The following is a 57,671-nucleotide window of genomic DNA, read 5'->3' as shown; positions in this document are numbered from 1 at the left end:
ACATTTGCCCCATACTCTGAATCATAGACTGTCTGCGGCGATACATCATAAATATCCCTGAGATAATCCGGTATCTCTCCTTGGATATTGATATTGGATTTTCCCACAATGACAAACTCCTCCGGATTCTCTGTTTTGTAATTGTAGCTCAAATCCGAGTCAAGCGCATAAGCTGGAACGCAGAAGCCCGCAGCAGAAAATAAAAACAAAAGCAGCATCGTTCTCATTTTATTCCGCATCCAACACACCTCCCAAATCCAGTTCAAATCGATATTCTCCTTTTTTCTCATTGACTCTGTGCTTTACTGTCATGTCTTTATAGGTCACACTGATGTTCCTGCCGAAAAGTGCCTTTGTTGTTTTCTTGTCCAGTACAAACTGGAATACATTGCTTTGGATTAAGTCCTCAAACTCATTCAAATCAATCACAGGCTGTTTCGGATTGATATTCTGCCTTCCGATGCAGATATACTCTTTGTCAATGAGATTATACACATCCGCCCCTTGCCTGTTTTTCAGATAAAGCAAAAGCATGGCAATGGCACAGCCCAAAAGCAGTACTGCAATAATACCTGTTACTGCTTTTAATACTGGCGGCATTCCATTTTCTATCAGCTTTCCTGCGTAAGTAATGGTAAATGTTGCCGTATCCGCCGTTGTCTTCGTTACATTGCCTTTGTATCTTGCTGTGGACACATAGCCCGTAGGCACCTGCGAGCTGAATGTTTTGGAATAAGTAGCTACTGCCTTATACTCTGTGGGTACCAAAGTATCTCCGGCAAGGGATGTTCCCATAACGGTCCAGCTGACATTGGTCAAGGGCAATGTATATCCATCTTTTATTGTTGACTGAGCAACGTAAGAAGGATCGGCATACATCAAGCCTGGATATTCCTTTGTGGCAGACACCGTATAGTTCTTAGTGGTATAGCCTGCTACCTCTGTGACGATGCTGCCGGTATCCAGTGTTAATGTACCTTGATATCCATCTTTATCATAAGGTTTTGTGGCTGGAAAGAGTTTGATGACTTCTTCCAGATTTTTAGAACTGCCTTCTGCCTTTGCGTCTTCTGTGACTTCCTTTGTGTCTTTGTTTTCATTGATCTGCTTATCTGTAGTGATATAGCTAAACAAGAAGTCTTCCAATACAAAGTCTTCTTCCACCAGCTGCTCCTGTGGCGTATCTGCTGGTAGATCATAAACCTTGACCAAATATTCCACACCGTCTATATTTTTCCTTTCCACAGAAACAGGCACAGGCAATGTATTTTCAGTAGTATTTTCCTTTTGTATTGGTGTTTCTACGCTCATGGGAGCCGCCTCAGTCGGCATAGGCAGAAGCAGTGATACTGCCGCAATCAAACACAAGATTGCTTTTTTCATAACATTCTCGCTCCTTTCCATATAAAATATAATTTTAAGCTGCTTAATTTGTCCTCAAAATCCATTTCTTCACCTTCTTTCAAAACAAAAAGCGAAGGACTTCGTCCAATACTTCATCTAAGGACTTTCCTTCGCTTAACAACTGTTTAATTCTATTTTTGATCTGATCTCGTTCTTTTTCCGCATCTTCCTTTTCTTTTTGGAAATCTTCCTGCAGCACTTCCACAGGGTTCTCCGCAGTCACTTCCGCCTTATTAATTAAAATAATCCCACCCCTTCCTGTTATCTGCACCACATCCTCCTCATGGATTCCAACAAATCTTCTGAGTGCTACAGGCAGATAAATGGACCCCTTTGCACTTACAGTCTTAAAACAGTTTATTGTCATATAGATACCTCCTTTTTATAGCAGTGTCAGCTGTTTTGGCTGACTTTTTAATCTTAGTTCTGGATCGTAATTTGTAATTACAAGTTCTTTGAACATACCCCCTGGTGTATATTTCTGCGAAATACTGTTGAGTCGTTCAAAGGGCGTAATATAAAAATCCTTATACAGTTTACGAATAAACTCGCAGTCATTATATGAAAGCATAAAAAAGCCTTCTATCTTTCCCAGCACTTCACGGAGCAGATAATGCTGTTCCAATGTAAACAGTTCCTCATACTGCTTTTCTGTTCCATAGTACGGAGGATCAAGATAAAAGAATGTTGTTGGACTGTCATATAAATCAATGATGACCTCAAAACTTTTATTCTGTATGATCACGCCTTTGCCCGGATTTCCGCCAGCCATCAAAATCTCACTATCACTCTTCGCGCCGTTTTCATTCAGCCTGCGGTTGGCAAGCCATATGGTGCGGTATGTCTGGGCGATATTTACCGGCTGACCATTGAAGCTGTTTCCACCTGCCGCATAGCTGTAGCGGATCAGCTTATAAAATGTAGCTGCTCGCCTCACATCGCCCAGTTCAGCCTGTGTTGTGATCAGTTCTTTATACTCCCGAAAATCTATAGGGGAAAGATAAATCTTTGCCAGCGCCATTTCTTCTGTCTGATATGGCAGTGAAAAATCCTGCTTTCTATGCCAGTCCAGCATCAGATCAAACTCTGCTCTGCTGTTCAGCGGCAAAAAACCAAGCTCTTTTACAAAGCTCATGGGCTTATGTTTTACCACATGGAACATATTGGTCAGATTGGAATTGGCATCGTTATACAGCTCGAACTTTTCCGGCTTTTTGGCGAAAAGAACCCAACCAGCACCACCGAATACTTCTACATATTTATCATATTGCGGTGGGAAACGTGCAATGAGGAACTCACGCATCTGCCGTTTTCCACCGATCCATGGGATCATGCTGTTTACCATATTTCATCGCCTCACTTCTATGAGCCTTTATCCATTTTAATCCCTTCCTTTCACAGCTTCATTTCATAATCATCGCTTTGTTCGTTTTCGTCTGTTGATTCCTGACCAGTCTGCACCATTTCATAGTAAGAAGTATCCTCCACATACACACCATGAATGATTTTACTTTTATGTGTTTGCATATACTCCCGGCCTATTTTTGTGTAGTCAAGATACGGCAACACTTCATTAGGAAATGTCGTGTCAAAAAGTTCATTTTCCACTAAGAACTCACCTAACTGGTTTTCATTTTTAATACCGTTAACCACGCATATTGCCGGAAGATGACCAGTAAGTTCCCCTAACTGGTTTACTGTTTTTGGTTCTTTCAGCTGTACTGCCAATTGATATACTTCCTGCATTTCTTCCGAAAGTTTTTCAAATCTGCTAAACACTTCGTTGAGCCGAAAAATATCTATGTCTTGTCTGGGCATCCTTTCAAAAATTTCTGTCAGTACACTTGTTTTTTCAGAACCGCAATAAATCTCACCAATATCACAGTTTTTCATATCAATACCGTTGTCTTCAAAAAACTTCTTCAGCCCTTCCGAATCACATGGCAAAAACGCTGTGAGATAACTTCCATACTTTTCGCTGTCTGGTCTTTCTATCTCCACAGTGCAAAGTGACTTTTCTCTTTCTTCCTCGCTTAAGTTCGGCGGATAGCAACTATACCAGTTTTCCGTATACTGCCAGAAATAACTAATATCCTGATAGTGCTGATATATGATTCGATTTTCCGGCTCTTTGGCTGCAATATGCTCTAATCGTTTCCAAAACCTGTCTTCTGCTTGTGGTCCGCCGCCATGCTCTGCTAAATCCTTGATGCTTTCCTGCAGTGCTTGTTCCACATCTTTTCTTAACTGATTTTGCTGTTTCTTATCTGGAAGCTGTATGCCTTCCACAATTCTTTTCTGCATTTGCTTTATCACTTCATTCAAGGACTACACCTCCTTTGCAATTTTTTCTGCCTGCGTCAAATCTCATAAATAGCTTCTTCGAGGCTTTTGGGCTGCTTATCTTTTAATTTTTCTCGATAAAGCATCAATTCATCTTCCGGCAATGCGGAAAGAAGACCGGCAAAAACATTCAACTCAAAGATATTTGCTTTGCTGATCTCCAAAGAACACAAAAACTCCTGTGCTTCTTCCACATCACACTCCACATCTGAAATCTCGCAGTCATCCAACGATTCCATTTCTGCCTTCTGAAGAGCAATCCAGATTTCATTTTCTTCTACCGGAAGCACCAATCTGACACAGATGTCTTTTTCCTCTTTTACCAACTTTTCACTTGCCACATACAAACGAATCATATAAAATTCCTCCTTAATAAGTAATAAAAAAACAGACCCTCTGTCTGTTCTCAGCTTTGAATATGCTGCTGTGCTTGATCTTCAAAAACTTCTTCTGTCAGAATCATATATTCCTCTGGAACATTCACTCCGTCATAATAACCATATCTTTCCTGCTCCTTGTGGCTATCACAGATACAGCCATTCTCATTGACTTGCATCATACCAGCGTCTTTTGAAAGATTCATGGTATAAAGATAAATCTGCCCCACCTTTTTATAGTTCACAAATGATTTCATATCTTCTGGAACCGCAAAAAGATTGTTCTTTACAAGGTATTCTCCCAATTCCTGTTCGTTTCGAATAGATGGATCATAAGACACTTTTTCAAAACCATAGGAAAGATTGATCATATCAGCAGCACTTTTCGGATGATGCATACACAATAAAGCATCATACATCTCATCCTGTTCTTCCTCAAGCAATTCCTCAAGTCTTGCTGCCAGATAGTTCAGCTCATTCAGATCAGCTTTGTCCCATTCCTGATACTCTCCACAGCTCCATGCGTAGAGCTCATGGATTCTGAAATCACTGATCAGAAGATCATCCATATCTCTGACGCCAGCTGCTTCCAGATATCGTTTCATGGTTTCTGCATCTGCAGGAAGTCTGAGAGAAACATCCACCTCTTTTTTCTTTTCAAAAAGTTGTTTACTGCAAAAAGTCACTTGAATCATATTTTTTCTCCTTTCCAATATTCTGCTATTTTTTCGCCTATGGCTCGTACCACAGGCACTGTGACTGCGTTTCCGATCTGTTTATACAGCTGTGCGTCTGAACATACGCTGGCTGCTCTTTCAAAATATGCATCCGGTACCCCTTGCAGACGAAATGTTTCCAATGGTGTTAGTCTTCGGATACGGGAATCCAAAAGGATTCCATGAATATCAGATGCCGTAAGTGTGAACATTTCCTCGTTTTCTTCTTTGACCCTCCTTCCGTTTTGTCTTGTCTTTTCTTTTCCTGGATTCAACAAAGCTCTTGGCAGTCTGCTTTCCAAAATGCCTGTCCTGTGCTGTCGGCATCCCAAGCCCTTTCCATAGCTTGCGTCAATGATGCCACTGTATGGTTTTGTCACAAGACCGCTTTGCTCATCCTTCGTAACAAAGTATAAACCTGTTTTTGCGCCTAATCCTCCTGTTCCAGAAGTGATAGTTGGTGAAACACCTCCTGTGTCATAGATCCTGCTTCCCTGCGGGCCTCCAATAATCTGTGCAGGAGTTGTCTTGCCTGGACTTCTGAGAGGAAATATTTTTCCGGTACTTCTTCCTGTAAGATCTCCGATAATGTACACACGCTCTCTGCTTTGGGGTACACCGTAGTCTTTGGAATTGACAAGCGCGTATTCCACACCGTACCCCAATGCGGCCAGTTCACATAGAACAATGGCAAAATCCCAGCCTCCGCCAGAGGAAAAGATTCCCTTAACATTTTCTGGTCAGCACTTTGCCTTTGGCAAAGCCGTTTTACAAACGGGTGCCGTATCTTCGGCACTGCATGGATAAGCCATCTATGCAGCGGCAAGAAAGCCGCCACCTGAAAGGTGCTTTTGCATAGCAAAAGTGCTTGACCACAGTTTATGGTCACCTCGTTCTCGGAGGAGTCGAACAAACTCAAAAAACAAGCCAGTTCGTTCTCCGTATAATCCTCTCCTTTCCCCTGCCATTGAGACATCCTGGCAAGGGAATCCGCCTGTCCAAAGATCGACATCTGGTAGGCTTTGGGCACTGACTTTGGTGATGTCTTCTTCAAACCACTCTCCCCCCTTTATGCGGTGCATCGCCTGATAGCTCATATTGGCATATTTGTCTATCTCACAATGCCCTTTGCAGGTCCAGCCTGCCTGTTCCAGCCCCAAGCGAAACAACCCGATTCCGGCAAAAAAATCCAAAAAATACATACACATTTCTCCTTTCGCTGTCTTTTCTTTTCATGCTGTTGACGTTTCCTTTTTTCTGAGGTAACATACAACAACCTGTAAGACGGCAGCGAAAAGAGAGCTTTCTGCTCCGATTCGGTTTGTCTTAATGGTCAGTATTTTTGCTTCGCAAAAACGGCTTTGCCGCCGGACTTCTTTCTGGTACTGGACTTGCTTTCAGAATTTTAAACCGGGAACAAGGCGGATTGCTCCGCCTTGTTTCTTTGCTTATATCTGCATATCCAGATCAGCTTCTTCTATTTCATCGGCATCACCTCCTTCCATACTTTCTCCTGTTCATCGCAAAGGCTGCCTTTATAACTTCATATCCATTCCATGATCTTCTTCATTGGAATCATCGGTTTTTAAGTCAGCTTCCTGTGCAAGCTGATGCTCTCGAATTGCATTGATGAACATATTTAGTAAGCCTACATGGGCATCAACCATATATTCTGATCTGAATGCTTCTCCATTTTTGGTTGTCTTAATCTGTGCTGCCCACTTCTTATTTTCTTCGCTAATCCTTCCATCGTAAGGCATATGTTGAATGTTATAAGCCAAAACATATGACATACGCTCAAGACCATATGTGTCAAGGACTCTATCCTCAAATCCGTCGGGCAAACGAAAGCCGTCATAGTAGTAGTAAATAGTTCTTTTAATATCTTCAGCACACCCTACATTTGCTTTATATGATGCAAGGTATTTATCTACTTCTTCTCTGCCTTTCTTTTGTGCTGCTTCCAATGAATCCAAATATAATGGCGTTCTCTTTCTCATATATATTACCTCCCGTAAATCTGATCAGAACGTCTGTGGTACTTTACTTTTTTATGAGGCTGGACTCTGCTCTCCGGCGGAAGTTTTTTCACCGGTCGCTGTTTATTCTTCTGGGGATACTTTCTTTTCATTTCTTCTCCTTTCTGACGCAAAAAAAGAACATGAATATTCATGTTCCTGCCATCACGTTTTTATAACTGTGGTTCTTCCATATTTTCTTCCATAGCTTCTGATAACTGAAGCAAGTAGTCTGGTTCCACGATCACTTCCCACTCATTTCTTCCTTTAAATAACGCTAAAATATGTTCCTTTGAAATTTCCGCCTCATAAACAGTACCGTTTTCTCCAAATCGATTGGCAAACCATTGGGCAACCTTTTGATCCAGTGTCCAGGACAAGGCTTTGACCTTGCCTGCATTATATGAGGTCACGCCTCGATAAACCGATACTGTTTCCGGCAGGCTTCGCAGTGTTTCTATTTCATCTTCTGTCATCATCTCCTCCTGTTTTGATTTACGGAACAGATCCAGCAGTTCTTTCTGCTTGAAGTTGGGATCAAGATTAGGTGCTTCTGTCCGAATCCAGATGTCTGCAAGCATTTTGGAAAAATCCTCTCTGGACAAGTATGATTCCGTATATTTTAAAAAAGCAAGCAGATAAGATTTTGTCATGAGGTGGTATACCCCAAACACATCTTCCGTAGTATCAATCTGCTTTTCCACTTGTTCTTTCCATATAGTAAATGCCTTTGTGTCTTCCATAATATTGGCAAAGGCAATTTCGCCGTCAGTCTGCGACAGACAAACCATCACTGAATCTGTAAACGGATGCTTGATAACCAACGGCGAAAACTTTGTTTCTTCTATATTCATGTGCAGGAATACTTTGGCGGTATCTTTGATTCCTCTTAAGTCTGTTATTTTTCGCATTTTCTCACCTTACCACAATGCCACATTTCTTTCTTTTTTGATTTGTTCAACCAAAGCGTCAAAACCGCCTGCTTCTTCAGCATATTTTGTAAAAACACGCTCCACCATTTCTCTTGAAAATCCAAGTTCTTCGTAGAGTAAAAGCAGATCCTCCGGCAATCTGCCAAGCACACTTGTTGGCTTTATAATGATGCATCCCTTCTGAAGAATGATATCTACCAATTCATTAGGATTGATCTCCGCATTCTCCAGCATTTCATCTGTGATTTCAATAGGATCACCTGGGGTTCTAAAAATAAACTTTTTTTCGATTGGTTCCATCTTCATATTTTTCATAACTGCAACTCCTCCTTTTTCATTCAAATGTGTAAAATTCAATTACTGCCGTTTCTTCTATTTCTTCTTTTGTAAACTCCTGTGGCTCATAAAAAAATTTTGTGTATGAGTCCAACTCCTCCTCACTCAATGATGTCAGGTTTCCTTCTTCATCACTGCCGCAAACAAAAAAATCGCCAACGATGATATCGCTGCCGATTCTCCTATTACCTTCCAATCCAATTAATTTTCCCTCATCATTTAATAGGATGCATACATTGTCATCTAATCCTACGATGTCAATATATCCTCCCACCGCTTCCTGCATTGCTTCCAATGTATTTTTCAGCATATAGACTTCAGGATGTTCATGTGGCTTTACTTTTAATACTTTAATGACATTTTCCTTCAAGATTTTCACCCCCTTCCAAAATTTATAAAAAATTTTTTCAAAAAATGGTTATATATTGGGGAACCACTTTTTTGTTGATTTTCAAAAACAAAAAAAGGCAGTGAGATTTGCCTATCTCACTGCCAGGAAAGCGTTTTTTTGACTTTCAAACGCTATGTCATCTATAAAATTCGAATTTTTGGAACTTTGAAAATCGCCCTCAAAAACTGCTGAAAGCCTTGATTTTACTGGATTTCAGGCTGTGCCATACTTTATGACTCCTCAAGCCGTCATGTTTTTACAAAAAGTATGCCTCAAAAAGTTAGTTATCCCTTGGTGTAAGGTTGTTTTTAATAAGGTGTTGTGTATTATGCCAATTCTAATTTTTTCCAATGTATTTTTCAGCATACAGACTTTAGATGTTCATGTGGCTTTACTTTTAATACTTTTATGACATCTTCCTTCAAAACATCTTCACCTCCTTTCTATCATTTGAGTTTTTATTCAAAAAGTGGATATTTTTTTAAAAATCACTTTTTTATCGATTTCAGAAACAAAAAAAGCAGTGAGACCTTTTTTCTCTCACTGCCTAAAAAATATTTTTCTATCCAAAAAGCATCTTTGCCATCTATCATATTTGAAATTATGTGGCTTTCAAAAGCATTATTAAAAACTGACACAAACCGTTGATTTTACTTGGTTTATAGTGTGTTATATTCTTCATGGCTCCTCCAGCCTGCTAAATATGTTAAAAAGTATCCCTTACATAACTGATATCCCTTTTTCATTTCATAAACTGTTATCCTAAGGTAAATCTTATTCCTCATACCTCTGGAAGAAGAATATCGCCTCAAAACAGATGACAAATTTGCATTTCACATTTCAAGATTCAAATGTTTTATTTTGTCATAATTTGTGAAATATTTTCTCAAAAATAAGGCATTTTTTTCTTATGTAGAAATTTGTCACTATTTTGGGCAACAAAAAACAGTATAAAAATTACCTTTTATACTGTTTTTTCATCTGTCCTCGCAATTTTGTTACTTACACATCTGTCAAAATCTCGGAACTTGAGCGCCTCAAAATCGGCATGAAAAACGCCCGGAAGCCTTGATTTTACTGGGTTTACGGGGTGTCATATTCTTTATGACTCCTCGAGCTTCAAAAAGGTTTGGATCAGCATGCCCTACGAACCTGGTAATTCCTTGGCATAAGCACATTGAGACAATAAAGGGCTTCTTTTACTAAGTTTTTTCTACTGCGGACAAAGTCAGTGACTATATTGCACTAGAATACCCAAAAACAGGAACGGCGCCGTTTACACTGCGCCGTTCCCATTATAAATCAAGTATTAAATTAATATTTTTTCATCTGTCCATGCAAAACGCAGCAGAGGTATTTTTATTCTTGCATTAACTCATGTTTTCAATAAAGCGATGGATTATAGCCGCAAACTCTGCCCTTGTCGCAAAGCCCTTCGGGTCTAATTTATTGCCGTCCTTTCCGGCTATAAATCCATTTTGAACAGCCCATGTAACTGCGTCCTTTGCCCAAGGAGATACGCTGTCTTTATCTATGAATGAGTCGATATTTCCTGTTATAGTCAGGTCATATCCCTTATACTGGGCGTATTTATATAAGAATACGGCAAGCTGTTCACGGGTAAGCTTTTCATTTGGTCCAAATGTGCCGTCTCCAAAGCCGGAAGCAATGCCGTTTTCGTAAGCCCACGCAGCCGCTTCGGTATACCATGTCCCCTTTTCAACGTCGGTGAATGATGCCGTGTTTTCAGGGGCAGGCATATTTTCAAGACGCCAAACCACAGCCACAAACATTGCTCTGTTTGTTGTAGTATTCGGTTCAAATGTTGTCTCTCCCGTTCCTGCCATAATGCCATTGGAGTAAACAAACATAACGTCATTATAGAACCAATCGCTTTCTTTTACGTCGGCAAAAGGATTTATGACTACAGGTATTTCGTCTGTTTTTTCAACGAATTGAGCGTCTATGGTGATTTTGGAATCAGGCATGGTAAAGCTGAATTTGCCGTTTCCTAAATCAGTAAGCTTAATTTCTTTGCCTTTTTCATCTTTAACTGTTACTGTGTCAAGAGCATATCCGTCATCAGGCGCTGCGGTTATGGTTACAGTATCACCTTTTTTAGCCCGTTTATCGGATACGGTAAGCTTTCCGTTTGCGATATCATCTGAAACAGAAATTCCATAAGATACGGAAACGCTTCCGCCTCCACCGCCGCCAGTGCCGGTGTTGTTGTTTTCGTCGTCATCGTCATCGACGCCGGCGTTCAATTTCGTCATTACAAGGTCTACGCCAAAGCGCGGAGGGATAACCCTAAGCCAGTCGCTCTTTGCCGTGGTATAGCCGTCCTTTTCCGCTACTACCTGATAATAGTAGCCGTCAGGTACGTTCCATGCGTAGAAGCCCACAGCGTTGGTTTCCTGTACGCCCGGTTCGTTCCACAGCCAAGGTCGTTTTATTTCTTCATAAGCCGCATCTCCTGCGTCGTTTGGTTCGTCCTCGTTTACCCATGCAACGGCGCCGCTGCCGTCTGCGTTTTTGGAGAAGTAAACGGTCATGGTTGCGTCTTCAACCGGGTTGCCGTCCTGGTCGTAAACAGTGCCTTGCGGGTCATATTTTATCCTTACTATTTGGTTCTGAGCAATCGTGCCGCCGCCATAGATGCCGCCGCCACCACCGTGACCGATACCGCCGTCAAGGAGTGCTTGGTCGCCGCTTCCGGCATTATAAGCGTATCCGCCTGTCATATCAACAGCAACGCCTGAAGTATAAAGACTCGAATTATCTACCGACGGTATAGCCTCACGTCTGCGTTCCGTGACATCCTTTAAAATCTTAAATGTGGATGCGTCAAGCTCCATTACGTTGTTATAATTTTTCTTCATTATCTGTTCGGAAGCAAAGGCGCCTAATGTTACGTTGCCGTTAAGTGCAAAACCTGCCGCAACGGAACCGCCGCCTGTTGCCGGTGCTAATGCCGCTGCACCAAGGCCTATGCCTACCCCGGCAACATCAGTACCAATTGCACCGGCAAATCCTGCCTTGGTAACGCCAAGATAATATTCCATATTGGAAATATTCTGATTCAATGTCTGGATTTCCTCATTTGTCAGATATTCGCCGTATCTGTCCCTCACGTTGCGGGCTCTGGCAATACAGTTTTCTATGTCGTTGATGACAGGACCAAACTCCATACTGTGTCCGATACCGGAAAGAGCGCCTGTAAAAGCGCCTGCTCCCGTGGAAAACCTATCCACAAATCTTCCTGTCTCTACCGCGCCTTGAACGGCATCAGAGGTGAAAGTAATAGCTGTCTGACTTCCGAAGTCTTGCAGGTCGCTTGAGGTATCGCTTTTTGGCTTAACGCCGCCGCCCTTACCTACAAACTTGCCGTTTGACGCGCCGTTTCTTGCGGAGGCCAAAAATACACTTTTGCCGGAATTGCTTTGCCCAGACGCTTCATTGCAGTAAGTATCAAAATCATAATATTTTCCGTCTTTGATAACAGATGACGTCACATATTGCACGAATATTGTTTCAGGCTTAATACCATCCTGATAAAACTCCTGAATGCTATCCACATCAAAATCAGTAAGTTCAATCATATCGGAAGGATTATCCGGGTCGTCACAGCGGAACATCTGTGCCCTGCTTACCACATCCACAACTTCGCCGTCTGCCATGGTGGCTTTGCCTCTGTATACATTCCCCTGAGAATAAAATGCTTCAGGGTCATCGTCGTCAAATCCTACGGAAGAAGAATACATGGTTACTTCCGTTTCTCCGATTTCGCCAATATTGACAGTTGTGGCAAAGCCGGAATAGTCATATCCGTTTGCCGTACCGCTCTGCTGCTCTATGGATGTTACACTCTGACCGAATATGTCGGAAAGTTTTTCCAAATCCGCTTGATATTCTTGGTAGTCAAAGTCGATTGTCGTATCCGTTTCCTCCGGCAGCTCTACTTTTGGACGGAAGGAATACGCCAAAGAATATCCCGTGAAATATAGCGTATTTTTAAATTCCGTAAAGTCTACGGTTCCTGTCCAAATGGAATCATCTTCCTCTGTCGGCTCCAGGAAAAACGACATATTCCCTTTGCCGTCTGCCAGGTGCATTACAACAGCCATGGTATAGATCTCTTTGCCTTCCGGCAATTCATCTTTATTTATCTTAGCTTCATATACTTTTTTGGAATTAAAATAATTAATCGTATTCGTATTCTTATTCTCATCCGGATGAATGATATAATAATCCTCATGGTAATCATTATTGAAATAATAATCCATACAGAGCAGGTACTGGACTAAATCTTCGCTTGGCTTAGATTGACTGGTATATGTGGTTGTTCCTGCCACAACAGGATCCTCTTTATAATCTTGTATTTTGGTACAGAGGATCAGCTGTTCACCGTCCTGCGGCGGCTCCCCATTTGTCCACTCCAACTTCTCCTCTAATACTATTGCTTCAATATTAGCTACTACACCAACATGATAAAGCGGATAACTGGTTCCATAAGATTCCCATTGAATTGAAAAAGGTTCAAACTTATTATTTTTTTCGGATATTTCAATGGATTCCCCATATAAAATGCCTCCCGCATAGTCGCAGTTCAAACTGTATTCCAAAATTCCATCCTGGTAAACCAAAGGGGACGCTGAAACGGATACGTCAGACCTTCCTTCAATATGCACATTGCCTAATACAATATAGCCGCTGCCACCTAAATTTTGAACGGAAGCCGTAACCGTACCGCTATCATTTGTAACTTGCCTCATTGTAATCGTAACACAAATCGTGTACTGTCTGCTTTGCACATTTTCGGCCTCCGGCAGAGGTTCCGAAATATAATATCCTTCCTCCGACTTTGTTAACTTTATATTCGTTCTATATGTCCCGTAGCTTATTTCTACGGTGTTTTCCCCGTTTTCATCCGGAATGATTTCCAGATTGTCCGGTATATCAAAACGCAGAACCTTTCCGAATAAATTGGCAGAATAGTCTTTCAAAACCATCGAAATATAACTTTTCCTTGCACCATCGGTATCCTTATAACTTATTTTTTGAGAATAAAATAGAACATTATAATAGTCACTTTTTGAAAGTTCCTTATCCAGTGTAACGGTCTTATCGATGCCTAAACCTCCCGTTACCTGTCCATAGTAGAGTGAATTCGTTTCCTCACCAAGTGCAAAGTCTTCCTCATAAAGTGTGCGATCCGGCAAATAGGTGCTGAATACCACACGGTATGTACCATAAGAACTTACAAGTTCTGGATTGTAACTCTTGCCTGCGGCTATTCTGGTATAATTATAACCGTTACTTCCTTCATATTTTTTATATATGCCTACCACATAATCATTTTCGTTTATTCCGTCAGCAAATTTAGCGGTAATGCTGCCCCACTTCGGAATTTCCTTCTCAAGTGTAAACTCTTGTTTAATCTCCGTTCCTTTCGGATAAGCGTACAGCCGAGTGTAGTTTGATATTTTATAGGAGATAAAAAAATAATCGTCTTCCTTTATTTCTAATAAATTTTTTAAAACCAAATAATATTTTCCGTCCTCTTCACGGATTTCCCAAGAGATGACGCGGGAATTTTGATTAACATGAAATTCTATATTATCATATTCTTCTTCTGTAAAAGTCTGATGTTCTGTCTCTCCACTGATTTCATTATGGGTAATCCATTCCAAATCAATAGGGATTTCCAGATCTTCCAGTTTAATTGTCAGTGTATTTTCCGTTACAGGCTGATTGTAAAGATAGAATCCCGTTTCGCCCTGGGGTACGATACGGATGACATCTACTTCTGTAAGACCGCTTTCCGCAAAGAATGTAAATTTTCCATCTGTATCGGTTACAGCGCTGGTTACATCATCATCAATGGTAATATTAATAGCCACGCCCTCTTTCTCTTTTGCGTCAAGGGTGCCGGTATATTTTCTGTAGTTGTTTTCTTCCGAGAGCTTAAAAGAATCGGTCTGCACCGTAGTACCATACTGCTCGTCGTCTTTTTGCACCAGTGTCGCTTTTACGTTAAACTCTGTACCATCGGAAAGGAACAGGTCACCGTCGCCTTTTGTGGCGGAAATCACACGGAAAGAGCCGCTGCCGCCGGTAATCGGTATTTTTACTGTATGACTTGTTTCCGCAGTTCCCGCGCCGTTTAACTGGAACGGTGTGTTGGAGGAAATTTCAATTTCCGCCGTACCGTTATAAATGGTTGCGTCGATTCCGTTAGGATAAAGAACGGCAAGGGACACCACAACATCATTTTCAAAACGTCCGTTTAAGGCATACGTTGGGTTGGTGTTTGGCATACTCATATCCAAAGAGAAAATACGCTCAGAAGGCAGTTCTCCCGGGCGTCCGTCAGATATGGTTACACTGCGGGAAGGAGTGCCGTTTACATATACCTCCGCCTTGGAAACGATTAATTTATCCCTGTCCGGGTTTGTATAAGATGTCGGCATACCAAAAGTGATGCCTTTGGTGTCATCGATATAAAGCGGAGAAAGCTTAATATCGATATAGGACTCTTGGACGCTTCCTCCCATCAAAACGACGTTATGTTCAAGAGCATGTTTTTCACCTCTTGCGTCTTCCGCATAAAATGTGGTATTCTCCAACTCAAAAAGATCCGTAACATCACATGGAGAGCCTGTTTCGTTGTTGGCAGTATAGATACGGATATATGTTTCGTAATCGGTTCCGGTGCTCTTGTCCTCCAGAAGCCCAAACTCTTCGCTGTAAAGCTCAAAGGAGTAGTATGAGCCTCCGCTGAGCCTTTCGTAATAAATATTTGTGATTTTAACGTCACTGCTGGCTTCTGATGCCGTTATATCATATATAGCGGAATAGCCCAGCTTCATTGCCCCGTCAAAATATGTCATAAAGCGACCTTTGCCTGAGGCATTTAGGCGGAAGCCTTCCAAAACCCAGTCACCGTTTGCCTGTTTTTCAGGCTCGCCAATATAAGTCCATGTATTTTGAAGAGAATCCGCATCGGTGGCTTCCGTTTTGCTTATGCCAAATGAAACAAACTCTTTTCCATTTTCTTCGTTTTTAAACGCATAACCATCCGGCACACCGGTTATGGTTACGGTATATAAATCGGTAGTATTCAGACTGGTTACGGGCTGTCCTGTGGAGTCCGTTATGGTATATTTCGTACTGAAATCCTCGGAAGCATAAGAACTTCTGGTGCTTGGAGTTGGTGTAAGAAGCGTATTTGTCGTAACCTGAGACAGATTTGTGTCTTCTTCAGGCTCTGTGTTCTCCACTGCCAACTCGGGATGGCAAAGTTCACAGGTATGGGTGCAAGGCGAGCCTTCCCTTGGCTCTGCGTAGCCGCAATATTCGTCATGCTCATGTACAAATGTGCATGGTGAGCCTTCGCTGGGCGCCACATAGCCGCAAGTTTCGTCGTGCTCATGTACAAATGTGCATGGTGAGCCTTCACTCGGTGCCGCATAACCGCAGCTTTCGTCGTGTTCATGGACGAAGGTGCAACCTTCCCCTGTTGTTTCGTCATAACCGCAGCTTTCGTCATGCTCATGAACAAATGTGCATGGCGAACCTTCACTCGGTGCCGCATAACCGCAGCTTTCGTCGTGTTCATGAACAAATGTGCATGGCGAGCCTTCACTTGGCTCTGCATAGCCGCAGCTTTCGTCGTGTTCATGTACAAATGTGCATGGTGAGCCTTCGCTGGGCGCCACATAGCCGCAAGTTTCATCATGCTGCTGGTGGTTTTGGCACATTGTCGCAGTATCTTCGGCATATACAAAAGACGTGCTTGGAACCATCATAGCAAGAGCCAAAAGCACAGCAAAAAATTTTTTCTGAAAAGCTGTCATTTTTCATTCCCCCTTTTTGTATAAAAATATCTGTCATCTGCCATTGGTTTTACAAATCGCCGTTTATTTCATAGCGCAGTATAAGCTCGTTTTCCAACATCTGCTCCACGCTGTCGGCTATATAGTCCACGGCTCTTTGCTGACCCTTGACCGAAAGACCCTTAAAGGGTTTGACAACAGAAACCTCCATTTCCGTTGCAGGCGGACTTTCTCGGATATGGATGTTAAAACTGCTTATATTTCCGTAAACGGGTATGTCTGCAAATACAGTATCTTTTTCGGAGTCTTTTTTGTAACTGCTGTTTTCCTGTTCCAAAATATCAAACAGGGCCATAAAAACCAATTGCTTGGCATACGGAAGCGTTTTTATTACAGTACACATACTATCCCCCCTCTTTTTTAAAGTGCTTTTGTTTAAATAATAAGAAAAAAGGGTGTTTTTGTGCAGGTCACATATGTGCCAACATTAAAAAAAGCTTTAAAAATTAAGGCTTTTCGTATTTTTGACACAAAAAAACCGCCTTAAACAAAAGACGGTCTAAATAAAACTTATTTACTTTTTTGATGTAAAATCCCAATAGCTTTGGTAAAGTCCAATGCGGTTTTTGGTTCCTGTTTTCTCATAAATAGAGGCAACGTGTCTTTGCAAAACACGGCGGGATATGAAAAGCTCGTCTGCAATTTCCTGATTTCCGTTTTCGGTAACAATAAGTTTTTCAAACACCTCTGTTTCTCTTGGCGTAAAGCCATAATACTCGCAGTAAGTGTTTAATGCATTTTCATTTGATATGGTGTCATTATTTTCTGCCGTATCTTTTTGGGCATACATAGCTGATATGATATCTTTAAGCAAAATAAGAAGCACCGCTATAGATAACACACAGCTTCCCATAACAAGGGATGAACTGCCGAAATACTCAAAAATATAAACTACAGGAACGGCTGTAAATGAAATAACAAAGCTTCTGCATATACGTCCCATTCCAGCCCAAAGTGTCGGAGCCTTTGTCTTAGGCGCAAAGTCAATAAATGACAAAGTTAAAAACATTACATAAAATCCGCTGTAGATATACATAGCTGCCGTGCCCATGAAAAATGTTGCCGAATTAGCCATAAATGCCGTTGAAATAGTGGAAAAAAACATAGTACATACTGTTGACAAAGCAAAGTATTTTCTATTATTTATATCTGAAATAAATCCGGCGGCAATAAGGCTTGCGGCATAAAATAACCGCGCATTGGAGGATACGCTTAGCTCTCCCTGGGCGTGCTTTGAAACCACAACTCCGTCTATCAAACCTATTATAAGGCTCATAATAATAACAGATGAAACAAGTATAGTCGCCGTTTTATAATCGGTTTTGTTTTCCGAGGAATATGGAAGAGGATTTTCCAAAATCCAGTCGTGAGAAGGCTTTATTATAATGTAGAGCAAAACGGCAACGCTAAATACCATGCTTAAAAGAAATGCCGCATCTGTAACAAAAAGATTTTGAACAACATACTGCATTACTACGGCACAGCCCATGCCAACTCCTATAATTCGCCCTGTATATTCCTTTCCGTCAAAGAGCATAGCGCTATTATAATATACGCATCCGCTTATATGACCAAGGGCAAGAAGCAATAAAAATGAACTGATTAAAAAAATAAGCTGTGTTTTTACAAACAATATCTGAACCGTAAAAAATATGGAAAAAGCGCCAACAATGCAAATTAAAACTCGCCTTACGCTGTCTTTTTGAAAAAGTCTTCGCGCAAGAGAAAAAGACAAAAAGCCCACTGCAGTGCAGGCAATGCCCATAGAATATACTGCATTAACCGAAGAAACGCCAACTAAAGCTGCGGCTTTGTCGTTAACAGTAAATTCCGCAAGCTGAAAGGCAAAAAAGCACAGGGCAAAACATATCCCCTGTATCAGCGCCGATTTTGTAATTTTGCGTCTGTTAATATTGACGGTATCCATTATTTTTGCCTCCACTGCAAACAAAAAATATTTGTTATTTTCTGTTTTTTGTACGAATGCAGACATTATACCATGAAATTATTTATTTTACAAATTGTATTCTATGCCCTTATCTTTCAAATATATTGCTGCAATTATGTGTTTTATATCTTTATCATAATGTAATTCTTATTCCTCATACCTCTGGAAGAAGAGAATTGCCTTAAAACAGATGACAAATCATTTCTTCACATTTCAATATTCAAATGTTTTATTTTGTCATAACTTGCGAAATGTTTTCTCAAAAATGGGGTATTTTTTTCTTCTGTAGAAATTTGTCACTATTTGGAGCAACAAAAAAACAGTATAAAAATTCCCTTTTATACTGTTTTTCAACCTGCTCCCGCAATTTTATTACTTACACATCTGTCAAAATCTCGGAACTTGAGCGCCTCAAAATCGGCATAGAAAACGTCTGAAAGCCTTGATTTTACTGGGTTTTAGACCCATGTCATACTTTATGACTCCTCGAGCTTCAGCACGCTCATAAACGCCTGCTGCGGCACCTCTACGCTGCCGATCTGGCGCATTCTCTTTTTCCCTTCCTTCTGTTTTTCCAGCAGCTTTTTCTTACGTGTAATATCGCCGCCATAGCATTTCGCCAATACGTCCTTCCGCAGAGCGCTGATGGTCTCACGGGCAATGATCTTGCTGCCGATGGCTGCCTGAATAGGGATCTCAAACAAATGTCTGGGGATTTCCTTTTTCAGTTTTTCGCACATCTTTCTGCCCCGCTCCACGGCGGATGCCTTATGAACAATAAAGGAAAGGGCGTCCACAGGCTCCTTATTTACCAGAATATCCAGCTTCACCAGCTCGCTTTCCTTATACCCGATCAGGCTGTAATCAAAGGAAGCATAGCCCCGGCTTCTGGATTTCAGTACGTCAAAGAAGTCATAAATAATTTCGTTCAGGGGCATTTCATAGGTCAGCATAGCACGGCTCTCATCCAGATATTCCATACTGATATAATCCCCGCGACGCTGCTGGCACAGTTCCATGATGGGACCGATATAATCTTTGGGCAGCATAATTTCCGCCTTCACGATAGGCTCCTCCATTTTCAGGATACGCGCCGGGTCCGGCATATTGCTGGGATTGGACAGATCGAACTGGGTGCCGTCTGTCAAATATACTTTATAAATTACACTGGGCGCAGTGGTGACCAGATCCAGATTATACTCTCTTTCCAGACGCTCCTGAATAATTTCCAGATGCAGCAGACCCAAAAAGCCGCAGCGGAACCCAAAGCCCAGCGCCACAGAAGTCTCCGGTTCAAAGAACAGAGAAGCATCATTGAGCTGAAGTTTTTCCAAAGCGTCCCGCAGATCGGGATATTTTGCCCCATCCGCCGGAAAAATGCCGCAGTATACCATAGGATTGACCTTTTTATAGCCGGGCAGCGCCTCTGCCGTGGGATTGGCGGCATCTGTTACCGTATCCCCCACCCGGGTATCGGATACATTTTTAATGCTGGCTGTAAAATAGCCTACCATACCGGCCCGCAGCTCGTCCGCAGGCAGGAAACGGCCGGGGCCGAACACGCCTACCTCCACCACGTCAAACTCCTTGCCGGTGGCCATCATTTTGACCTTAGACCCTTTGCGTATCTTACCGTCAAAAATACGCATCAGAACAATAACCCCCCGGTACTGGTCATATACGCTGTCAAAGACCAGTGCCTTCAGAGGCGCGTCCTCATCGCCGGCAGGCGCGGGAATATCCGTGATGATCCGCTCCAGAACTTCCTCGATATTGATGCCGTTTTTGGCGGAGATTTCCGGCGCGTCCTCAGCAGGGATACCGATGATATCCTCTATCTCCTGCTTCGCCCAGGCGGGGTTGGCGCTGGGCAGGTCGATTTTATTGATGACGGGCAGTATTTCCAGATTGTTGTCCAAAGCCAGATATACATTGGCCAGTGTCTGCGCCTCAATGCCCTGAGCCGCGTCCACAATCAGAATGGCCCCCTCGCAGGCAGCCAGAGAACGGGATACCTCGTAGTTAAAGTCTACATGTCCCGGTGTATCAATCAGATTAAACTCATATTCCTCGCCGTTCTGCGCCTGATAGATCAAGCGCACCGCCTGGGATTTAATGGTAATGCCTCTTTCCCGCTCCAGGTCCATGTTGTCCAGCACCTGCTCCTGCATTTCCCGTTCTGTCAGCAGGCCTGTTTTCTGGATCAGGCGGTCCGCTAATGTAGATTTCCCGTGGTCGATATGGGCCACAATACAAAAATTTCGGATATGGCTCTGTCTATCTTTAGACATCCTTTTCCCTCCAGTTCTATTTCTTCATAACATTACGATTATAGCATAATCCGGGGGAGCAAGTCAAAAAAAAGTAGGGAAAATAAAATCATTCTCCCCTTAAGAAAGCAGCTATTTTCTTAATTCCCTGATTTCTTATGAAGATGCCCCTAAGGTGCTTCTCTTCCTTTTACCGTCGAACGCTCCCACGCGTTTCTCCCTGCCGCGAAGGAAAAAATATCTTTCTTCATCTCTTTGTGAAAATATTGCAAATTCAATTATTTCGCCGTAAAATAAAAGTGAATTTGAGAAAAATTTGTAAAATCATACAGCGAAAACCGCCGCCATTTTCCTTTATCCTGGCGAAAAGGGCAGTTTTCCGCTGTTTTTATGCCCGGGCCGCCGCAGAGACTGCCCCAGGGAAAAATACGATGGGTTCAGACACCCCAGGAAAAGAGATGATACTAGATGACTGTTCAGTTTCACGGATTTGAAATATCCGGCAGATTAAGGAAAAAACGCAGATACATCAGCGCGTGCATTTTCGCTGTTCTTATTGCGCTTCTTTTCCCCTTTGGATTTACCTCCTATGCCGCAACAGAAACACAGGTTGTCAAAGTCGGCTTTCCCATCCAGGCGGGCAATTCCTATATTGATGAAAACGGAAACTACTGTGGTTATCTGGTAGACTATCTGAACCAGCTGGATATGTTCACCCATTGGGATATTCAGTTCGTGCAGGTAGACGGCGATCTGGATACGCAATTATCCACCCTGATGTATATGCTGATGGATGGAGAAATTGATATCATGGGCACCATGAATCGAAACATACAATTAGAAGGGCTTTTCCTGTATCCCAATTACAGCTATGGAACGACCTATACCACATTGGCTGTTCTGGATGATGACCTCCGCTGGATCGAGGAAGACTATTCCCATTGGGACAACATCCGCGTAGCCACCTATCCCGGCTACGAGGGACGCACACAGGAATTTGAGTACTTTGCCCACGCAAATAATTTTTCCTATACACTGGTGGAATGTGCCTCCTATGACGATATGGTTTCGGCCGTCATGAACGGACGGGCCGATGCCCTGATCCAGGTGGATATTTCTCTGGAGGATAACTTTCGAATCATCGGGCGTTTTTCTCCTACGCCCTATTACTTCGCTTTGACCAAGGGAAATACAGCGCTGCTCCAGCAATTAGATACGGCCATGCGCAGTCTGAATAATTCCCAGCCCAACCTGCAGATGGAGCTGTACAATCTCCATTTCCGCCATAAGGGCAGTTTTCAGATTTCCCAGGAGCATCGGGATTACATCCGCTCTCTTGGCACCCTGAAGGTTCTGTTCTTTGACGGGAACGCGCCCTATCAATATGTGAAGGATGGTCAATTAGAGGGCTTTGCCGTAGAGTACTGGAAAAACTTCGCGGATCAAACAGGCCTGCAGTATGAAACTGTCATCGCCGATACCTACCAGGACGCCTTTACGCTGGTAGAGAACGGAGAGGTGGATCTTGTGGCCGGCGCTGCCACCAATTCCACATTATCCTCTCTGGATAATATTCATTTTTCTCTCCCCTACTACAACAGCTTCAGCGTTACGGCCTGTTCCAACCAGAAACCTCATGAGCACAGCAAGGATCTGCCCTTCATGACCAACACGGAAGCGGCATTAAATGAAATCCGGCATACCCATGACTACGCCGCGCAGCTGGATTACTATTCTCTTTCTTTTTATCTTCGTAAAAAGGATGTATACGACGGGGTCATTGTGGATTGGTCCAATATCAAAAATTTCTCCTACGCGTTTGGTATCACCAACAATATCCCGGGGAATTTTGAAAGCATTCTGAATCAATACATCAGCTCCGTCAGCGAGGAAACCATGCAGACCATGCTGTACCGTTATTCCGGTGAAACAGTGGAATATACCCCCGGAGAATGGATCATCGCCAATCGGGTCCTGATTATCTGCACATTTGCCGTTTTCATCACACTGATGGGTGCAATGGGGATATTGCTGAGAAACCGGCGGCTCAAATACCAGAACCTTCTGGCGGAGAACCGGCTGCTCCAGCTGTCCATGTATGATGCCATGACCGGCGCCTACAATGAACCGCAATTCCTCAAGTTATTCAATGTATGCTGCGGCAATCGGGAAGACCTTGTGCTTGTGGCGCTTAATATCCATGGCTTTAAATACATCAACGGCACCTATGGAACGAAGAGAGCCGATGAAGTCCTCTGCGCGGTCAAGGATATTCTGGAATCCGAAACCAGAGACGGAGAATTCTTCTGCAGGCCCTCCGCGGACCTGTTTTATCTGGCTCTGCGAGAAAAAAATGTGGATCTTCTGCTCTCTCGCACAAATCAGATCTTCTCCAAGATTATAAAAGCCGGCACCGCTATTTTAGAGGGGCATCCTCTGTCGCTGTATTCCGGCGCCGTATTTGTGGGAAGCTCGCCTTCACCTTATAACTGTTCCGCCAACATCAATTATATGATGACGGCATTGGCGCAGGCAAAGCAGGTAAACAGCAGCGAAGTCTATATTTTTAATCAGCCCCTGCACCAGACGGTACAGCTGCGGTACTATATCGAGACGCACATGCACTCCGCACTGGAACAGAAAGAGTATCTGCTGTATCTGCAGCCCAAAATGAATCTGCAAACAGGCCAAATTGACGGTGCGGAAGCTCTGGTCCGCTGGAAGCCGGCCGACCGGGAAATGATTTATCCCGGGCAGTTTATTTCCTTCTTTGAGGAAAAAGGCTTCTGCGCGCAGTTGGACCTGTATATGATCGATAAAGTCTGTGAAACTCTGCGCAGCTGGATTGACGCCGGAATCCCGCCCATTGCGATTTCCGTCAACCAGACCCGATCTTTGTTTATGCGTGAGGATTATGTGGACCGCCTGCTGGAAATCACAAACAGGCACCGGATCTCCCCGCAGTATATTGTGCTGGAGATTCTGGAAGGTCTGGTCTTCAAAAATATTGACGCTGTAAACAAAACCATCCAAAAACTCAATCAGGCAGGATTCCACGTTTCCATGGATGACTTTGGCTGCGGCTATTCCTCTTTGAATACGCTGGGAAAACTGGATCTGGATGAGTTAAAGCTGGATCGCACCTTTTTGATGGATGTCGTCAACGATCCCGCCGGACCACAGGCCGAAGTAATGGCATCGGTCTTTACTCTGGCGAAAAAGCTTGGCATTAAAACAGTGGCGGAAGGTGTAGAAACAAAGGCCTGCGAGGATATTATCCGCACCATGCCCTGCGATTACGGTCAGGGCTACTTCTACGGAAAACCAATGCCCGCCGAGGATTTTTTACAAAAATTCTTTGCCTCTATGAAAAAAGAATAACGTAGGCTTTCTGATGCCAGACTGTGCTTATTTGCAGACACAGTCTGGCATTGTGAGCCTGCGTCCCCATAAAAAACGGGGGAAACCATCGTTTCGCCCCGATGTAACACAGGTATCTTCTTTCTGCATGAAAAATATATCTTATGGAGGAACTATGAAAACCACACAGAAACTAATCTCCATTTTCATAACTTTTCTTTTATGCCTGAGCATATCCACCGTCAGCGCGTTCTCGGCCACAACGGATACCGGCAGCCGTCTGCTGCGCGTTGCCATCCCTGTCTCCGCCAGCAACGCGGATCTGGAAATGGCCTATGTGGAATATATCACAGAATATCTCCACGAAATCGCGCAGTATACAGGATGGTCCTACGAGATCATCAAGGTACCCGGAACATATCAGGATGGATTGCAGGACACCTTGCAGATGCTTCAGGACGGCACCGCGGATCTTGCCGTGCCCCTGGGATATGTAGAAGGCATGGAAGGCGAGATTTATTTTACCCAAAACAGCGTTCTTACAGCATCGACGGTGCTTCAGATCCCAAATTCCGTATATGAAGGCTTTCAGCTCGGCAGCGAAGTTCGCGTTGCCGCATTGAAAGGCAACGGGATGGAGGAAGCCGCAAATGACTTTTTCAGCAAAAACAACGTTTCCCCCCAGTATCTGCGATTCGCCAGTGTAGTGGAACAGATGGAGGCCGTACGTTCCGGGAAAGCGGATGTAATGCTCAACTCCGATTTGGAATATATCCCCAATATGAGCATTGTGGCAGAGTTCTCTCCCGTTTCTCTCTACTTTGCGACAAACGATCAAGCGCTCCTTCATGATCTGGATCAGGCCCTGCTCTTCATAAAGCAGGCCAATCCCTCTTTTGCCAACGATCTGTACGAAAAATATATGTCAAGCAATAATCAGGAACTGACCCTGGAAGAAACAGACTTCATTGAAACCGCCGATCCTTTTGTGGTGGCCGTTCTGGACCACAACGAACCTTATCAGTATATGGACGAGGAGACCGGCGAATACTGCGGTATCGGCGTGGATCTGCTTCGCTTCATCTCCCAGAAGGTCGGCCTGAAGTTTGAATTTATTGCTGTAGAAAACTGGGAGGAACTGTCCCAGCTCATTCGGGAAAACAAAGTACAGATTATCGCACAGATGCCCTGCGACTACACATTCGCCGCTGAACGTGATCTGACCATCACCAGCAGCTATGTGTCCTCACCCTATATGCTGACAGCGGAAGCAGGATTTCAGGGCCCCGTCAGCGGCCAGCGCCTGGCTGTGATGGAAGTCAGCACCTATACGGAAGGCAAGTATGTAGGCGATACCATTCCCTATGCCAATATGGGAGAGTGTATCGAGGCAATCCGCACAAATGAAGCGGACTATACCTATCTGGATTTATATACGGCCCAGTATTATCTGGGAGATTCCCGTTACAGCAGTTTCGGCATGATCCCCCAGTCCTACACACCACGCTCTGTCTGCTTCGGCCTGACCAAGCCAACCGACCATGAGCTGTTGTCCATCCTGAACAAATCGATCGCTCAGATTTCCGACGCGGAACTGCAAAACATCATCACGCAGAATGTATATCCGGACAGAGAGATCGGCCTGTTGGATATTATTGTGGCCCATCCTCTTCGCGCCTTGGCTCTGTTCGGTTCCATCAGCTGTTTTATCGCCGGAATGCTGTTGTTCCTGCTGTGGCGAAAAGACCGTCTCAGCAAGGCCCTGCGCAAAACAGCCATGGAGGATGGTTTAACACATCTATACCACGCCTCCGCCTGCCGAAAACTGGTGACGCATAAATTGAGCCAGATAAAACAGGATCAGCTAGGCGCCTTTCTGGTAATTGATTTGGACGACTTTAAACAGATCAACGATAAATATGGCCACCAAAAAGGGGACTGGGTCCTGCAGCAATTTGCCCAGGTGCTCTGTGAAATGCTGAAAAATGACAGTCTTGTTTCCCGTATCGGCGGCGACGAGTTTGTTATCTTTTTTGAAAGCATCCAGCGGAAAGAGGATCTTTCCTCCATTTGCGAAAAAATCCGAACGGCAGCCCATACCATACTGCTTGACAATTCTCCCGTTACCGTAAGTATCGGGGCCACTTTTGTCAGAAGCGGCATTCATTACGATGACTTGTACCGCCTGGCCGATCAGGCACTGTATGAGGCGAAAGCAAATCAAAAAAATACCTTTATTATCGCAAAAGAAGACTTTGTATAACAGATGCATTTCTGAAAACACATCCGGCTGCTCACCGACGAAATGAAAAACACCGCTTCTTTAGAGGCATCTTCATAAGAGAACAAATATTGCCGGAATCCTTATAATAACGAGGATTCCGGCAATTTCTATTTTTAAGGAAAATTACCTTCTTCTAAAAACAGTCATCGCAATTCCCCCTAAAAAATCAAGGAATAAGAAAATCGTTATTTTTTAAGGGAAAGCTGCTTTTGGAACACCCGGAAATCAAAAATCGCCGGAATCCCTGCAATACGCATAGGATTCCGGCGATTTTCTATTTTTAAGGGAATTTATTTTCTTCTAAAAACAGTGGAAGTGCCTTCCTGTCTCAAAAAGAGATTCCTTCGCAATTCTCAACCGCTTATTCCCTTTCCTCTTCCTCCGGCTCCGGCAATGGCAAAAGTGTCGCCGTAGTGGCGCCGATCCGGTGGTTTTCCACCGTATGGACCTGTATTTTCAGCCGTTCCGTTTCCACGGCAAAACTGCTGCCGTCGTCGGGGATACGGCCTATGATGCCGCAGATATAACCGCTGTAAGTCTCAAATTCCTCTACAGGCAGCTTAATCCCAAGGGCCTCCGCCACATCCTCCAGATCGGCGCTGCCCAGAATCTGCCACTGATCCGGCGCTGTCTGTGAAATCGCCGCGGCCTCCTGTGCCTGGGTCTCCTCATAGAAATCACCCACCAGCAGCTGCATAATATCCCGCAGCGTAATGATGCCGCTGAAGCCGCCATATTCGTCCAGCAGAACGGCGAAATATCTTCTGTCTGTTTTCATATTTCGGAACAATACGTCCGCCTTGATATATTCCGGCACAAAATAAGGTTTGTCCACGGCATTTGCCATAACGCTTTCCCGGCTTCTGTCCTCCAGACGGAAGTATTCCTTTGTATCCAGAACGCCGATGACATCGTCTCTGTCCTCGCCGCTGATGGGGTAATAGGTAAAGCGGCTATTTCGGATGATTTCGTCCCATTTCTCCATATCGTCATCCAGTTCCAGCGTTTCCACATCCACACGATGGGTGCAGACTTCCTCCACGGCTGTATCGTCAAAGGCGAACACATTCTGGATCATTTCCACTTCCTCGCCGTCGATGGTGCCTCTTTCGTTGCCCGCCTCCAGCATCATGCGGATTTCCTCCTCGGAAACCTCCTCCTCGTTATCATTAGGGTCAATGCCCATCAGACGCAGCACGATATTGGTCGATGTGGTTAACAGCCATACCAATGGCGCAAACGCCAGAGATACACTGCGCAGCAGCCCGGAAAGGCCCAGCGCCAGAGATTCGGATTTCTTCATAGCCACACGTTTTGGCACCAGTTCCCCGAATACCAGGTTAAAGTAGGCCAGGATTACTGTAATCACCAGTACCGCCACAGAACGCAGCACATTTTCCGGCACACCGACCCCGGCTGCCACCAGCGCCGCTACCACAGGCCCGGCAAAATTTTCCGCCGCGAAAGCACTGGACAGCATCCCCGCCAGCGTAATGGCTACCTGTATGGTGGCCAGGAAACGGGCGGGCTGTTCCGTCAGGGCCGCCAGACGTTTGGCCCGCTTGTCGCCCTCCGAAGCCATTTTTTTCAGTTTTGTCTCATTCATGGATATGACCGCGATCTCCGCGCTGGCGAATACCGCGTTCAAACCGATCAATATGATCTGTAATAAAAAAGGTCCCCAATTCATACTTCTTAATTCCTCCAATACTTATTCTTTCCTGATTTTCTCCAAACAAACACAAAAAGGCATAACCCATCCCCGCAAAAGCGCAGAGAAAGGCTATACCTCTAACCGTCCATTTCTTCAGGCATCAGATGTAAATATAAGTTATTGGCGTCACTGTCGCTGTCCGCGTCCATGCCTTTTTTCACACTCCTCTCGAATTTGGGATATATCATCTCATATTTGTCTCTTTCTGTCAATATTTTCAAGCGCACAAATATTGTTAAGATTCTCTTACAAAAACACGAAAAGCCGGACCCTTCCTTCCGAAAAGCCCGGCTCCATAAACGCTGTTTTATTTCAATGAATCCAGAAAAGCCTGAATTTTCGCCATGCTTTGTTTCAGCTGTTCCATGCTGTAAGCATAGGAAATGCGCACATGGCCCTCGCCGCTTTCCCCGAAGGCATCCCCGGGCACCACGGCCACACCGCCCTCCATCAGCAGGCGGTAGCAGAAATCCTGAGAAGACAGGCCCGTAGAAGCGATGGAAGGGAATACGTAAAAGGCCCCCTCCGGCTCAAAGCAGTCCAGCCCCATTTCCCGCAGGGCGGAGACCAGATATGTCCTTCTTTCATTATAAGCCGTCCGCATTTTTTCAATATCGCTGTCACAGAGCGCGTCATCCCGCAGGGCCTCGATGGCGCCGTACTGGCTGGCAGACGCCGCGCACATAATAACATAGGCATGTACCTTATTCATGGCTTTAATCAATTCCTTTGGACCGGCGGCGTATCCCAGACGCCAGCCCGTCATAGAAAAGGCCTTGGAGAAGCCATTGAGCACCAGTGTCCGCTCTGCCATGCCCGCCAGAGAAGCGATGGAGCAGTGAGTTTTGCCGCCGTAAGTCAGTTCCGCATACACCTCATCGGAAATCACCAGAAGATCATGGGCGCAGATGACCGGCACCAGCTTTTCCAGATCCTCTTTTTCCATGATAGCGCCGGTAGGATTGTTGGGATAGGGCAGGATCAGCGCCTTTGTTTTCGGCGTAATAGCCTCCTCCAGCTCCTCCGCCGTCAGACGGAATCCGTTTTCCGCCTTTGTGGTCACTACCACAGGCACGCCATGCTGCAAAGCGATGGTAGGCTTATAGGCCACATAGGAGGGCTCTACTACCAGTACCTCATCCCCCGGCTCCAGAATGGTCCGCAGAGCGATATCAATGGCCTCCGAAGCCCCGATGGTGCAAAGGATCTGGTCTGTGTCATAACGCAGATCAAATCTCCGCTCCAGATAATGGGCAATCTCTTCCCGCAGCTGAGGCATCCCCCAGTTGGAGGAGTATTTCGTCTTTCCTTCCAGCAGAGACTCCGCCGCCGCCTTTCTGATACGTTCCGGCGTCATAAAGTCCGGCTCGCCAACACCAAGGGAAACCACGTTGTCCATGGTCGCCACCACATCAAAAAATTTCCGGATGCCGGAAGGCGGCATCTGGGCTACTTCCTTTGATACAAAATCTCTCATTTCGCTTCTTCCTTCTCTCTCATTGGTACAACGGCGCGGTACAGTTCGTCGCTCTGGGGCTGTTCCAGAGGTTCCTCCCTGCCTTCCCGCACCATGGTTTTTCCTTCTTTCGTAATTCTGCCGATGACAGCGGCCTCTATGCCCGCCTCTTCCAGCTTCCGCACCAGTTCTTCCCCGTCAAAGGCGGCAATAATCATGGTGCCGCTGGAAATAAGCCGCAGAGGGTCAATGTCCGCTTTCTGGCAGATGGCCTTTGTTTCTTCTAAGATAGGGATTTTATCCGCAAATACGGCAACGCCTTTTTCCGAGCACTCCGCCACTTCCCAGACAGCGCCTAAAATGCCTCCCTCCGTGGCATCATGCATGGCTGTGGCCCCATGCTCCATGGCAATACGGGATTCCCTGCCCACAGACAAAAATCCACGCAGACCTCTGGCCTTTTCCACCATTTCCCGGGGAAGGCACCGCAGCAGGGCTTCCTCCTGCTCCTGGGCAATGATGGCTGTGCCTTCCAATCCCGCCCATTTGGTCATAATCACGTCCTGTCCTTCCTGGGCGCCGCCGGTACAGACCATATTCCGATTTCTTGTCTTGCCGATGACTGTGGCGGAAATCACAGGCTTTACCACCGCGTCTGTCACTTCCGTATGTCCGCCCAGCACCTCAATGCCCAGTTCCGCTGCCGCCGTCAGTACCCCCTGCATCAGACTTTCCAGCATCTGCTCATCGCTGCCTGCGGGCAGGAGTACCGTCATTAAAATGCCAACCGGCTCCGCCCCGGCAGAATATACGTCATTGCAGTTGATGTGGACCGCCAGATAACCGGCATCTTTGGTGGCCCCGGTAATAGGGTCTGTGGAAAACACACACAGTTCTCCCGCCGGGTCCATGGCGGAACAGTCCTCACCTGTTTTTGGCCGCACCACGATATCCTCTCTGTGTACCTTTGTATGGGTCACAGGATAGAGCACCATTTTTTCTAATATCTGGGGCGGTATTTTTCCGATCTCAAACATTCTTCTTCCTCCCTCAGCATCTCTGGCCGTTCTTTTTCCCCATGGCATCATTCTACCACACCAAAAGGGGGAAGAACAGATTTTTTTCGTTTCGGAAAATACTAAAGGCGTCTTTTCAGGCATAAGCAAAAATCGCCGGAATCCCTTTCTTTCCAGGGATACCGACGATTCTTTTTTCAAAAATGATTTTTAAAAAGCCAGAGTACACTTACTGTATGCCAAATCCGCCCTGACCTGCCGCCGAGGTCTGGGCCGTTTCTGCTTTCTCCTCCGCCTTCTTTGTGCCTACGGTTACTTCATCCGCCGTAGAACGATAGGAGGAACTGCTGAACCATTCCTTGCTGATCTGTTTGCCGTTTTCATAAACGATTTTATACACACTGACTTTACAGCCCTCTTTGCCCTTGGAAGTCACCTTCCGTTCGCCTTCGGGCATTTCCGGATCTTCCGTCACGATTTCCGCCGGTTTGGCGATGGTAGATTCATATACGGTCTGGAATTCCACCTTTCTGGAAGAGGAATGTTCCTCATGTCCGTAAATATTCATCACCAGATTGCCGCCGCTGGCATAAGCCTCAATCAAAATAGGATACTCCGTATTATTCCGGAATTTCAAGTCTTTGTAATTTCCCGCTACGGCCGCGTCTCTGCCCAAAGGCACATAGCCTACGGTCATGGAATGGGGATACCGTTCCACGATCTCCAGTTCCGCCATGATAGCGGCGTTGTACAGTGTAGTCGTTACCTGACACACACCGCCGGCTATACCGCTTTCCACCTTACCGTTATTATATACCGCCGCGTCCCGATAGCCGCCGGCGTAGGTCTGGGGCCCCAGCTCCACATTGGCGGAAAATACTTCTCCCGGCGTCACAACAGTGCCGTTAATATAATTGCAGCCAACGGCCAGATTGGTATTTCTGTTTTTATCGCTCATGGTATAGGTGGTTTTAAAGCTGCCGATCAGGTCTGTTACATGACTGTTGTCCTCCGCCGTGATCTTAGGCTCTTCCACCTCCGCCACGATCTGCGCCGTTCCGCTGACCTTCGTTTCCAGCACAGCCGCTACGTTGGCCTGCGTTTTTTCCCGGTCCATGACACGGCCTGCCTTTTCCTCGGTAATTACAAATTTCCCATTGGAACGGCTGACGGTACTATCCTCGGCATGGCGGTCAAATTCCTCCGCCACCTGATCCAGTGCCGCCTGCATAGCCTCGTCCTCATAGGTGAATTCCACTTCGATATCCATGCCTTCCTTCAGCAGTGTTTTGCCCACAGCGAAACGCTCCTTATCCGTGCCTTCCCGGCCGGTCTGGTAAGCCGTCTCTACGGCCTCCTCCAGATGGTAGCCGGCGCCCAGTTCCCGGAAGGTCATTTCCCATTTGTCCTCCTCAAAGGAGATGGTCACCTTCTGGTTATCTACCGCGTCCGTATACTGCTGCTGCAAAGCGGCTACCGCCTCTTCCTTGCTCATGCCTGCCACATCCACACCGCCGATGGTAATGCCCTGATAAATGCCTTCCGTCGCCAGCAGCGTCTTGATCTGGTGGCGATTATACATAAAGTACGCAAGCGCGCAGCATACCGCCAGAATCACCACAACAAGCATAGCGATAATGGCCTTTTTATGGGAATTTTGATGCAGTCTCTCTATCCTTGGTTTTTTCTTTTCTTCCATCTTTCTACCCCGATCTTTCTTCATGGTATCTGTTTCCCGCCGCCCCAGGATCTTTGACAGAAAAAGGCTCCCTCTGACAGGAAACTGTTTTTACCGCGTAACGTAACACTCTCTTTATCATAACGAAGCCTTTTAAAAAAAACAATATCAAAACCAATAAATTTCCTTACATTTCTATTACATATCAGGAAACAAATAGAACCGATTCCGGAAAAAAATCATTTCCCTCTTTTTTTCCTGGACTGGGCCAGCTTCTGCGCCGTGGAAATCGTTTCCTTTTCCTCCGCCGGCGCTTTGGCCCCTTCTGTCCGGGGCAGAGGTTCTTCCGGCTTCTTCTTTTCCGCTTTTGCCGTCTTTTTGGTCCCAGCTTTTCTTTGGGGCAGATGCAGCGAAGATGCCGCCTGTTCCAGCCTTGCCGTCACCAGTGTAAAGCGATGGAGGGCAATATCCAGCAAAAACAGCAGCAGCGCCAAAACCAGCAGTACCTTCTGCAATTCCCGCTCCGCCATGGTTCTGGGAACAGCGCCGGAAAACACCTCCGCGCCGGAGGTCAATACCCGTCCGCCGGTACGTGCCGCCGCCTGTTCCAGCAGCGTCCGGCCTCCTGTGCCTTTGGTTAGGTCATATTCCGCCCCATAGGAAATAAAAAAGCCCGTATTGGCATATTCCCATGTGCCATCTTCCTTTTCCTTGCCCACGGAGGCTACATAGGCCCCCTCTGCCGCCGTATCCAGCCATGCTTCATAGACGCCCGGCGAAGTCATGGAAAATATCGCTTCCGACTCTTTTCCTTTGCCGTCTACCACAGACGCCTTAACCTGTTTTATCTCCTCCTCATAGGGCATTTCCAGACGCAGACGGGTCCGGGACTGTTCCGGCGCCGCCGTCATCTTCAGGCTGTCGTCCATGGGACTTTTCATGGTCCAGGAGACCAGATTCCGCAGAATCGTCACACCTTCCGGCTGACTGAGCCAGTCCGCCGTCCATTGACCGGACAGATCCGGGGTCCAGACAGCCGTTCTGCCCAGGCCATACTGCCACGCCGCCAGCACCGGCTCCTGGGTATCACTGATGAGCACCTGATCCGCCCGGCTCTTGGCCGTAGTGCTTACATAGCCTTGCAGCTGGGGCACACGTTCCACGCCGTCCAGAATCACAGACACATCCTTCTGCGCAGGGTAAAAGCTGCGGTTATTCAAAAATTCCTTGCCGGCCAGAATGGTCTCCTTAGCGAAGATTTCCGGCAAATCGGAAAATACATCCGTATAATAATATCGTCCGCCGCCTTCCTCCGCCAACCGCTCCAGAAGCGTTTGATCGGCGTCTTCCCCTACCGCGACAGCAGAAAGGGTCACACCTCTTTGCCGCATTTCCTGCAGCAGGCCATCATAGCCAGACTGTTCCGCCTGACCGTCTGTCAGCAGCAAAATATGCTTCTGCTTGGTTTCGCTTTTGGAAACAGCGTCATAAGCCTGACGCAGGGCCGGCAGAATCGAGGTCCCACCGCTGGCCTGTATGGATGCCACAGCGCTGCTGATTTTCTCCGCATTGGCCGTAACCTCCTGGGGCTCTACCACCCAGCTTGCCTCAGAATCAAACGCAATCACACCTACCCGGTCTCCCTGCTGGAAATGGGAAAGACTGCGGATGACCGCCTCCTTCGCCATGTCGATGCGGGTCACGCCGTAGGTGGCGCTGTCCATACTGCCGGAACGATCAATGACCATAATCATCGTCAGATCCGGCTCCTGGCCTTCTGTTTTCAAATCCATATCTACCGGCAGAATTTCTTCCAGAACAGTACCCTGATAGCCGCCCAGAGCAAAGGCCTTCTCCCCACCGCTGGCAATCAGGCCGCCACCCAGCGTCCGTACGTAGCTTTCCGCCGTGTCCGCCCAGCCATCGGGCAGTTCTCCCAGATCCACATTGGCAAGGATCACAGCGTCATAACGGGAAAGGGCCTCCGCCGACACAGGCGCCGCGGCAGGCTGCACCCGATCCACGGAAACCATGCTGTTTTCCAGAAGCGCCGCCCACTGGCTCTCTTCCGACTCTATGATTAAAAGTCGGGGTACATCTTCAATATAAGTATAATTATAGACCCGGTTGTTCTGGGTCAGGGTATCCTCTGCCGCCTCGATTTCCGCCCAATAGGTCACAGCACCGCCTTCTTTGGTCTGATCCGAAAATACCAGCCGGCTTTCTCCCCGGCGCACAGTGACGTTTTCCTGGGCGATCATGGTGTTTTCCTTATACAGCCGCACCACCGCCTGCGTATCTATGGTGGAATACAGCCGCAACGCGATCTCATACCGGGTATCCTTTCGGATTACCTGATCCAGCTCCATTTGGGTCAGCTGCACCTCCGGACGTTCCTCCTGCTCCAGCGGGTATACATCCAGCACAGCTCCCTGCTGGGCCAGAATATCCGCCCGTTGCAGCAGATCTCCAACGGTCTCCTTCCCATCGGAAAGCAGTACCACCCGCTTGGCGGAACGCTCCGGCAGAAGACTCTGGGCTAATCCCACGGCCCCCGCCAGATCACTGCCGCCGGGGTCCACAGCGGAAAGCAGTCCCGCCGCCAGATCCGACTCCTCCGAAGGCAGCTGCTCCACCGCCGTGGCGGCGCCAAAGCTCACCAGGCCCACAGTCTCTCCGGCGGGACGGTTCTCCTGCGCCGCCTCCAAAAACGCCGTAATCTCATCCAGACTGTCCTGGGCGCTGGCGGAACGGTCCACCGCAAACACCGTAGCCGTATCCTTGGCCGTCAAAATAACCGTAGGCCCCGCCATGGCCAAAATCAGCAGCAGACAGACCATCGCCCGCAGTCCTGTATACAGTTTTTTCTGAAAAGACGAAAGAACGCCGTTTTTCCTCATATGCAGATAAATCCATGCCCCCGCCAAAGGCAGCAGCACCAGCCAAAGGGGAGATGCAAACTCAATTCTCACGGCAATTCACCCGCCATTCTATCAAGATTGCCGCCAATACCAGCAGCAGTACCAGACTCGTCAGATCACGGCTGCCCATCAGAGACTTCTTCGCAGACGTTTCCTGACTTTCCACACTCTGACGGACGCGCAGATCCGATTCCTCCGTCGTCACATTCAAACCAAAAGGGGTCTCCCGCAGCGTCCCCGTACTGTCCTCCTCCCGCAGCCAGTAGACGCCGGCGGTCTTTGTCTGCGTCAGCGTACGTGCCGGAAAAGGCGGCGCAATCTGCACCTCTTCGCCTTCCGGCGTCACTACCCAGGCCCGCTCTGTAGCAGGCTGGAGAGAAAGAGAAAGGGCCTCTCCCGTACCTCCCTGGGCCATGGTCTCCGCCGCCGGGAAATACCATTCCAGCAGACGGTACATCAGCACAGGAAACTCCATTTTCAAGGGAAGATCGCTGTCATGAAGATCAAATCCGAATACGATGCATTTACGTCCCTCCGGCTGTCCGTAAAGAGCCAGAGGCACCCCATCTCCCCAAAGGAACGCGCGGCCCCAGTCCGCCGAAAGGCTTCTGCCTTCCCGCAGGGCAAAGGAAATGCTCTGGGTATCCTCCCAGGGCGTATCCGCGGCGGTTACCATAGAAGAAATCTCCCGCTGTTCCCCCAGTTCCAGTCCCAGCACACTTCCCTCCGGTGCAAAGAACATCGTATAGCCATCATTGGGAAGACGCTCCGGCAGAATGCCATCAAATACATACAGTCCGTAGCCGGACAGGTCCTCCGCCTCATTTGTCACGTACAATTCCACACCATCTACCAGCGAAAGGGCTTTTTCCAGAAAAAGATTGCCTTCACTGACCAGAAGCACCCGATATTTCGTATCGCCGCCGGCACTGCCATAGATAACATCGTCGGCAGGCTGCACATCTCCCGGTGTCATTCGGGCTTCCAGCGCGCCGCTGTTGTCCGGCACACCCAGAAAGACCACGTCTTTCTGGCCTTCCGCCTCCAAAGACACTGTTTTTGTATCAATGGCCACGCCATCGGCAAACAGCGTTACCTCTTTTTCCACCGGCGTACTGCCATAATGACGGACATGGACCAGTACAGAACGTCCATTTTCTCCCGGGGTACCGGAAAGCAGTGTCAGCGCTGTATTTTCTGCCGCGCCGCCATAGGAAAACATCTGCGCGGAAAGCTCCCGCAGGCTGCCGCCGTCATCTCCAAAAAGAAAAATCTCGCCTTCTATGGCATCCTGCTCCGCCTTCAGCAGTGTCTCCGCCTGCTGCCAGTCAATACCCGTACCGCCGGGCGCGGCCTCCTCCAAAGCCCGCAGCACCGTATCCTTTTTGCCGCCGCTGACCGCCGTTTTCGGCGCGTTATCCAGTAGCACCAAAGAAAATACCGTCTGGGAAGGCGCATCCTCCACCAGCCGGGTCATATCGGCCTTTGCCGCGTCAAATCGTGTGCCATCGGCATCCTGTGCCTGCATGCTCACAGAGCAGTCCAATGCCAGCACATAGCTGTTGGCCTCCACCAGCCCCGCCACATGGGGCGAGGCCAGCGCCGCCGCCAGCAGTACCGCCGCCAGCAGCTGCAAAAACAGCAGTTTGTTCCTGCGCAGCTTCTGCCATGGCTGATGGGACTGGGTCTGCCGCAGCACCTTTTCCCAAAGATAAAGACTGGGGATCTGCCGTTCCTTATATTTCTGCTTTAACAAATACATCAGCAGGATCACCGGCACCGCCAAAAGCGCCGCCCATCCCAATGGGTAGAAAAACCGCACGGTCCCCCTCCTTTCTGTTGATCGTCTCTTTATTCAGAAAGACTGCGCAGATATTCTGCCGTCTCCTCATCCACTAGATAATTGGCGGTAAAACTGCCCTGCGGCAGGACCACATCCAGATACTGGGTAATATCTCCCAGGATGGTCAAGGACACCATCTGATCTGCGTACAGCGTCATTTCCGCGATCTCATAATACCGATCCGTGTCTTCCTCTCCCAGATGGATGGTTCCCTTCTGCTGGATGGAAAAATGTGCCGCCTCTTGCATATCCGCCGGGATAGCGTCTGTTTTTTCCCATGCTTCCACATCTGCCTGCTTTCGGAACTCCTCCATATCTTCGATTTCCGTCCACTGGCCGTCTGTGCCCTCGCAAAGCACCTTCAAATTCTTCTTTTCGCTGTCACTATCCGGCACAAGGAGCATTTCCGCCCAATCAATCTCGGCCAGTTTCTCCGAGGCCTTCTCCTTAGCCTCTTCCAGAACGCTGCCCGCTTGGGCCGCCGCGTTTTTCAGTTCCTCCCGAACTTCCTCCTCTGTTTCCCGGTCCAGAGCGCCGCAGCCGCCAAAGGCGCAGACTGCCGCCGCCAATATCGCCAAAAATCGCATTTTCATCCTTTGATACGCCTCCTACCGTTCCAATCCAGAAAAATAATCGGAAACCAGTGTCCGCATCCCATAGGGTACCTGGCTGTTTTCCAGAGAGCTCATGGCTTCCTGCTGATACTGGAGATATACCTGATCGTAGGGCATGCTTTCTCCCGCCTGGCCCATGGTACGATGCTGAGAAATCACGGTGCTGCCGTTTTCCGTATCCTCCCCGGAAAGCTGCACATTCTCTCCTTCCATTCCGGCCGCCGTCCGGCTGTAAATCTCCTCGGCGTTTCCCTGACCGAAGCCACGGCCCTGTCCGCCGCTGCCCTGACCATAGCCGCCGTTGCCGCTGCCTTCTCCCTGGCCCTGGCCGCCGCTGCCCTGCCCCTGACCGTCAGCTTCCACAGCCTGAAGCGTTTGTTGCTCCTGCCCGGTCCGCAGGGTACCGCCTTTTTGCGCCAGACTCAGATTCATTTTTTGCAGACCTGCCCGCAGATTCGCGCCCGAAGCCATCTGTGCCGCTGCCGCCTGCTGAAGTTCTCCCATGGCCTCAGAAGGGTCCATCCCCTCCTCCAGCGCCTTTTGCAGTGCTTCCAGAGCTTCCTTCAGCTGCTGATCGTCTAGCCGATCCGCCGCTTCCCCCATCTGCGCCGCCAGCTCGGCGATCTCCTGTGCCGACATCTGTGTCAGCATCTGCTGGAGGGCAGTCAACGCCTGCTGCATCTGCTGACTGTCCGCATTACGCAGGGCCTCCGCCAGAGACCGGGTGCTTTCCTGATGCTCTATATTCTGCGCCAGTTCCCGCAGGTCCTTGGATACACTTTCCTTTTCCAGCTTTTTCATTTCCTGCTGTGCCTGCTGAACCGCCTCTTTGGCCTCTTTTTCCGTTTTGGCCAGTTTCAGCTCCTTACGCAGGCTCTTGGTCAGTTCATCCAGCAGGTCCTGTTCTTCCCTGGTCAACTCCTCTCGTTTCAGTTCCGCCTCTGCCTGTTCGATCCGTTCCAGCTGGGCTTTGGCGTATATCTCCGCCCGTTCCTCCCGCTGGATGGGCACAAAGCCCGCCCCGGCCGTCAGCACCAGACTTAAACCCAGAATAATCAGCATCTTTCTGGAAAAGCGGAAGACATGGGCCTTAGCGAAATCCGTCTGCTCCGCTTTTTTGACGCCGTCGTCCACCGCCATTTTCTCCATAGTGCTGTATTCCTTCTTTTCCAACAGCTCCAATGTGGTAATCATCCGTTCCTGACCGCCCAAAGCATCCGCCTCCTGGGCCGCCTGGGTCAGGGTAACCGGACGCAGCCAAAAAGCCAGCACCGCCGCGGCTGCCGCCGCCAAAAGCCACAGTCCCGCGCAGCACTGCCAGAGCAGATCCATCCGCACCCATTTGGACAGCAGAACCAATCCAAGGCAGACCACACTGGCGCCGCTCTCCAGCCGCAGAAGCCATTTCAAAAACCGCTCCGCCGCCATTTTTCGCTTTAATGGCGCCAAAAGACGTTGGAATTCTCTCATGATTTCCTCCTTCTTTTTTCCCGTACAGGATCAATCATCCGAGCGGAAAGCCATACAAACAGAGCCGTTACCGCCAGACTTGCCGCCATATGCGCCATCCACAGATGCTCCGCCAGCCAGTACACCAGATTCCCGTCATGATAATAAGCCATATTCAGCAGGCCATGGACAATGCCGCTGCCCATCTGCATATCCATCAGGGAAAAGAATGCCGCGCCGGGGTTCGGCAACAGGATCAACACACTGATCCAAAGCGACATGTCAATTTGTCCGCTGCGTCCGGCAAATAAGGCGTAAAAGGCCAAAAGAATCAATGTGCCGAAACAAAGAACGCCTATAATCAGGTACATCAGTACAATAGAAATCACCGTTTTCCTGAAAATACAGGACAGGAACACGGAAACGGCGCTCAGTGCCAAAGACATCACCAGAATGAAGAGCAGCATCAGCAGGATGCTTCCCAATGAAATACTGCCATAATAAAACGCTACGCCAAAAACAGGAACCGTCGCCACAACCAGCAGCAATACATAAATCAGGGAGGACATCATCTTCCCCCATACAATAGACAAGGGCGTCATTTTCGTTACCAGCAGAAGATCCAGCGTCTGCCGCTCTCGTTCTCCGCTGATGCTGCCTGCCGCGATAGCCGGGGTTGCCAGCATCACCAGTCCCATCTGCACCCCTGCCAGCACCACATACAGCCAGACCATAGCCGCTGGGTCAGTATTATAAAGATAATTCTGAAACATGCTGGCATAAACATAGAAGGCGGCACCGACGGAGGTAATCGCCAGAAAGATCAGCAGCGCGCCGTAGGTCTTCCAGTTTCGCATGGTCGTTACCGCTTCTCTGCGCAATACCGGATTCATCATTGTGCATCCCCTCCTGTCACCTGCATAAATACTTCTTCCAGATTTCCTTCTTTTTCCTTGAAGGTCACCACAGAAACGCCCGCCGCGATAACCTGACGCAAAATCTCCGCCAGCATCTGATCGCTGCCGTCAAAATGGAACTCCAGATCCAGCGTATTCTCAATCACATCCTGCACACTGGGCTGTTCCCGCAGAATTGCCGCCGCCTTTTCTACCTGATCCAGCGGCCGCAGATAAATGGTACGTTTCTGCACCAATCGTTTCATGATCTCCTGCACCGTTCCCTGGGCCGCCAATCTGCCCCGGTCAATGATACCCACTTCCGTACACATCTCCGCCAGTTCCGGCAGGATATGGGAGCTGATGATGACGGTCTTGCCCATCTGCTGAAGCTGCTTCAGGATCTCCTTCATCTCCACTCTGGCACGAGGGTCCAGACCAGAAGCCGGTTCATCCAGAATCAGCAGCTTCGGGTCATGGATCAGACTTCTGGCAAGGCAGAGCCTCTGCTTCATGCCACGGGACAGAGCATCCACGTAATCGTTTTTCTTATGAGACAAATCCACGATCTCCAGCAGATCATCAATGAGCGCCGGGCGATCCTTGTAAGGAATTTCATAGGCCCCGGCGTAGAAGTCCATATATTCCGTTACCTTCAAATTATCATACACACCGAAAAAGTCCGGCATATAGCCAATCTTAGAACGCAGAAGTCTCGGATTTTTCGTCAGATCCACGTCCTCCATGAAAATGCCGCCGGAGGTAGCGGGAAGCAGCCCCGCCATAATCCGCATGGTCGTGGTCTTTCCCGCGCCGTTGGGACCCACAAAGCCAAAAATACTCCCCTGGGAAACATGCAGACAAAGCCCGTCCACTGCCGTAAAGGAGCCGTATTTTTTTACCAGATCCTTGATCTCAAGCATATTTTCCGCCTCCTTCCATGCGCATTTCCGGTGTAATAACCGTATCCGAGCCCATCAGATGCAGACGAACCAGAATGGTATTGTCTCCATCCACATAATCCGCCGTATTTTCATAGGGTACTTCCTGCAAAATCTCCCATTGTCCTGTCCGAAGATTATAGATTTCCGTTTTTTGGCTGACCACATAAGACTGACTGCTCAAACGGAACTGGAACAAATCAATCCGTAAATCGCTGTCTACCTGATATTTCAGTGTAACGTCCCGTTCTTCCTCCCCATAAGGAGAGAGGAAATGCCGGCCTTCCCAGGAATCGTAATACAGATCATATCCCTGGCCATTGGTCTCGGTGGCCTGCGGCCCGATCATATAGGGCAGGGAGAACTGCTCCATTTTCGCCAGATCCTGCCGAACAGGGATATGGTACAGATGCAGGTTCGTTTCTCTGGGTTCTTTGCCGTTGACGGTCTTCGCACCCGTCAGCAACGGCGCGTCACTGAATCCAAAAAAGGTGCAGATCTCCTGCTCACTGTCAAAATATCCTTCGCCGCGGTCGGAATCATACATATTCAGAAGATCCTCCTCCAGATTCAAACGGAAGGCCTCCTGTCTGGTGATCGTTCCCTGCTCTGCCAGCTGAGACATGGAGGTTTCGCCGCCCCATACGGCAGTGCGCAGAGTATTGCGCAGGGTATCCTCGCCCATGGCCTCCGTATCCAGAGAAACCTCTCTGCTTTCTCCCGCAGGGAGCTCCCCTAGGGGCAGATACTGCTCGTGCAGACGAATATAGGCATCCACAAAATCCACGTTAGAATCATTTTCGATCAGGCAGTAAACCACACTGCCCTCTGTACGTACCTGGCATTGTACCGTTCCGCCCAGATCCACAATGCTTCTGGCCGTCAATTCGCAGCTTTCCCAGGTAGAAAGATCGTAGAAGGTAAGTCGGTTTGTCTCTCCCGCTTCCACGCGATATTCACATTCTTCCGTATTTTCTCCGCTGAAATAGTAGTAATCCTCCATTTTCGGCAAAACAGGAAGCTGGTCCTCCATGGCAAGCACAAGATCTCCCTTTTTCGGTGATTTCACCGTAATGCCAATATCCGCCCGTCCATAGGAAGCCTCCGGCGCCACATCAATGACAGACACCACGCTGAGCATACTGTCCTTATAAGCGCTGCCCATAGAGCACAGCAGTGCCGCGCCCAGGAATACAAAGGCCATCACCGGGATACATACCCAGCCCAGAACCTGTTTTTCCTTTTTCTTCAGCACCACATACAGCACCGGCCCCACCAGCACCATATAGACAATAATACAGCCAAATACCAGCCAAATGCCGCCGTTATCCATACCGGGGAAACGATCCGCATAATGGTCCATATAATTGGTCTCCACATCGGACGCCAATTCTAACTGGTCACCGGACCATCTCAGGCAGCTGTCCGCCACCAGAGCGGAGGCATTTGGCAAATTGGAAAATGGCGTCAGGCCTAAGGAAAAATGATAGAGCAGGACGTTTCCGCCGCCGCACGTCAGCGTACTGGCCAATACTGTGCCATTATCCTCCCAGTACTGACGCAAAAGTTCCGATTCCAGCACTGCCGTCTGCATCGGCTGGGACAGTGTCACACTGCCTCCCGCCAGATCTGTGAAAGCGGACACCGTTCCACTGCCCGCCGTCCTGATGTCTCCCAAAAAAGTCAGACCGGACAGCACACGGTTAGCATGGGGGCCTGTTCCCAATATCAACAGGCCGCCGCTGCGCAGCCAGCTTTCCAAAGCCCCTTTCTGCTGGGCCGTCAATACAGACGTATCAAAATCATCTATCACAACCAGATCAAAATTTTCCATGACTACCTGCTCCGAAGGGAACTGGCTCCCGTCCAGGAAAAATACCTGGTTCCGTTCCGCCGGCAGAAGATCCGCCAGACTGGACAGATAGTTCAGCTGCTCCGGCTGACTGCTGAGCACCGCCACAGCCACCGTTTCCGGAGCCAGCGCTTCCACCGGCACGTTTTTGCGGTATACCACACGTTCCTGCTGGTCCACCAGCTCCACTTCCATATATTTACGCACACTGCCAATGCCAATTTCCATGGAAATCTGCTCTGTGGCTCCCTGAGGCAGTTCCAAAGGCTGGGCATAGAGCGCGTAGGATTGGAAATTCCGGCTGTCGTTTCCATATAAATATGTTTTCAGACGAAGCTCTCCCTTGAAATTCCCGGCCAGATTGGTGATCTGCCCGGAAAAAGGCGTCATCTCGCCCACAATATATTTCCCGTCAAATCCAATGGAAAAATCCGCGGAAAAACTGGACTGTCCCATTTCCTCCTCCGGCGTTTCCACAGGCGCTTCCTCTTCCGGCGTCACCGTCACGGTATCCGTAACCTCTACGGCCACAGCCGCCTCCGCCGCGAAGGCCGGCGACAATAATCCCAGAACCATAATGACAGCGATCATAACGGCGATCACCGCAAAGGCGCGTCTTTTCCATTTTTGCTTTTGTTGATACTGCATAGGACCTCCCACCTTTTTCTCCTGTTTTTTCCATAAATATCTGGTTTTATTATACCAATCCCCCAAATTGAATGTTTTAACTCTTTCTTACGATTTTTTATCGTTCTCCTTTAGAAATACGCCTGCGGGCAGACCCATTTCCCCCAGAAACCGGGAGGGCTTCATCTGCCGCTCATATCGTTTTCCACAGAAGGAAAGGAATAAACGGCTGCGGGCTCTGGTCAGGCCCACATAAAACAGTCTGCGCTCTTCCTCCAACGCCGCCCCTTCTCTTCCTTTTTCATAGGGCAGTATGCCCTCCGCCAAAGAAGGCAGGAATACCGCCGTAAATTCCAGGCCTTTGGCGGAATGGATGGTAGTCAGACTGACCGCCGGCCCCTGAGGCGCTTTCTGCTGCTCCTGCATCTGCCGGCTCATTTCCTCCAGCCGTTTTTCAAAGGCGGAACAGTTGTCCGCATCCTTGGCGGTCTCTGTAATTTCATCGGCGATCTCCAGAAAATGGGGCAGATTGGCCTTTCGAAAAGCAGCGTAATCGTTCAGGTATTCATCATAACCCGTGACATTTCGTATGTAGCGCAGAGCCTCATAGGGCGCTCTTTTCCTGATCTGCGCCAGATCCTCCCGCAGACGGAGCAGAGGCTCCTCCTGCCATTTTTTCAGGGAGGGGCAGACAAAAAGACTGCGAAGCAGGCCATAGGGCATCCGCTGCGCCTCCTCCAGAAGCTCTTTGCTGATATAGCGTTTGGGTTTATTCAGAATACGCAGCAAGGCGCTGTCGCTGTCCTCATTTTCCGCCAGATGGAGATAGGCCAGCAGATCCCGGGCGATCCAATGGGTATAAATATTGCTGCCGCCGTCCCGCAGGCGGTAAGGAATCCCTTTTCGGTAGAGGGCTCTGGCAAAGGCGCCGCCCTGTACATTGGTACGGTAGATGACGGCAATCTCCTGAGGCTCTACGCCCTCTTCCAGCAGACGCTGTATTTTTTCCGCCACCAGCTCCGCTTCCTGTGCCGCGTCCCTGGCGGAAAAGACGCTGATCTTATCCCCTTCGCCGCCTATGCCGCGCATCCCTTTGGCAAAGCGGTATGTATTGAAGGCAATGACCTGCTCCGCCAGCCGGATGATCCTGCCGCTGGAACGGTAATTGGTATCCAGCGTCACCCGGGCCGCCTGAGGGTAGGCCTTCGGAAATTCCAGCATAAATTCCGGTCTGGCTCCACGAAAACCATAAATGCTCTGGTCGTCGTCGCCCACTACGAACAGATTGTTCTGGGGCGCTGCCAGCAGCTTCAGCACCTGATACTGGGCCTGATTCACGTCCTGGAACTCGTCGGCCAAAATATAGGCAAAGCGGGTCTGCCAATAGCGCAGACTATTCGTGTCCTGCCGCAGCAGCGTATAGCACTCCGTAAGCATATCGTCAAAATCCAGCTTTTCCACCCTTCTTTTATAGGAAGCGTATCCCTTCGCCAGAAAGCGGAATTCCTCCTGAGGCAATCCCTCCGGCTGAAAACTTTCCAGATCCTTCAATTCATTTTTCATCAGCGACAGTTGGTTGAGAAACTGCTCCAGATATTCCTCCTCATCGGCAGCAGAGATGTGCCCGTCCCGCAGCAGCTGACGCAGACAGCCCTTCTTCTCTTCCTCCTGCAGCACCTGTTCCACCTGATAGCCGTAAGCACGGCGCAGAATACGGAAAAATACGCTGTGGAAAGTTCCAAACAGGACGCCTGTCCGCCCTTTCAGCGCAAAATACCGGCTCTTCATCTGTTCCGCCGCCGCTTTGGAAAAGGTAATGACCAGGATACTTCTGGGGTCAATGCCCATGGTTTCCGTCATGTGCCGCAGCCGATGGACGATAACCGTTGTCTTTCCGCTGCCCGGCCCCGCCAGCACCAGCATCGGCCCTTCCCCATGAAGAATGGCTTTCTTCTGATTTTCGTTGAACTTCATTTCCATAGCGACACTCCCGTCGTTCTTTTCAAATCGTGAATGAGATTTTCTGCTTTTTTCTATCTTTTTGTATCAAGTATACCATATTTCCCCTCTTCCTTAAAAAAATCTTTATAGGATCGTAACTTTTTCCTGCTTGTAAAAAACCCCAGATTATATTAAAATTTCTAAAGAAAGCAAAACCATAAGAAGTAAGGAGGGGAAGTCATGAATATCGGTATTTTTTCCGATACGTATTTCCCGCAGCTCAACGGCGTGGCTACTTCGATTCAAACCCTTAGCCGGGAACTGCGCAAAAAAGGTCATAATGTCTATATCTTCACACCCTATGACCCCAGGCAGCCTCAGGAGCCGGACGAAAATATCTTCCGACTGCCGAGCATGCCTTTTCTTTTCGTCAAAAATTATCGGGCCTGCTTCGTCTGCCCGCCTCATATTTTATATAAGATCCATGGTCTCCATCTGGATATAATCCACACCCAGACGGAATTCTCCATGGGCTTTTTCGGCAAAGTTGTTTCTAAAGCCCTGGGGATTCCCATGATCCACACCTATCACACGAAATATGAGGACTATGTTCATTATATCATGAAAGGACATCTGCTGTCGGCAGAAGGCGCCAGAGAATTCAGCCGTATTTTCTGCAATACCGCCACAGCGGTCATCGCTCCCACAAAGAAAACGGCGGATCTGCTGGATTCCTACGGCGTTGTAAAGCCTATCTCCATTATCCCCACCGGCATAGATACCTCTCATTTCAAAAAAAGCAATTATGCCAGAGAGGATGTACTGGCGCTGCGCCGGAGTCTGGGGCTGGCGGAGGATACGCCTGTGATCCTTTCCATCGGCCGCATCGCCAAGGAAAAAAGCATCGACGTTGTCATTGGCGCTCTGCCCAAGCTGCTGAAAAAATGCCCTGATACCAAAATGGTCATTGTGGGGGAAGGCATGGAAATAGAAAATCTCCAGCACTATGCGGATTCGCTGGGCGTTGGGGACCATCTGCTCTTTACCGGAGGGAAATCCTGGGAGGAGATCGGTCTTTATTACCAGCTGGGAGATGTTTTTTGCAGCGCTTCTCTTTCGGAAACCCAGGGACTTACCTTTGCGGAAGCCATGGCGGCGGGCATCCCCGTTGTCGCCAGAAGAGACGAATGTATTGAAAATATCATGACCCATAACGAAACCGGTCTGCTTTTTGAGGAGCCAGAAGAGCTTCCGGAACTGCTGTATCGTGTGCTGACAGACGCGGCCCTGCGCCAACGCATTACGGATGCCGCCGTAAACGCCATGGACGCGTTATCCGTGGAAGCCTTCGCCAACCATGTGGAACAGCTGTATCTGCGTACCTTGGCAGAGTACGAACAGGCGCCCAGATGGCTGCCGAAAATCTCCGGCGCCAAACGGACCGCCAGACGAATTCGTCAGCTGCCTGCTACCCTCATCCATCATGGCAGTCATGCCGAGGAAAAGAAGTGATCCCTTCGCCGCCTTGCCGCGTCAAACGGCTGGGCGGCGGTTAAATTTCAACTTTTTTCATTTTTCTCTTGACAAACCTTCTTGTCTGATGTAATATATTTCTTGCGTGAATTAAATATGTGAGTGTAGCTCAGCTGGATAGAGCGTCTGACTACGGATCAGAAGGTCGCGTGTTCGAATCATGTCACTCACGGCAAAAGGACTGTTGGAAAACAGTCCTTTTTTTGTGCCAATTTCATAGAAAACAAAGGCCGCCGGAATCCTTTGAGCTGTCTGGATTGCCGGCGATTGCACGCCATGCGCCTTTTTCAAAGCAATCCTGTTATCTTCCTCAAAAACAGAAACCTCTCCCTTTTCAAAGGAAGGCCTTTCCCCTTCCGTCTTCCGGCATAAAAAAAGCGGCCAAAGGCCGCTTTTTCTATTCGTGGATGAACTTCCGAAAAATGATTACAATAATTATTTGTCAACAGTAGGAATTTCGTCGTCGGACCAGCCTTCCATATTGTCAGCAAACAGATATTTCTTTGTTTCCGCAACGATAACGCCGCTCAGACCAAGCAGTGCGATCAAGTTGGGGAATGCCATCAAAGCGTTCAGGATATCCGCAACGCCCCAGATCAGGTCCAGGCTGACTACGGAACCGATGAATACAACGATGGTCCACAGAATACGGAAAGGCATGATTGCTTTCTGACCTACCAGGTATACCCAGCATCTTTCACCGTAGTAGCTCCAGCCCAGGATGGTGGACCAAGCGAAGGTGATCAGACCGATAGTCAATACGATAGGACCAACTACGGGGATCAGGCCAAATGCTTTGGAAGTCAGGTCGCCGCCTGTCAGACCCTGCAGTTCGCCGGGGTTTCTCAGGATAGAGGAAACCAGAACCAGACCTGTCAGCGCACATACGATAACAGTATCCCAGAATACACCAGTCATGGCGATCAGGCCCTGACGAACGGGGTTTCTGGTAACAGCTGCCGCGTCAACGATAGGCGCGGAACCCAGACCGGCTTCATTTGTGAACAGACCGCGGGCAATACCAAAACGAACTGCCAGCATAAATGTGGAACCAATGAAACCGCCGCCTGCTGCTCTAGGTGTGAACGCGCTGCTAACGATAGTTACCAGAGCTTCGCCCAGATACGCACGGTTCAGAACCAAGATAATGATACAGCCAAGGATGTAGAAACCAGCCATGAAAGGAACCAGTTTTTCACATACTTTTGCGATAGACTTAACGCCGCCCAGAATAACCAGACCGGTCAGTACAGTCAGGATCGCACCAGTGATGTAAGGAGAAACGCCAAATGTGCTGTTTACCATACCTGTAATGGAGTTGCCCTGTGTACCGTTACCGATACCGAAGCAGGCAAGACCAGCAAACAGTGCGAACAGAACGCCCAGCCATTTCTGTTTCAGACCTCTTTCCAGAGCGTACATAGGACCACCGATCATACCGCCGTCCTTACCTTTTACTCTGTACTTGATCGCCAATACGGCTTCACCGTATTTGGATGCGATACCAAAGCAGCCTGTGATCCAAACCCAGAAAACTGCGCCAGGACCGCCGGATGCGATGGCTGTCGCAACACCGACGATGTTACCGGTACCGATGGTCGCTGCCAGTGCAGTTGCCAGCGCGCCGAAACCGGATACGTCGCCTTCCGCCTCTTTGTCAGGGGTAACGGAGAGTTTGATGCCTTTGAATACGTATCTCTGAATCACCCGTGTACGGATGGTCAGGAACACGTGGGTACCAAACAGCAAAACCAGCATAACGGGTCCCCATACTACGCCCTGGATACTAGAAATAACATCCATCATAATTATTCCCTCCCAAATATGAATAGAATGATTGCAAATGCCAAAATCGACTTGGGATTTCTTGCCCGCATCCCACGAATTATGCGGGAAAAAAATCGTATAATTCCCTCTCTGTCGAATTGAACATCTGCTACTATTTTATCGCATTTCAAAAAAATTACAAGCAATTTTTTACGAATGAAAATCAAGTGAAATATGCATTTTATCAAAATTTACACAAATTTTATTAAAATGATCTAGGTACATTGTATTTTTTATATAATATTCACCAAATTCTTCCAGTGCCATTCCCCCTTACATCTTAATGGAATATTAACAAAATATTTTTCGTAAAACGAGAAAAAACTAGGCCTTTTCCACAGGCTCATATGGATTTCGGGACATTTTTGCGGACATTTATGGTTTCAGCAGCGGACACTGGAAAAATATGGATATCCATTTCCTGTTTTTCCTTGTTTCCGGCCAGTACTTCCTTTCCACCAACAACCGCCAGACAAAGCGAACACGCCCCCGTCCCCGGCTCTTTGCTCCAACGGCTCCCAAAGGCGGAATGGTCAAAACCCTTGCACAGCAAAGACTGCGGCCGCATCCGCTTTCTGAAAAAATGCCGTCAAATCCGTTTTTTCCAAAACACACAAAAAAACCGCAGGAGAAACTCTCCTGCGGTTTTGCCGATTTTTTCCGTAATGCTGTTTCCAGCTGAAAAATCAATGTCTGTCTACAAGGGGAACCTCGTCATCAGACCAAGCATCCATATTGTCGTCGAACAGATATTTCTTTGTTTCCGCTGCGATTACGCCGCTCAGACCAAGCAGAGCAACCAGGTTGGGGAATGCCATCAAAGCATTCAGAATATCCGCGATACCCCATACCAGATCCAGGCTGACAACGGAACCGATGAATACAACGATAGTCCATGCTACACGGAAAGGCATAATTGCTTTTTCGCCTACCAGATATACCCAGCATCTTTCACCATAGTAGCTCCAGCCCAGGATGGTGGACCATGCGAAGGTAATCAGACCGATGGTCAGTACGGCAGGACCGATAACAGGGATGGTAGCGAATGCTGCGGAGGACAGGTCGCCGCCAGTCAGGCCGCCCAGTTCGCCGGGGTTTCTCAGGATAGAGGAAACCAGAACCAGACCTGTCAGTGCACATACGATGATAGTATCCCAGAATACGCCAGTCATAGCGATCAGACCCTGACGAACGGGGTTTCTGGTCATAGCAGCCGCGTCGGCGATAGGAGCGGAGCCCAGACCGGATTCATTCGTGAACAGACCGCGGGCAATACCGAAACGAATTGCCATCATTACTGTTGCGCCGATGAAGCCGCCGCCCATAGCGTTGCCGGTAAACGCGCTCTTAATGATTGTGGTGAAAGCTTCACCCAGGTAAGAACGGTTCAGGATCAGAATTACGATACAGCCGATGATGTAGAAGCCAGCCATGAAAGGAACCAGCTTTTCACATACTTTAGCGATAGATTTAACGCCGCCCAGGATAACCGCGCCTGTACCAATGGTCAGGACGATACCTGTGATGTAAGGAGAAATGCCGAAGTTTGCCTGTACCATGCCTGTGATGGAGTTGCCCTGTGTACCGTTACCGATACCGAAGCAGGCAAAACCAGCGAACAGTGCGAACAGAATACCCAGCCATTTCTGTTTCAGACCTCTTTCCAGAGCGTACATAGGACCACCGTTCATAGCGCCGTCAGAACCTTTTACTCTGTATTTGATTGCCAGTACGGCTTCGCCGTATTTAGAAGCGATACCGAACAGACCTGTCAGCCATACCCAGAAAACTGCGCCAGGACCGCCGGATGCAATCGCTGTTGCTACACCGACGATGTTACCAGTACCGATGGTCGCAGCCAGCGCAGTTGCCAGCGCGCCGAAACCGGATACGTCGCCTTCTGCTTCTTTATCGGGTGTAATGGAAAGCTTAATGCCTTTAAACACATATCTCTGGATTACTTTTGTACGGATTGTCAGGAACACATGTGTACCAAACAGCAGTACCAGCATGACCGGACCCCATACTACGCCTTGAATGCTAGAAATAATGTCCATCATAATAATTCCCTCCCATAATGATTTATAAAATATAATCATTGCGTGAATCCCGTTTTTTCGTCATTTCGGCATTTTCTTTTCAGTCCGCGGCTCTGAAACGAAAGGGCCGAAGTACATAGAAAAAACAGAACTCAAAGATATTTTATCCATAACTTCCAAAAGCCGCAAGGGAGAATTCCATATTTTAACAGTATCTTTATGCCTTTTATGTAAAAAAAATGCCAATCAACGAACTATTTTTTAGCATGTTTACTCTGGTTATTTTATGTTTCGCAATAGTAAAAAACAGCTCGAAACCGCGCCGTATCGTGCATTTTCTGTTTACTCCAGCCGAAATTGCAGCAGGATAGGGTTATGGTCGGAATACTGATATCCCGTATCCAGAACCTCCAGATCTTCCAGTATCACATTCTCCGAAATCAGAAAACCATCCACCGTTACCTGTAAGGAGGTCTGCGGATCATAGGGTGTATCGGTATAACGGGTGCTGTCCGCCATTTCCTCCCGTTCCCGCTCCGAAAGCAGATCCATAGCGGAAACAATGCCTTCCGGCAGGCGTTCTCTGGGGAAAATATGGGCCCAGCTGTAAGCGTTTTCCTCCCCCGCTTCTGTACGTTTCATATCATGGTTAAAGTCTCCGCCGCAAATAATGTAATTGCCTTTTTCCAGCTCCGCCGCCATATCCGCCGCCAGCAGATCCACCTGTCCGGCCCGGACGCTGTCGTCATGGCCATAGGCGGAAAGATGGACTTCATACAGACAGAGCGTCTTTCCATTCTCCACAGGAATACGGATGCGGCTGTAACACCGGTCCAGATCCATCAGCTTCCGCCAGCCCGATGCCACCGGCAGACTCCTTCGTTCCGCCTCCTCCATCGGGAAGCGGGAAAAAGCGGCAATAGAGGAAAGGGATTTCCCGTGAGGCTCCCAGGGCGGCACCATCAGATAGGCCGAATCGTAATTGACGGCATTGGTACTGTCATAGGCCGTAAAATATTCTTTCAGCAGGTCATACTGGTTGATATGATGGCTTCTGGTAGAATCCAGATCCACCTCCTGAAACAGCAGAAAGTCCGCCGCCTGCGCCGCCGCTGTTTCCGCCGCGCCCCGAATGCAGTTCTCCACGCTTTCGGCGCTTTCCGCCACTGATCGTTTCCCGCCGTCCATAAAGAACGTAAAGTCCGGCGTATAAGCCCCAAAGCCCAGATTATAGGTGAGGGCCCGGTATGAGACTCCCGTTTTCACGGCACTCTCCCCCGTTCCCCGGCTGATCTGCTGTACCATCTCATCGGGAAGACGGTGATAGGTCAGCCAAACATATGCCCCATAGAGCGCCACCGCCGCCGCGCAGCCACAGCCCACCAGTCCGATCTTCTTCCATATCCCTTTCATACGTACACCTCATTTTCTCTCATAACGGACGATTCCCTCCAGAATGGTCCCCTTTACTCTGGTTTTTCCGATCTCTTCCGGCGCCATCTCCATAGGATCGCCTTCCAATACCACAAAATCCGCTCGTTTGCCTGCTGAAATCGTCCCTTTTTCCTTATCCTCGCCGTACTGGGCCGCCGCCTGCCTTGTGACGGCCGTCAGCGCCTCCCATGCCGTCAGCCGTTCCTGACCGCCCAGCACCCGCCCCTCTTTTGTCCTTCTTTCCACAGCGCAGCCCACCGCTTCCAGCGGATTGGGCGGCAGCACCGGCGCGTCCTGATGGAGCGTAAAGGGAAGGCCTGCCGCCAAAGCGGAATGGGCGGCGCTGATGCGGGAAGCCCGCCGCCATCCCAGATGCGTCAGATGCAGTTCTCCCCAATGGAGGATATGGGCCGGGAAGAAAGAGGGCGTAATCCCCAGTGCCGCCATTTTCGCCAGCTGTTCCGCTCTGGTGATCTGACTGTGGATCAGCACGGGGCGCACCAGTGCCCCTTTTTCCCTGCGTACCCTTTCATACACCCGCAGGAACTGATCCGCCGCCGCGTCTCCGTTGGCATGGGCCAGCAGCTGCTCCCCTTCCGCCACGGCCCGACACAGAAGTTCTCTCAGTTGGTCATCTGTCATAGCCGGATATCCCGCCGTCCCATCGTCATAAGGCTCTGTCACCCACGCCGTCCGGCTCTGCGGAGAACCATCCAGAATCACCTTATATCCCGCCGCCTTAAAATGGCAGTGATACCCGCCACGGCAGCCGGAAAAGGCATCTAACAGCCAGGGACTATGCCGCAGGTCCATATAAGCCGCCACATCCAGCCACAGTTTTCCCTGCCGCAAAAGCATCTCATAAACCCCCTGAATCTGCTCCACAAACATCCCTTCCTGGGCTGTGGAAAGGCCATAAGAGGCATAAAGACGCTGGGCCTTTTCAAAGGCAGTAATCAAATCCCCCATTTCCGGCATGGGGAAAGCATCCATTCTGGCAAGAAGGGCGTTTTCCTCCAACAGTCCCCTTTGAAAATCAATCCGTCCGCCTGCCGGGGATTGGGTTTGATCGGTAATCTCCAGCCGCGCCAGCCCCATGGAATTTAATAGGGCGCAATGGCCTGTGGCATGATGCACCACCAGCGGATGAACAGACGTAATGCCATCCAGAAACTCTTTGGGCGGCATCCGCTTTTCCGCCAGTGCGCTATGGTCCAGTCCCTTCGCCTGTACCCACTTTCCCTGAGGCACGTGATTCTCCCGAAGAAAGCGGACGATCCTTTCGCGAATATCCTTAAAATCAACGGCTTCCGCCAAATCCACCTGCAAAAAGCCATTGGCCACGCCCAGAATATGACCATGGCTGTCCAGAAAAGCTGGCAGCATGGTCTGGCCTTCCAGATCATACATCTCGTCGGCTTCCTTTTCCAGTGTCTTTCTTTCTCCCGCCGCCAGAATCCGGCCGCCTTCCGTCAGGACCGCCTCCGCACAGCGCCGCCGCTCCTCCAAGGTATAGATCCTCCCGTTGGTATAAAGCACTTTTTCCATACCGCACCTCCTTTTTCCTATTGTTCCGGAAATGCGGCAGTGCCATACTCTCTTTTCAAAAAAGGCGGCTTCTTTCCGGGATACACCCAAAAAAAGCCGCCAATATTTTATCTGTATAATTTTTTTAGATCAGCTCCAGGAATTTGACCATAGGGTCCAGCCAGTCGCCTTCAAAGTCCTCCGCGTCGCCTCTGTCGCATCTTGCGGCGATCTCCGGATTGATGGGCAGTTTGCATACCACAGGAATGTTATGCTTTGCGGCGATCTCCTCAATATGGCTTTCGCCAAAGATCTTATGCTGGCTGCCGCAGTCGGGACAAACGAAGTAGGACAGATTTTCCACAATCCCCAGAATGGGCACGTTCATCATTTCCGCCATTTTCACGGCCTTGTCCACGATCATTCCTACCAGTTCCTGGGGAGATGTCACAATGATGATACCGTCAATGGCGATGGACTGGAATACAGTCAGGGCCACGTCGCCGGTTCCGGGAGGCATATCAATGAACATATAGTCCTCGTTTTCCCAGATCACTTCGCTCCAGAACTGTTTTACGGTCTCGCCGATAATGGGACCTCTCCATACCACAGGATCTGTCTCATTATCCAGCAGTAGATTTACAGACATAACATCAATGCCGGTTCTGGTTTTGCAGGGCAGCATCCCCGCTTCCGTGCCATAAGCCTTTTCCTTCATGCCAAAAGCCTTGGGAATGGACGGACCTGTAATATCCGCGTCCAAAATCGCGGTCTGTTTGCCTTTTCTCTGCATCAGCACTGCCATAGTGCTGGTCACCATGGATTTGCCTACGCCGCCTTTGCCGCTGACTACACCGATGACTTTTTTGATATTGCTGCTGGGGTGGGGTGCCACCAGGAAATCAGCAGGTTTGCGATGACCGCAGTTGGAAGAGCAGCTTCCGCAGTCATGGGAACAAGATTCACTCATTGTTTTCCATCTCCTCGTTGTTTATTTTTTCGTCTTTTCTGCAACACATCTTCCGGCATTTCCTGCCGCAGGGCGCCTGTGTCCCCTGACACAGATCATAGTCCCCTCCGTCAATCAAAAGCGCTCTGCCATAGACCAGGGCTTCCGCCGTTTTCCGCCGGGCCTCGTTATAGACCCCCTGCACCGTGGTCCGGGCCACCCCCATCTGCGCCGCGCACTCCTCCTGGGTATAGCCCGCCAGGTCAATGAGGCGCAGTGTTTCGTATTCATCTACCGTCATTCTTACAACCCCCGGTACGTCTGTTCCGTCCAAAGGGCCAAAATGGCGGATCTGGGGCATCGCGCAGACCCTTCTGCACTTTCTAGGTCTCGGCATAAGCATCCTCCGTTTCCGACATATGTTACTTACTATTCCAGTATACACGCTTTCCGCCGTATGTCAATGAAAACCCCCGTTTTACGGCGAAAAATACAGGAAAGAAAAGAAAAAAACAGGCGATTCTCCTTTCCATGAAAGGACCTCCGCCTGCCGTTTTCCTGTTTCTATTTAAGATTGGTTTCGATAATTTTTCAGGCATGCCCCTACGATCATCACCGCCGCGAACAGGATCAGGTAGAAAATGATGGCTGTTCTCAGGGATACGATAGCCGCTACCACCATAAACAGGCTGGCCGCCACCCCCAGAATGGGCATAATCACACGTTTGAATGTGGGCAGTTCCTTTTCTTTCACCATCTGCATCACAAAAATAGGGATATACATTAAGTAAATAGTAATAATGGGCAATTCCGAGCTGTCAAAGCAGAAGGGCCCAAACCACGGGTCTGTCAGATTGGCCCCGTAGAAATAAGTCAGCCATACCGCCGCCATAAACAGCCCCATGACCGCAGAGTTGGTAGGCATATTGGTGGCCTTGTCCACACCATTGAAAATCTCCGGCGCGGGGCCTTCCTTCCGGCTGGCCATGGCATAGAACCCACGGGTACAGGCCAGCATCAGGCCGTTCAGCGTCCCCAGACAGGAGATCACCACAAACACAAACAGCAGTGTGCCGCCTACTTCCGTAAACACAGTGGAGAAGGCGATCTTGGCGCCAGTCTCTCCCCCGGCCATAATGATTTCGTTTTCCACGGCGCCTGCCAGCCCCACATAGTAGAGCATGTAAACCAGCACGACAAAAATGGAACCAAACACCAGCGCACGAGGCAGATTCTTTTTGGCATCCTTCAGCTCCGCGTTAATGCTGGTGGCACAGATCCAGCCTTCATAAGCGAAGCAGGTGCCGACCACCGCCGTAAAGAGGGGGTTGCCGCTGACTTCCACAATAGCGCCGCTGGTAAAGTTCTGGATCATGACCCCGTTTTTCAAACCGTAGATGGTGCCGACCACTGCCATCAGCCCCAGAGGGATCAGCTTCGCCGCTGTGGTGGTGATCTGGAATTTTCCCGCCAGCTTCGGGGAAACCGCGTTCAGCGTAAAGCTGCCCACCAGGTACAGCGCCGCCAGGTTCATGGCCTGCGGACCAGCGATGTCCCAGCCCATCAGTACCGCCGTATATCTGGCCGCTACCCAGGCAACCACGGACGTCATCGCCGGAAAATAGATGGTCGCCATAAACCAGGCAAAATAATAGCCGTATTTCCGTCCTACCATAACCTCGGCGTAGTCTACCACGCCGCTGACCTTTTCATATCTGGTGGCCATAACGGCAAAGTTATAGGCACAAACAATCATCACCAGACCGCCCAAAAACCAGGACAGTATACCTAACGGCAGATCTCCTCCCGTTGCTACCAGTACTTTTTCCGCCTTAAAGAATACGCCGCTGCCAATCACGATCCCTACTACCATGGCGATGGCTGTCAGCAGGCCGTACTTCTTTTCCAGTCCATTCTGCATATCCCGTTTCATCCTTTCCCGCGTCGACGCTGATTTGCGTCAGCGCTGTTATGCTTTGTTCTACAAAAGTAACATTTTTCGTCAGAAAAAGCAAGGGACGGCGAAAAATCAGATTGTATTTTTCTAAATACAATCCCAGTTTCTTCCATTATTTTAGCAACATTCTCCCACAAAAAAAAATACCATTCGCAGTTTCCACAAAATAATTTCTTCTTTTTGTAAAAAAACACGTTTTTTCCCATCTATATATAATTAGGAAGAAACTCTGTTCTTTGTCAGGAAATATCATGCATATAATATGGAACTATACGCATATCCTTCCCCACCTTTTGATCGCAATTTTACTTTTTCCCTTATGGAATACAGAAAAAAGCCCCCGTTTTTACGGGAGCTTTCGCCGTTTTTTCTTTGTTTGTTTTTGATGTTACCGTTTTCAGGGCAGATTTGCAAGCAGTATCCACCTATAAAACAGCGGCAGATTATGCAGAATTTATTTACTATCGTTCTGATCTTCCTTTTTTCGGGGAAGATCTTCTTTTCGGTCAATGTCAAACAAATAAAATTCCTCTTTGCAGGGATGCGTGTAGAGCTTTTCCGGTTCCTTTTTCCATAAAGCGCTGCCGCCCCGGTCGCCTTCCAGCGTCATCAGCGCCGCAGCGCTGGGGCCACGAAAAATACCGGGATTGCCTCGTCTGCCCTTGTATTCCATACAGCCCATTTCCTTCCCAGACTGGTCAAAACCGGCAAGGAAGGCCAGAATTTCCTCCTCCGGCAGCCACGGCTGATCCGCCACAAAAAATACGTAAGCGGTTTCTTCCGAAATTCCCACTTCCCGCAAAGCACACTGAATAGAAGAAGCGAGGCCCCGCTCCGGTGCCGGGTTCCATACGACCCGTGCCGCCGACAGCGCTTGTGCCACATCCTCCCGGCTGACTACCGCTGTCACCTGCTCCTTCCGTCCGGCGGCAATTTTCCGGATACGGTCGAAGACATGGCGGCAGAGGGGCTTTCCTTCCAGCGGGTAAAGCAGCTTATTGCCGCCAAATCTGGAGGAACGTCCCGCCGCCAGCAGAATCCATTCGATCCTCATTCCTTCATCAGACCCATAGCCACCTTTTCCGGCGTAATGGGCAATTCCCTAAAGCGCAGGCCCGTCGCGTTATAGACCGCATGGGCAATGGCAGGCGAAGGCGTGTTGATAACGATTTCCCCGATG

Annotated in this window: 41 protein-coding genes, 1 tRNA gene and 1 pseudogene (2 of these 43 cut by a window edge); 5 read left to right on the top strand and 38 right to left on the bottom strand. The window is 48.4% G+C overall.

The features are described 5' to 3' along the window. The 17 genes and pseudogenes from H9X84_RS07480 to lepA all read right to left on the bottom strand — a co-directional run. Positions 1 to 239 carry the beginning of a class D sortase gene (locus H9X84_RS07480; protein ID WP_205133669.1) on the bottom strand. The gene continues 619 nt to the left of window position 1, outside the view, so 239 of the gene's 858 nt are visible here — the first part of the coding sequence; the start codon lies at positions 237 to 239; its stop codon lies beyond the left edge, outside the window. After that, positions 229 to 1,383 carry a hypothetical protein gene (locus H9X84_RS07475; protein WP_205133668.1) on the bottom strand — a complete coding sequence of 385 codons (1,155 nt, stop codon included), beginning with the start codon at positions 1,381 to 1,383 and terminating at the stop codon, positions 229 to 231. The genes H9X84_RS07480 and H9X84_RS07475 overlap by 11 nt, the downstream gene beginning before the upstream one ends. A gap of 79 nt (positions 1,384 to 1,462) precedes the next feature. Continuing rightward, positions 1,463 to 1,771: a hypothetical protein gene (locus tag H9X84_RS07470; protein WP_205133667.1), complete on the bottom strand. Its 309-nt coding sequence runs from the start codon at positions 1,769 to 1,771 to the stop codon at positions 1,463 to 1,465. Between the two features lie 15 nt (positions 1,772 to 1,786). Further along, complete coding sequence (locus H9X84_RS07465; protein WP_205133666.1) at positions 1,787 to 2,749, bottom strand: DNA adenine methylase; 963 nt, start codon at positions 2,747 to 2,749, stop codon at positions 1,787 to 1,789. A 50-nt stretch (positions 2,750 to 2,799) separates the two neighbouring features. Beyond that, positions 2,800 to 3,720: a hypothetical protein gene (locus H9X84_RS07460; protein WP_334298070.1), complete on the bottom strand. Its 921-nt coding sequence runs from the start codon at positions 3,718 to 3,720 to the stop codon at positions 2,800 to 2,802. 44 nt (positions 3,721 to 3,764) lie between these two features. After that, positions 3,765 to 4,103 carry a hypothetical protein gene (locus tag H9X84_RS07455; RefSeq protein ID WP_087990164.1) on the bottom strand — a complete coding sequence of 113 codons (339 nt, stop codon included), beginning with the start codon at positions 4,101 to 4,103 and terminating at the stop codon, positions 3,765 to 3,767. A 50-nt stretch (positions 4,104 to 4,153) separates the two neighbouring features. Next, the gene (locus H9X84_RS07450; RefSeq protein ID WP_205133664.1) at positions 4,154 to 4,819 is read right to left on the bottom strand and encodes a hypothetical protein; all 666 of its coding nucleotides are present in this window, start codon (positions 4,817 to 4,819) and stop codon (positions 4,154 to 4,156) included. Next, positions 4,816 to 5,565: pseudogene (dcm, locus tag H9X84_RS07445) on the bottom strand (DNA (cytosine-5-)-methyltransferase); the annotation flags it as partial. The gene H9X84_RS07450 and the pseudogene dcm, both read right to left, overlap by 4 nt. A gap of 87 nt (positions 5,566 to 5,652) precedes the next feature. Continuing rightward, positions 5,653 to 6,042: a DNA cytosine methyltransferase gene (locus H9X84_RS07440; RefSeq protein WP_243423610.1), complete on the bottom strand. Its 390-nt coding sequence runs from the start codon at positions 6,040 to 6,042 to the stop codon at positions 5,653 to 5,655. Between the two features lie 333 nt (positions 6,043 to 6,375). Next, the gene (locus H9X84_RS07435) at positions 6,376 to 6,840 is read right to left on the bottom strand and encodes a DUF3849 domain-containing protein (RefSeq protein WP_243423608.1); all 465 of its coding nucleotides are present in this window, start codon (positions 6,838 to 6,840) and stop codon (positions 6,376 to 6,378) included. 191 nt (positions 6,841 to 7,031) lie between these two features. Then, positions 7,032 to 7,769 carry a hypothetical protein gene (locus tag H9X84_RS07430; RefSeq protein ID WP_205133663.1) on the bottom strand — a complete coding sequence of 246 codons (738 nt, stop codon included), beginning with the start codon at positions 7,767 to 7,769 and terminating at the stop codon, positions 7,032 to 7,034. A gap of 9 nt (positions 7,770 to 7,778) precedes the next feature. Continuing rightward, a complete protein-coding gene (locus H9X84_RS07425) occupies positions 7,779 to 8,105 on the bottom strand; it encodes a hypothetical protein (RefSeq protein ID WP_205133662.1) in 327 nt (108 codons plus the stop codon). Positions 8,106 to 8,124: 19 nt separating this feature from the next. Then, positions 8,125 to 8,505, bottom strand: a complete 381-nt coding sequence (locus tag H9X84_RS07420; RefSeq protein WP_334298069.1) for a DUF3846 domain-containing protein — start codon at positions 8,503 to 8,505, stop codon at positions 8,125 to 8,127. A gap of 1,382 nt (positions 8,506 to 9,887) precedes the next feature. Continuing rightward, positions 9,888 to 16,376: an S-layer homology domain-containing protein gene (locus H9X84_RS07415; RefSeq protein WP_205133660.1), complete on the bottom strand. Its 6,489-nt coding sequence runs from the start codon at positions 16,374 to 16,376 to the stop codon at positions 9,888 to 9,890. Between the two features lie 49 nt (positions 16,377 to 16,425). Then, the gene (locus tag H9X84_RS07410; RefSeq protein ID WP_205133659.1) at positions 16,426 to 16,758 is read right to left on the bottom strand and encodes a hypothetical protein; all 333 of its coding nucleotides are present in this window, start codon (positions 16,756 to 16,758) and stop codon (positions 16,426 to 16,428) included. Between the two features lie 171 nt (positions 16,759 to 16,929). Beyond that, complete coding sequence (locus tag H9X84_RS07405) at positions 16,930 to 18,342, bottom strand: helix-turn-helix transcriptional regulator (RefSeq protein WP_205133658.1); 1,413 nt, start codon at positions 18,340 to 18,342, stop codon at positions 16,930 to 16,932. 497 nt (positions 18,343 to 18,839) lie between these two features. Continuing rightward, positions 18,840 to 20,654, bottom strand: a complete 1,815-nt coding sequence (gene lepA / locus H9X84_RS07400) for a translation elongation factor 4 (protein ID WP_205133657.1) — start codon at positions 20,652 to 20,654, stop codon at positions 18,840 to 18,842. A 447-nt stretch (positions 20,655 to 21,101) separates the two neighbouring features. On the opposite strand from lepA, the gene H9X84_RS07395 reads away from it, so the two are divergent. Both H9X84_RS07395 and H9X84_RS07390 read left to right on the top strand, forming a co-directional pair. Then, positions 21,102 to 24,014 (top strand): EAL domain-containing protein, encoded by a 2,913-nt coding sequence (locus H9X84_RS07395; RefSeq protein WP_205133656.1) that lies wholly within the window; start codon positions 21,102 to 21,104, stop codon positions 24,012 to 24,014. Between the two features lie 154 nt (positions 24,015 to 24,168). After that, positions 24,169 to 26,256 carry a diguanylate cyclase domain-containing protein gene (locus H9X84_RS07390; RefSeq protein ID WP_205133655.1) on the top strand — a complete coding sequence of 696 codons (2,088 nt, stop codon included), beginning with the start codon at positions 24,169 to 24,171 and terminating at the stop codon, positions 26,254 to 26,256. Between the two features lie 382 nt (positions 26,257 to 26,638). On the opposite strand, the gene H9X84_RS07385 is transcribed toward H9X84_RS07390, so the two are convergent. The 12 genes from H9X84_RS07385 to H9X84_RS07330 all read right to left on the bottom strand — a co-directional run bounded on the left by H9X84_RS07385 (position 26,639) and on the right by H9X84_RS07330 (position 45,264). After that, on the bottom strand, positions 26,639 to 27,967 hold the full coding sequence (locus tag H9X84_RS07385) for a hemolysin family protein (RefSeq protein WP_205133654.1): 1,329 nt from the start codon (positions 27,965 to 27,967) through the stop codon (positions 26,639 to 26,641). Positions 27,968 to 28,298: 331 nt separating this feature from the next. Beyond that, a complete protein-coding gene (locus H9X84_RS07380) occupies positions 28,299 to 29,468 on the bottom strand; it encodes a pyridoxal phosphate-dependent aminotransferase (RefSeq protein ID WP_205133653.1) in 1,170 nt (389 codons plus the stop codon). Beyond that, entirely contained in the window at positions 29,465 to 30,484 is a 1,020-nt protein-coding gene (locus H9X84_RS07375; protein ID WP_205133652.1) for an AIR synthase family protein, read from the bottom strand. The genes H9X84_RS07380 and H9X84_RS07375 overlap by 4 nt, the downstream gene beginning before the upstream one ends. A gap of 208 nt (positions 30,485 to 30,692) precedes the next feature. Further along, positions 30,693 to 32,186, bottom strand: coding sequence for a VanW family protein (locus H9X84_RS07370; RefSeq protein ID WP_205133651.1), 1,494 nt, complete (start codon positions 32,184 to 32,186; stop codon positions 30,693 to 30,695). A gap of 194 nt (positions 32,187 to 32,380) precedes the next feature. Then, positions 32,381 to 35,113 carry a VWA domain-containing protein gene (locus tag H9X84_RS07365; protein ID WP_205133650.1) on the bottom strand — a complete coding sequence of 911 codons (2,733 nt, stop codon included), beginning with the start codon at positions 35,111 to 35,113 and terminating at the stop codon, positions 32,381 to 32,383. Further along, positions 35,103 to 36,884, bottom strand: a complete 1,782-nt coding sequence (locus H9X84_RS07360) for a vWA domain-containing protein (protein ID WP_205133649.1) — start codon at positions 36,882 to 36,884, stop codon at positions 35,103 to 35,105. Before H9X84_RS07360 ends, H9X84_RS07365 begins: the two co-directional genes overlap by 11 nt. A gap of 29 nt (positions 36,885 to 36,913) precedes the next feature. Further along, a complete protein-coding gene (locus H9X84_RS07355) occupies positions 36,914 to 37,498 on the bottom strand; it encodes a hypothetical protein (protein ID WP_205133648.1) in 585 nt (194 codons plus the stop codon). 15 nt (positions 37,499 to 37,513) lie between these two features. After that, complete coding sequence (locus tag H9X84_RS07350; protein ID WP_205133647.1) at positions 37,514 to 38,989, bottom strand: hypothetical protein; 1,476 nt, start codon at positions 38,987 to 38,989, stop codon at positions 37,514 to 37,516. Further along, the gene (locus H9X84_RS07345) at positions 38,986 to 39,864 is read right to left on the bottom strand and encodes an ABC transporter permease (protein ID WP_205133646.1); all 879 of its coding nucleotides are present in this window, start codon (positions 39,862 to 39,864) and stop codon (positions 38,986 to 38,988) included. Before H9X84_RS07345 ends, H9X84_RS07350 begins: the two co-directional genes overlap by 4 nt. Then, positions 39,861 to 40,787: an ABC transporter ATP-binding protein gene (locus H9X84_RS07340; protein ID WP_205133645.1), complete on the bottom strand. Its 927-nt coding sequence runs from the start codon at positions 40,785 to 40,787 to the stop codon at positions 39,861 to 39,863. Before H9X84_RS07340 ends, H9X84_RS07345 begins: the two co-directional genes overlap by 4 nt. Next, positions 40,780 to 43,305, bottom strand: coding sequence for a hypothetical protein (locus H9X84_RS07335; RefSeq protein ID WP_205133644.1), 2,526 nt, complete (start codon positions 43,303 to 43,305; stop codon positions 40,780 to 40,782). Before H9X84_RS07335 ends, H9X84_RS07340 begins: the two co-directional genes overlap by 8 nt. 87 nt (positions 43,306 to 43,392) lie before the next feature. After that, positions 43,393 to 45,264 carry an ATP-dependent helicase gene (locus H9X84_RS07330; protein WP_205133643.1) on the bottom strand — a complete coding sequence of 624 codons (1,872 nt, stop codon included), beginning with the start codon at positions 45,262 to 45,264 and terminating at the stop codon, positions 43,393 to 43,395. A 201-nt stretch (positions 45,265 to 45,465) separates the two neighbouring features. On the opposite strand from H9X84_RS07330, the gene H9X84_RS07325 reads away from it, so the two are divergent. Both H9X84_RS07325 and H9X84_RS07320 read left to right on the top strand, forming a co-directional pair. Further along, positions 45,466 to 46,737, top strand: coding sequence for a glycosyltransferase family 4 protein (locus H9X84_RS07325; RefSeq protein WP_205133642.1), 1,272 nt, complete (start codon positions 45,466 to 45,468; stop codon positions 46,735 to 46,737). Positions 46,738 to 46,856: 119 nt separating this feature from the next. After that, positions 46,857 to 46,930 (top strand) — tRNA-Arg (locus H9X84_RS07320). 263 nt (positions 46,931 to 47,193) lie between these two features. On the opposite strand, the gene H9X84_RS07315 is transcribed toward H9X84_RS07320, so the two are convergent. After that, on the bottom strand, positions 47,194 to 48,564 hold the full coding sequence (locus H9X84_RS07315) for an alanine/glycine:cation symporter family protein (protein ID WP_330612301.1): 1,371 nt from the start codon (positions 48,562 to 48,564) through the stop codon (positions 47,194 to 47,196). A 427-nt stretch (positions 48,565 to 48,991) separates the two neighbouring features. Between H9X84_RS07315 and H9X84_RS07310 the strand changes: the two genes are divergently transcribed. Then, a complete protein-coding gene (locus H9X84_RS07310) occupies positions 48,992 to 49,267 on the top strand; it encodes a hypothetical protein (protein ID WP_205133641.1) in 276 nt (91 codons plus the stop codon). A gap of 4 nt (positions 49,268 to 49,271) precedes the next feature. Here H9X84_RS07310 and H9X84_RS07305 read toward each other — a convergent pair whose 3' ends face one another. From H9X84_RS07305 to H9X84_RS07270, 8 genes are all read right to left on the bottom strand, one after another. After that, complete coding sequence (locus tag H9X84_RS07305) at positions 49,272 to 50,645, bottom strand: alanine/glycine:cation symporter family protein (RefSeq protein ID WP_330612300.1); 1,374 nt, start codon at positions 50,643 to 50,645, stop codon at positions 49,272 to 49,274. A gap of 321 nt (positions 50,646 to 50,966) precedes the next feature. Next, on the bottom strand, positions 50,967 to 52,037 hold the full coding sequence (locus tag H9X84_RS07300; RefSeq protein WP_205133640.1) for an endonuclease/exonuclease/phosphatase family protein: 1,071 nt from the start codon (positions 52,035 to 52,037) through the stop codon (positions 50,967 to 50,969). A 9-nt stretch (positions 52,038 to 52,046) separates the two neighbouring features. Then, entirely contained in the window at positions 52,047 to 53,606 is a 1,560-nt protein-coding gene (locus tag H9X84_RS07295; protein WP_205133639.1) for an amidohydrolase, read from the bottom strand. 124 nt (positions 53,607 to 53,730) lie between these two features. After that, positions 53,731 to 54,555: an Mrp/NBP35 family ATP-binding protein gene (locus H9X84_RS07290; RefSeq protein ID WP_205133638.1), complete on the bottom strand. Its 825-nt coding sequence runs from the start codon at positions 54,553 to 54,555 to the stop codon at positions 53,731 to 53,733. Continuing rightward, the gene (locus H9X84_RS07285; protein WP_205133637.1) at positions 54,548 to 54,931 is read right to left on the bottom strand and encodes a DUF134 domain-containing protein; all 384 of its coding nucleotides are present in this window, start codon (positions 54,929 to 54,931) and stop codon (positions 54,548 to 54,550) included. The genes H9X84_RS07290 and H9X84_RS07285 overlap by 8 nt, the downstream gene beginning before the upstream one ends. 171 nt (positions 54,932 to 55,102) lie before the next feature. After that, on the bottom strand, positions 55,103 to 56,455 hold the full coding sequence (locus tag H9X84_RS07280) for an APC family permease (RefSeq protein WP_205133636.1): 1,353 nt from the start codon (positions 56,453 to 56,455) through the stop codon (positions 55,103 to 55,105). A gap of 490 nt (positions 56,456 to 56,945) precedes the next feature. Then, positions 56,946 to 57,545 (bottom strand): nucleotidyltransferase family protein, encoded by a 600-nt coding sequence (locus H9X84_RS07275; protein WP_205133635.1) that lies wholly within the window; start codon positions 57,543 to 57,545, stop codon positions 56,946 to 56,948. Next, positions 57,542 to 57,671 carry the end of a xanthine dehydrogenase family protein molybdopterin-binding subunit gene (locus H9X84_RS07270; protein ID WP_205133634.1) on the bottom strand. 2,147 nt of this gene lie beyond the right edge of the window, so only the last 130 of its 2,277 coding nucleotides appear in the window; its start codon lies beyond the right edge, outside the window; it ends in the stop codon at positions 57,542 to 57,544. The genes H9X84_RS07275 and H9X84_RS07270 overlap by 4 nt, the downstream gene beginning before the upstream one ends.

The sequence above is a fragment of the Anaerotignum lactatifermentans genome (assembly GCF_016902535.1).
Classification (GTDB): Bacteria; Bacillota; Clostridia; order Lachnospirales; family Anaerotignaceae; genus Anaerotignum; species Anaerotignum lactatifermentans_A.
The sequence above is the reverse complement of the archived record's forward strand: the minus strand, read 5'-3'. Positions and strand labels throughout refer to the sequence as shown.

Coding starts and splice junctions, on each gene's coding strand:
- H9X84_RS07350 (WP_205133647.1), bottom strand. CDS start 38,989: ATGAGAGAATTCCAACGTCTTTTGGCGCCATTAAAGCGAAAAATGGCG.
- H9X84_RS07415 (WP_205133660.1), bottom strand. CDS start 16,376: ATGACAGCTTTTCAGAAAAAATTTTTTGCTGTGCTTTTGGCTCTTGCT.
- H9X84_RS07300 (WP_205133640.1), bottom strand. CDS start 52,037: ATGAAAGGGATATGGAAGAAGATCGGACTGGTGGGCTGTGGCTGCGCG.
- H9X84_RS07335 (WP_205133644.1), bottom strand. CDS start 43,305: ATGCAGTATCAACAAAAGCAAAAATGGAAAAGACGCGCCTTTGCGGTG.
- H9X84_RS07285 (WP_205133637.1), bottom strand. CDS start 54,931: ATGCCGAGACCTAGAAAGTGCAGAAGGGTCTGCGCGATGCCCCAGATC.
- H9X84_RS07395 (WP_205133656.1), top strand. CDS start 21,102: ATGACTGTTCAGTTTCACGGATTTGAAATATCCGGCAGATTAAGGAAA.
- H9X84_RS07375 (WP_205133652.1), bottom strand. CDS start 30,484: ATGTTTGAGATCGGAAAAATACCGCCCCAGATATTAGAAAAAATGGTG.
- H9X84_RS07455 (WP_087990164.1), bottom strand. CDS start 4,103: ATGATTCGTTTGTATGTGGCAAGTGAAAAGTTGGTAAAAGAGGAAAAA.
- H9X84_RS07330 (WP_205133643.1), bottom strand. CDS start 45,264: ATGGAAATGAAGTTCAACGAAAATCAGAAGAAAGCCATTCTTCATGGG.
- H9X84_RS07450 (WP_205133664.1), bottom strand. CDS start 4,819: ATGATTCAAGTGACTTTTTGCAGTAAACAACTTTTTGAAAAGAAAAAA.
- H9X84_RS07425 (WP_205133662.1), bottom strand. CDS start 8,105: ATGAAAAATATGAAGATGGAACCAATCGAAAAAAAGTTTATTTTTAGA.
- H9X84_RS07295 (WP_205133639.1), bottom strand. CDS start 53,606: ATGGAAAAAGTGCTTTATACCAACGGGAGGATCTATACCTTGGAGGAG.
- H9X84_RS07345 (WP_205133646.1), bottom strand. CDS start 39,864: ATGATGAATCCGGTATTGCGCAGAGAAGCGGTAACGACCATGCGAAAC.
- H9X84_RS07355 (WP_205133648.1), bottom strand. CDS start 37,498: ATGAAAATGCGATTTTTGGCGATATTGGCGGCGGCAGTCTGCGCCTTT.
- H9X84_RS07390 (WP_205133655.1), top strand. CDS start 24,169: ATGAAAACCACACAGAAACTAATCTCCATTTTCATAACTTTTCTTTTA.
- H9X84_RS07465 (WP_205133666.1), bottom strand. CDS start 2,749: ATGGTAAACAGCATGATCCCATGGATCGGTGGAAAACGGCAGATGCGT.
- H9X84_RS07305 (WP_330612300.1), bottom strand. CDS start 50,645: ATGATGGACATTATTTCTAGCATTCAAGGCGTAGTATGGGGTCCGGTC.
- H9X84_RS07470 (WP_205133667.1), bottom strand. CDS start 1,771: ATGACAATAAACTGTTTTAAGACTGTAAGTGCAAAGGGGTCCATTTAT.
- H9X84_RS07435 (WP_243423608.1), bottom strand. CDS start 6,840: ATGAGAAAGAGAACGCCATTATATTTGGATTCATTGGAAGCAGCACAA.
- H9X84_RS07340 (WP_205133645.1), bottom strand. CDS start 40,787: ATGCTTGAGATCAAGGATCTGGTAAAAAAATACGGCTCCTTTACGGCA.
- H9X84_RS07370 (WP_205133651.1), bottom strand. CDS start 32,186: ATGAAGAAAGATCGGGGTAGAAAGATGGAAGAAAAGAAAAAACCAAGG.
- H9X84_RS07275 (WP_205133635.1), bottom strand. CDS start 57,545: ATGAGGATCGAATGGATTCTGCTGGCGGCGGGACGTTCCTCCAGATTT.
- H9X84_RS07405 (WP_205133658.1), bottom strand. CDS start 18,342: ATGGATACCGTCAATATTAACAGACGCAAAATTACAAAATCGGCGCTG.
- H9X84_RS07290 (WP_205133638.1), bottom strand. CDS start 54,555: ATGAGTGAATCTTGTTCCCATGACTGCGGAAGCTGCTCTTCCAACTGC.
- lepA (WP_205133657.1), bottom strand. CDS start 20,654: ATGTCTAAAGATAGACAGAGCCATATCCGAAATTTTTGTATTGTGGCC.
- H9X84_RS07280 (WP_205133636.1), bottom strand. CDS start 56,455: ATGCAGAATGGACTGGAAAAGAAGTACGGCCTGCTGACAGCCATCGCC.
- H9X84_RS07325 (WP_205133642.1), top strand. CDS start 45,466: ATGAATATCGGTATTTTTTCCGATACGTATTTCCCGCAGCTCAACGGC.
- H9X84_RS07315 (WP_330612301.1), bottom strand. CDS start 48,564: ATGATGGATGTTATTTCTAGTATCCAGGGCGTAGTATGGGGACCCGTT.
- H9X84_RS07430 (WP_205133663.1), bottom strand. CDS start 7,769: ATGCGAAAAATAACAGACTTAAGAGGAATCAAAGATACCGCCAAAGTA.
- H9X84_RS07385 (WP_205133654.1), bottom strand. CDS start 27,967: ATGAATTGGGGACCTTTTTTATTACAGATCATATTGATCGGTTTGAAC.
- H9X84_RS07410 (WP_205133659.1), bottom strand. CDS start 16,758: ATGTGTACTGTAATAAAAACGCTTCCGTATGCCAAGCAATTGGTTTTT.
- H9X84_RS07440 (WP_243423610.1), bottom strand. CDS start 6,042: ATGTATTTTTTGGATTTTTTTGCCGGAATCGGGTTGTTTCGCTTGGGG.
- H9X84_RS07475 (WP_205133668.1), bottom strand. CDS start 1,383: ATGAAAAAAGCAATCTTGTGTTTGATTGCGGCAGTATCACTGCTTCTG.
- H9X84_RS07380 (WP_205133653.1), bottom strand. CDS start 29,468: ATGAGAGATTTTGTATCAAAGGAAGTAGCCCAGATGCCGCCTTCCGGC.
- H9X84_RS07310 (WP_205133641.1), top strand. CDS start 48,992: ATGGATATCCATTTCCTGTTTTTCCTTGTTTCCGGCCAGTACTTCCTT.